The organism is Mesorhizobium sp. WSM4817 (assembly GCF_055811135.1).
This window is the reverse complement of sequence record NZ_JBVVQQ010000015.1, coordinates 89,974-145,933: the sequence shown is the minus strand read 5'-3', so window position 1 is coordinate 145,933 and position 55,960 is coordinate 89,974. Positions and strand designations below refer to the sequence as shown.

Genomic DNA, 55,960 nt, shown 5'->3' with positions numbered 1-55,960 from the left:
GGCGGAGACTTGCCTCACCCATTATGAGCCTCGCTTGCCGCTAGACCGTCCGGATTTGCTCGGCCGAGAGGCATCCGATTGTGGCGATTGGTCCGATTTGGCCGAGTTATCTTGCGAGCGGCCCATGCCGCCCGACTGGGGCATGCCGCGCTGAGCCGATTGAGCGCGCGATCCACCCGAACTCGCGGATGGCGCCTGCGCGGACTCGGTTGGCTGCTCGCCCGACAAGGCGCTGCCGAACGCACCAGCCACGTCGCTCGCAACCTCCTTGAGGCCATCGGCATCAAGGCCGCGCTCCTTGGCTGCCCTCCTGAGACGTTTGCCCGCCTCCTCTGTCGATTCCTTTAGCCGTTCGCCAGCCCTTTCTGCGGTGTCCGTCAGCTGCTCTGCGGCTGGGCCAAGGGTCCGGTTCTCAATGTCGGTGGTCCGGAAGGCAGCTGCAACAGCCGCCCCGGCGGCAAAACCGAGCAGCGCCAGCGTCAGTGGCTGCTCTTGCGCCACACGGTTCATCGTATCCTGGACCGTGGATTGGGCCTGCCGGGCGAATTGTTCCGATGTCTCGGAGACGTTGCGCCGCGCCTCGTCCGCATATGTCGATGCCGAGGATGCGTAGGAACTTGCGGTTGCCGCCACCTTCTCGCCGATCTCGGAAACATATTCACGTGCTGCCTCTACCGCCGCTGGGGCGCCGCCTTCTCTGGTTTCCGCCTCGTGTCCATCGGGGCGCGTGCTCGAAGACCTTGACTGAGCCTTTCGGTGGCCATTGTTTCCGCGGGATTCCTCAGCATGCCCGAAGCTACTGATGGCCGATGACCCGCCGCGGCGCATCAACAATGCGCAGCCGGCCGCAACGAGGAGAAGACCTTCCGGGTTGTTTTTGGCGGCGCCGATGAGCCATTCCGCCGTTCCGAGATTGGCCGTACGTGATTCGCGGCTCATGACAGATGCTCCTTGGTTGTCGAGATGTCCTGCTTGATCTGATGGATGGAACGGGTCGGCGTTATCTCTTTGTGTGCGTCCATGCGGCCCTTGTAATAGGCGAGCGCTCCAGCCCCGGCCGTGATGGCGGCAACAATCAGGCAGGACCAGTGCACTGCAATCCCAAGGCTGGCTATCCCGAAGACAATCGCCTGCACTGCCAAAAATGCCGCGATCAGCCCCAGCACGCCGGCAGTTGACATCCAAATACCCGCCCGAAATTTGGCAAAGAGATTTTCAGACAACTCCGCGCGCGCCAGTCGCAGCTCCTTCTGAACAAGATCGGCAAGGTCGGCAACGACGTCGGACAGTGCGCGAGGAAGCGTGGAATTCTTGAGCTGCTCATGTGCCATGGAATTCGTTCGCTCCTTGCCGGTTACGTTCGTGCATAGGCTCGTTGGAAAGCGGCGACGCCGGAGGTGCGCTCTTCAGCGTTCGAAATGTCAAAAAACCCGCAAGGGCGGCAAGTCCGAACACCAATGCCGGCTGACGCCTTGTCAAATCGGAGGCGGCGCGGACCAGCTGATCGACCGACTGGTCCCGCAGATCGTCTGCGTACCCGTCGATTCGGTTCGCGAACGTACGGACCACACCGGCGACCAGCGGTGCGCTTTCGTCGAGGTCCTCGGCAGCGCGTTTTGTCGAGCTTGCGAGCTGACCCATCACCTCGGCACCGCTGCCGACCTGACGATCCAGCATTTCCTTTACTTGGCTGGCAACTGTTGACGCACCATCAGCGGCCGACTGCTTGACCGTATCGGCTGCCTCTTGAGCTAAACCGGATGCCTTGGAGAACGCACCGCTCACTGTTGCGCCAATGTCCTTCTTTGCACTGTCATCTGGTGTCTTTGGCGCGGAATCCCGTTCCATGTTTTGGTTGTTCATAATTTCCTCCATTGACTGACAAAACTGCGGGAAAACCCGTTGGTTCCTTGGAACGGCTCAAACAAAGTAGATAGCGGTCTCGGCGCCTGGCAGCCCCCCTGTAAGGCGGCAAACTTTTTGCCGGCGCGAATCTCTCTCCACCCTCGATCGTCGACAGATGGTCGTGCAGCAGCGTGCTTCAAATTAAGGGGTGCCTGGACGTGCTGAAGGGGAGTAAAGCCGTCGCCTCGGGCCGTAGGACGTTCATCTCCCGAAGGAGATGCGCATGAGCCCTACAAAAGAGTTCTTCGAAAACTGGCTACGGGAGAACGTCGGCAATCTTCCTGCCGAAAGCGGCGTGAGCATTGCCGCCTTGGCTCGGCAGTTCGAGCAACAGGCCGTCCGGGTTTATGTTCACGAACTGAATCGATACACCCGCGGTCGCGGCCGTACGTTCTCCACTTCGTGCCGTAGTGCAGAAGCTTTTGCACAGGAGTTCAATGGCCACGAAATGCCCGGCGCTATGGCCCTACCTCGCCTTTTCGCATCTCCTGCGCGACTAGTCCGCCGGCAGCCAAACCCACAGCGAGCGCTACATACGCAGCTGCGATGGAGCGCTTAGAAAGCACTGTCTCCCAGCCCGGGGTCAGCCGCTTCGGCACAACGAGATAGTCCACAGCCGCAGCGATCGCGGCTACCGCGGAGGCATCGCGCAGCATCAGTAGCGGCGACCGCGGAGGATTTCTGGCGAGCCAAGCCTCGAAAGGAGCGGCCCAGAATATGGCCGAAGCATGATGGGTGCCGAAGCCGACCGCAGTGTGCGCGAGGTCGGCCTTCCTAACCGCACCAGCCTTGTCGCCGTGGAGCCAGTGGCTGGTGGCGTTGGTCGGCTGCAGCGCCGACTTTCCTTCGGCTTTGGCCAGAAGGGCGAGGAACGCCGCCGTCACAACACTTGCGACCGTGCCGGTCACGCCTGTCGAAAGTCCAGTCTTCAGCAAGCCGTTCACCTTAACCTCCGTAACTCTCCCTCTTTTTTAACCGCCGAACCGAAGCTCAGTTCCCGACACCTCCATTAACGGCAAGGAGCTGTATCCCGACTGAAGTGTCAATCCGCCGACGGCGCGTTCTTTTCGCGTCTGTCAGGTGATTGCGACCGCCCGGGTATACGGTGGTAGAAATCATTTTCTGCGCCGCCGCCCCGGAAGAGGTTTCATTGAAATTCCGCCAAGTTTTACACTGCCATCGCACATTCATCGATGGACTGCGGCAGTTGCGGCCTTGCTGCGGGTGTTTTCGCCTCTTGCGGCTTCACCGTTTGCGGCGCCTGGAAAGCCGGCGGTGATTGAGGCGAACCTGCCGCCCCGCAGGCTCAAGAGCAGCAAGGGCCATTGATCGCCCGATATCGGCCAGCGGCGATGACGCGTCGGCTATGACGAGCGGCAATGTCAATGCGCCCCGCGTCCAAGCCACCTGTGCCGCAAGAATCCCCTGCGCAAGGGCCGAAACTTTTTCGCTCACCGCCTTGACGGTTTCCGGCCGACCTGAAACCAGCGAACCGGTTGCCTCGGCAACCAGGATCGGCAACCGCAACCCCACAACCCAGGGCGCGAGCATCAGGTTCTGGGCAAGAGCAATCTCAGCGCGGACGCGCCTTCCTCGGTGACTGGCCAACACTCGTTACTCCTTCTGTTTGGATTTTGCGGGTCCAGATAGGGGGGCCGGCAATGACCACCAACAACATGCGCCTGTTCAGGGTTCCATAGCCCCAGTCCTTCCGTCTCGGCCCGTTCTCGTCAACGAACTTGTCCATGCCGCCGATTAACCGCGGTCGAAAGCAGATGGTCGTCCCCGCTCGTCTCAAGATAGCCGAACTTGGCACGAATGCTGACCCGTTTAGGCTTCCCCTGTATGCTGCGCTCGCCGAGAAAGAGCGGCGGCTGATCTCTGGAACGGACCAAGGCCGCCCTCGCCTCTCGCAAGCACACTTTCGGCCGATCACCCGGCCTACAGTCCCTCCGGACCGGCATCGGAATCGTCGATTCCTTTCCCGGTGGAGCCGCGCAATATTCGGCCTCCATGTATTCCAGATTGAGGGGGACCCGGAAAATGTCTTCGTCTTTAATGTCGTCCTGCGCATAGGCGCGGGAAACCGGGGCAAGGCCGATCTCTCAGCACGGGACCAGTGCTGCGCGATCCAAACGTGTTGGTTTGGCCAGAGTTCCCGGACGGAGGACAAAACCCGCCGCACCTTTCGGCAAGGCGGGCTTTCAGTCGTTCACCAGGCACGGGGTGTGGGCGGAGGGCATATGCCTGGATCGTAGGAAATCCTACGCTCGCCAGCTGCCTAGCGGAAGCATATGGAGGCATACACACGTGGGTAAGCCCAACCCGAGGGACGAAGGCATAGACGCATACTGCCTAAAGCTGCCCCGATCGGCCTGCCCTTATCCCTTATTGACCAAAAAGCGACGCTCTTGGCTGCAAGGTTGGGACGAATCCAAAGCAATTGATGAAGAGCAGCAGGAGGGATGATTGTCTCTGCGATCCATCCTTGCGAAGCCCAAATTAGCGCAAGGCAATACGAACGTGCCAACCAACCAACTTCGCGCACGTCCTCGATGCTGGCTGGCGTTTGAAGCGCAAGGCAGCAGCGGCCAATGGCTGATCGCCAGAAGGTCCACCAGTTCACTCCGACAATTCGCATCCAGACGCCGGAGATGGCATCCCGTACCCGCCGATCCCCAGCAAAGCCGACAGGCGAGTGGACCGACCGCGCCTACATCACGAGTTGGCCGATATTGAACATGGAACTGAAGCGACTGGGTCGGCAAAGGCGCGGCCAAGACGACGGGCCTTCCAGGGCACGTCGAGCAGGACGTGCTAGACTGGGAATGGGGTTGCCCGGGCGGCATCCATCCCGCAGCGCAAAGCCTGACACCAACACGCCAACAACACAAAGCGCAGAGCCTCGATCATGGTTGTCGGGGAGGGGTCTTGAGACAACATTGGCCGGTATGAGCCATGAGCAGCGCTGGGAGGCCATCGACCGTATCGAACACGCCAAGGCCAAGACCGAGCATGACGAACGCGAGGCAGCCCCCAGGGCTCAGGTCGAGGCGGCGACCGAGGTGAGCTTGAAGGGCAACCAGTGGTACCAGATGCTGCAGTCTGGTCAGCTCCGCAACGGGCAGCCTTTGACCGAGGGACAGAAGGCGATAGCGATAGCGGCAGCGGCGGCAGCTAGGCCTATCACGGGTGTGCCGCAAGTGCTTGCCGACCGGCTGCCGTTGAGGCTTGGGATCGAATTGTCGCCGGATCAGGCAAAGGCCTGGCTGGCTGACGGTCTGTTTCTCGGGCCGAGTACGATGCAGCCCTTAGCAAGGAACTGGTCCGCAACGGCTACTCGGCGAGAAAGCCGAGAAGCAATTTAAGGAGATGGCCATGGCCGATCGCTCACTGGATCGCTTCAATTCTGGCACCCCTGCCGACGCCGCCATTGCCGAGTACATAGAGACCGGCGTCTTGAACCATGAGACGGCCCAGGTCGACGAGGTTGAGACGGCTGTGGTCGCGGTGGCCTCTGCCTAACACATCGAGCGGAACGTGCTGTTGGACTGAGCATGGAGCAATGGATGGAACAGATCGACGAGGCCGAGCTACCAGCTTTCAGGCGAGCAGCCGTCGAGGGCAACTGGCTGGCGCTGATCAACCATGCTCGGGCCGCTGCAAAGATGCAGCTGGACTTGGGCATCTAAACTTCCCCGGGCGGGGTCAGTCTATGCCCCAAGTTCGTGCCCTGCCCGGGTTAGAACCGATCATAGCTCTGCGAACGGCGAGCGCCGGATTTGCCATTCGCGTAATTGAGCCTATGCTTCGATATCGGCTGCCACACATGTTCGGATGCAGCCGACAGTAAGAGGGTACGTGCTCTTGCCCGTCTGGGAGAGAGCCATGCCCCAAGCCCGTCTACGCAACCATGTGTTGAAAGCCCTCTCCTCTGAGGATTTCGCACTTTTACAGCCGTCACTGCAGCACGTCGAACTGGGCGTCAAAGCCCAGTTGGAGATTCCGTATCAGACGATCGAGCATTTGTATTTTCCAGAGGCGGGTATCGCTTCGGTGGTCGCCACCATGACCGGAGGGCGGCAAAGCGAAGTCGGCATCATCGGCCACGACGGCGTGACGGGAGTTGCGGTCATTCTCGGCCAAGACAGCTCTCCCAATGAGACCTACATCCAGGTCGCAGGCAGCGGCTGGTGCCTGCCGGTTGAGACTCTTCGGTCTATGGTGGCAAAGAGCCAGTCTCTTCGCGAGTCACTGCTTCGCTATGCCCACGCCTTCCTTATCCAGTCGTCCAGGACGGCACTGGTCAACGGCCATTCCAAGATCGAGGAACGACTGGCCCGCTGGTTGCTGATGGTCCACGACCGCGCTGATGGAAATAAAATCTATCTGACTCATGAGTTTCTGGCGACCATGCTTGGCTCTCGGCGCCCCGGGGTTACCACCGCCCTCCAAATGCTTGAATATCGGGGGCTGATTCAGGCCAAACGCGGCGAGATCACGATCGTCGACCGTGCCGGAATGATAAAGCTCACGCATGGTGCCTACGGCGACGAGGAGCAACGTCACTTCGGCCTGGCCTCCGCCTGATTGTCCGGCATCGGACATATGCTTGAATGCCGCCGCATATAGGCCGAAACTCGTATTTGGTTAAGCAGGGAGGCGCTGTCGATGACCAACACTTTTCACACCGTCACGGTTGAAAGCGCGGCCGAGGCCTATGTCCTCTCCAGAGGCAAGGCCCGGTTCCTCTCCATCGCACAGGCAATCCGCGCCATTCGAACACTCATGCCGGCTTGCAAGGCTACCGACGCCGAATTGGAGGCGATGCTGGCGGCGACATGCATCGTTCACGGTGTTCCCGTCGCTTTCGACGGAACAGCGGTCGACGGCTCAGAAATGCGGCTCCATGCGTAGGCCGGAAATTTCCGCGCTGGTGCAGAAGCCAAATTCAGTGGGTGTTCGGAAAGCGATTGTCCAGTACCTGATCGATAATGTCGACAACCCGAGCGTTTCGATACTCGAAGCGATCAGCGCCGTAAGCAAGATGTTTCCACCTTGCGAACTGACGGATTGGCAAAATCGGCGATCTCATTGCGCGAAGCGCCATTGACGCGGGATTTGCCATTGAGTTCGACGCGGCAGACCCCTAGACGGCATAGAATCGTCAACGCCTTCTCCAATTTCACTCGAAGGGAGGTCTGCGGTGTGGCGTACCGACGCCCTGGAGCTCTGACGATCGCGTCCGAGATTCGCGAAACCGTGTTACAGGCGTTAAATAACTTCGCATGGACAGGGATATGAGCCAGACGCAGAGTTCCGCCGGCGGTTCGGCTACGGTGGCATTCATCGATCTTGCGGGCTTTAGCGCCATCGCGGACGTTTATGGAGATGCAGCGGCAATCGATGTGCTCGAGATTTTCGAGAGCATGGTCCGCGAGGCGCTTGCTGGCTACGAGCCTCCGATCAAGTGGATCGGAGATGAAGAGCGATGCTCTCGTTTCCGGAGCCAGAGTTAGCGATCCAGGCGCTTGGAACGCTGTTGCAGGCATGCCGGGAAGAACCGCGCCTTCCGCTCACCCGGTCGGCGCTGAACCATGGACCGGTCATCCGCAGGGCAGGTGATCTGTTTGGATCGACCGTCAACATAGCGGCACGTATTGCTGCGCTTGCGTCCCTGGTCAATTGCTTGCGACTCAACCCATTGCCGACGCCGCTGCCGCCAAAGGCATCTTGGTGCGGGATCTCGGAGAGGTGGCGCTGCGGTCGGTAGCTGATGAAATCCCTCTTTACGAGATCGAACTTGCCCCTCGCCTGACCCGGCCTGGATCGATCCAGTGTGCAAGATGCATGCTCCGTATGCATCCTATCGACGGGCCGCCCCCGAAGGGCCATGGTTTTGATCGCCGCGTCGTGAAGAGGCATATCGGAAGCCGCCGCAGACCTATCCACCGGCGCGGTGACACGGCTCCCCCTAGCGACCCTGGCGGCCCCTTCTCAGTCTATGAGCGAGAGGGACTGCCAGCCGAGGAAAATCTGCGGCATGCTCGAGCATGCCTATGTTGTCGATTAGGTAGAACATTCCCGGCGCGGCATCTCCGACCTAATGGAGCCATGCGCCATCGGCGGTTTTGGCGTCGAAAGTGACGGGCACGCTGTGAATTACGCACGCTGCCGCCAATATCTCCTCCAACTCGTGATCGGTCGCCTTGCAAGCCGGCATGAGTTTTCGGAGGTCGCAGATCGCCTGTCCGATCGATAGGTATCGGGCCCTGTCTCTGGAGAGAACGTAGACTTCGGCCACTGTTTCAACTGTGATTGTGGGAAAAGAGTGAGTCATCGAGAATTACTCCTGAAAGACCTCACCACACGATTTGCGGCCAACATTCGGCCCTAGGCTCAGGCTCGCCGCCCATCTCGGCAATTGCGGTAGCCATTCATTCAGATTTGCCCTTGGAAAAGGCCGGCGGCTCGGTCCATGGCACGGGCGATCGCCGAGCTTGGCCTCGACCTTGGCGTTTTCCTTTTCCGTCAAGTTGTCGGCGGCGACCAGCCGGCGTAGCGAGCGCATGATCTCTCCGCGCGTCCTCGCGGCCTCCAGCATGCAATCGACGATTGCCCGAATGAGCTTGCCTTGATGCGTGAAGGTCACGACCAGTTTCTGCAGGAGCCACTCCGGAAAAACGGCGAGCAGGAGAACGCCGGCCAACGCGGGTAGGAAAGCAACCCTTGCCAGGATCGGATATGAGCCTGCGCGCAACAATATAGGTCAGCCCTTCATCCGAAATCTGCAGAGGCGACCGCCAGCACGAAGCTGGTCCCAGAGCTATGGCAGATTGTCAATTTCCAGCGGATCGGCGCATCGGCCGAACAGATGAAGGCTCTTGAAGCTGCATCCAAAGGAGGCAGCGATGCTATTCCCTGAGCGGACTGCAAACGAGGCGATCGAGGCGGAGGGGGAAGGCTGAACGCTGTGCTCGCCGGCGGGGCGTGCACCAGCTTAAGGAACTTACCTTCGGTGTTGGCCGTTGACATCGCGCAATGCGGAAGTGCGTTATGTTTCTGCTCGCAAAAGATACAATCAAGTTCAGCATGCTTGTCGGCCTTTCAGCCATCTTCGTAGATGCCTCCATCGCCCACGGCCTGCTATCACCAAGACCTTCCTGATCACCACAGTGTTTCTGTTCGGCACGGCCTTTCTCGGCATCGGCATCGTGCCTGGCCTGATCCTGACTGCGGTCCACACGCTCATTCTGGAAATCTACTACCAGTGGCTGGCGCCCGTCGGGCTGCCGCAGGAACCCGAGTGGCTCGATTTCAATCACCTATGGATCACCGGCGTGCCGGTGCACTTCCTGGCGATATTCGGCGGATATTTGATGGCGCTGTGGCTGTGGCGGCGCAACCATCCGGTCCTTGAGGCTGAGCGCGGGGAGACATGGCGGTTCGTCGTCTACGGGTTGACCACCGCTGTCATTATAGTTGCGTTGAACGGAATTCTGACCCAGTTGGTGCTGCTGCGCATTTTCCCGGCATCACCTTTTTCGTCCAGCACCTTCTGATCACTTCGTTTTCGTCTGTGTTTGGACGGCCTATGCCGGTGCCCGCCCGATGGGCTGGGGCGTCGGCGCCCTCATGCTCGCCCTCGTCTGGACCACCTATAGCATGTATCTCGGGCCGCGCGGCCTGCCGTTCGATCAGCCGTATTATTCCGGCTACAGGGACCTCTGGTGGCTGTCGTTTCCCGGCGGTTTCGTTTCGGCGCTGATCGGCTGGTGGATCGGCGTTTGGCTGATGGCAAAGCGGCGCATGATCGGCGTTGCCGGGATTGCCATGTTAGCAGGCCTGCTGGGTGTCCCTCCCGATCCTGCGACCGCTCAATCGAGGGGCACCGATGGCTTGGTCGCGACCGCACGCACCTCAGGCGAAGGCCTACGGGTAACCGGCGCGGATCCGTTCGCCATGAACAGCACGGCGCCGATGAACGGCACCATTGCAATCCAAACCGTGGAGATGGGAAACCGCTGGTCGCACGTCCAGAACACCGATGACATGCAGGTCTCGGCCGAATTCACCGCCGGCGATGCCAAGTATACTGTCAAGATCGACAAACCGATGCCGAGGCACCCGCTCGGAAGCTATACGACTTGGTCAGGCGCAGTGTATGAGCACGAGATGCACGGCAACACCGGCATCGGCACCGGCAAACTACCGAAGGTTCGGCCAGAAATCGCCCTCTGGGGGTGGGCAGAGGTCAGCCGCAACGGCGAAGTCATTGCACGATCAGCTCCTGCCCATCTCATGGTCCTCAGCGACGGTCCGATCCAGGGGGTAATGCTCGAAATCGGCACGGAAAACATAAGGCCTAATCGCTGAGCCAGACGGCTACATCAACGTGATGTGGCCAAAGGTCGAGGCGCTGCAAATGCCCGAGGCGCAGGAGCGGACGCGCCAGATCATCGGCTGGGTAGGAATCGCCGGTTTTGTCGTTCTGTTCAGTGCGTTGGCCATTCTTGACCGCAACAACAACGCTTCCCGGCCAAAAACCTAGTGGCACGGCGCCCGCGTCGGGAGCGGCAGTGAAAAGCCCGCGCTCGAGGAGAAACGCGGGCCGACCGGGTTGCAGCCCCGATCTGCAGTGGGCTGGGCTTGGGCGGGGTTGACCCACTGGTTCCCCGATAATAGTTAGCGGCTGCTAATGTTCCAGGCGCGGCGTAGGATCTCACCCCGGATGTGGGGCTTTCCTCATTTCGATCAGCTCTCGGTCAAACGCCAGGCTCTGCGCAACGCAAGCGCGGCTGTTGTATCGCCGTAGCGTCAACCCGCTGAGGTCCTGCGGTGCTTTCTCAGCCGAGTGATCGCCGACCTGTCGACCGTAATCACCCCGCCGCAGTCAATCCGCACAGTGAGTTTGCTCGCTCCGCGATCTATGCGGGTGACGTCCCCAACAAGAACCACTCGGTCTCCGGCCCGGGCTTTGGGCGGCGGATCAATCGTATACGGATGGTCATATGATGGAATGCTCACTCTGGCGCGGCCGCTAGGGAGAATCGTGATAACGGTACTTGCCAGCGCAACCTCATCGCCGACCTCAAATTCCCGAGGCACGTTAACGTGGAGCATGGTCTTCCTCCCAATGCTCCAAATTAATGCCTGGCAACCAGGTTGGTTGCTTGCAATCCGCTTCGTACGGTTCCGCACAATTCCGAGCTTAATGTGCCCTCCCATTGGCCCGAGATCGAAGTTGTGTGCGTCAAGTTTTGCACTGGAGGCTCGAGGCATCCGAGCACCCGGCAAGTGGTATGGGTGCCGTAGCTATGTGGATGGTCGTGCACCTACGGCAGGTCAAAATCGGTTTCACGCGCGTCGGGTCTTGAAGGCCACCGACGCCATAATCCGGCAATGTTCAGCTAGGCCATATGTTGTTCGCAATCGTTGCAAATGGAGGCTCCGATCGGGTGACATTCAATACTAGAGCAGCCGGACAGACGCTGGAAGCGACCCAGCCTAAAGGCTGGAGCGATGACACAGGCCTTGCCATTCTTCGCGCTGACCTTCGCGGCCGAGCAATATGGGACAGTCAACAAGTATGCCGGTTCGTTCCTGCAGGCGTTCACGTTCCGCTCAGCGCGCCGCCACGACTTCCTTCTTGCGGCGATTTCGCTGCTGAAACGGCCCTATGCCGAGAAGCGGCGGACCCTTCCGGATCGCGTCCGGTCACCTATCTCATGCAAGCTGATCGACGGCTAGTCCTCGAGCGGGAGGTGCCCGATCGCGATCCTTACGAGATTGCAACGCTCGCGGCTTGGCGAGATCGGCTTAGATCTGCACACATCTGGGTCGATGGTAGTCGATCCTACTGCCATCGGCGAGCAGGGCTTGCGCGAGAGCATTGTGATGGGCGGCGGTGAGGAAGCTGATTTCGCTTTCTTCCGGAGATGCGAATCTGGGCTCTACAGAGAGCGGCGCAGAACCGTTCCAATCTTTCGAACGCAAGGGCGCTGCTTCCGAGCCGAACCAATCTTGCACTTTATTCCATGACGTTTGGCACTTCTGCGCCTCTCATGCGTTAGGGAGAGTTCAATAAATGCGGCGCGGGCGATGGATCGTCATTGGACTGCCTCAGTAGCATTGGGTCTGTTCCTGCTGACGATCGGCTACGTCGAGCAAAATGCCTGGGCGCAGGCGCCGTGCCCTGCTGACCATGGCAGACTGCTCGGCGCCCTCAAGGCGAGCGTTAGGGCGAGCGGCGGCCCTGGCAATGGCGGCTTCGACACCCATGAGTGGGCGGCGGTCGTGGCTCGCGACGGAGCAGTCTGCGCCGTCGCCTACAGCGGTCCCACGGCCGACGCGCAATGGCCCGGCAGCCGTCTGGTCGCAGCCGAAAAGGCCAGTACGGCCAACGGGCTCAGCCTTGCTCACATGGCCCTTTCGACCGCTAACCTCTATGCGGCTGTCCAGCCCGGCGGACCCCTGTTCGGCCTGCAAGCCACCAACCCTGTCAACCAGGCGGCCGCTTATACCGGAAATCCTGCGGCATTTGGAAGTTCCAGCGACCCGCTGACGGGAAAGCTCGTCGGGGGCATAGTCGCATTTGGCGGCGGCCTGGCGCTTTACGATGAAAAAGGGATCATCGGGGGGCTTGGTGTAAGCGGCGATTCCCCCTGTGCCGATCACAATGTCGCATGGCGCACGCGTGCTGCGCTTGGATTGGACAAAGTGCCGGCCGGCGTCAATCCAAATCGCAAAGACGCCATCGTCTATGATCTTGACCCTGGCGGGAAGAGCGCTTCCGGCTGGGGCCATCCATTGTGTGCGGGAAGCGAGGCGGACATAGCAGCGGAGCTCGGCGCCGGGGTCGGCGGCTCGATGCACGAATGAGACAGGTGGTGGCGGTGAAGATTGGGGCGGCCTGCCAGAGAGGATACAAGGCACTGGCCAGGATAGATGGTCGTACCAAATTGGGGGTGATCGGCTGGACCTTGCTGGCGGGCTTCGCGCTCGTGGCCGGAGCGGTGGCCCAGGCGGCGGAGCCTGCCATAAGGCCGCCTGCTGCAGCAGCCCCACCTGACGATGGCCAGTGGACGATGCCGGCGAAGAACTATGCCTCGACCCGCTACAGCGAACTCGCTGAAATCACCGAAGACAACGTCAAGACCCTGCAGGTCGCCTTCACCTTCTCGACCGGCGTGAACAAGGGCCAGGAGGCTGCGCCGCTGGTTGTCGGCGACACGATGTATATCGTGACGCCTTTTCCCAACATTCTCTACGCGCTTGATCTCGCCAGACCCGGCGCACCGATGAAGTGGAAGTTCGAGCCGAATCCCGAACCTGCCGCGCAGGGAGTTGCCTGCTGCGATGTGGTCAACCGGGGTGCGGCTTTCTCCAATGGGCGTCTCTACTTCAACACGCTCGACGGACATACGATCGCGGTCGACGCGGCGACCGGCAAACCGGTCTGGAACACCCATATCGGCAACATCAACATCGGCGAGACCATCACCATGGCGCCGCTGGTGGTAAAGGGCATGGTTCTGGTGGGCAATTCCGGCGGCGAAATGGGCGTGCGCGGCTGGATCAAGGCGCTTGACGCCGGCGACGGGCATGTCATCTGGACGGCCTACAGCACCGGCCCGGATGCCGAGGTGCTGATCGGCCCGGACTTCAAGCCCCATTACGACATGGACAAGGGCAAGGATCTCGGCGTCACATCGTGGCCGCCGGACGCCTGGAAAATCGGCGGCGGCAATGTGTGGGGCTGGATTTCTTATGACCCCGACCTGGACCTGATCTTTCACGGTACCGGTAATCCCGGTCCCTGGAATCCCGATCTGCGACCCGGCGACAACAAGTGGACCTCCGGCATCTTCGCCCGCGATCCCGACACCGGCACTGCAAAATGGTTCTATCAGTGGACCCCGCACGATTTGCACGATTACGACGGCATCAACGAGCAGGTGTTGCTGGATATGACCTGGCAGGGCAAGCCCCGCAAGGTGCTCGTCCGGCCGGAACGCAACGGCTATGTCTACTTGCTGGATCGCATGACTGGCGAGGTCTTGTCCGCGGTACCATTCGGCCCAGTCAATTCCAGCAAGGGAGTCGACCTCAAGACAGGCCGGCTGATAGTAAACCCCGAGAAAGAAACCGGCACCGGCAAGGTCGTACGCAACATCTGCCCGACCGCGTCCGGCCTGAAGGATTGGCAGCCCTCGGCATTCTCGCCCAAGACCGGCTTGCTCTACATCCCGCACAACAATCTGTGCATGGACGAAGAAGGCGTCGAGGTGAATTACATCGCCGGCACGCCCTATGTCGGCATGAATGTCCGCATGATTCCCGGGCCGGGTGGACATCGGGGTGTCTTCACCGCCTGGGATGTCGCTGCCGCCAAGCCGGCTTGGATCCTGAAGGAGAACTTTCCGGTGTGGAGCGGCGCCGTCGTTACGGCCGGCAACGTCGTATTCTACGGAACCATGGAAGGCTGGTTCAAGGCGGTGAGCGCCACGACCGGGAAACTGCTTTGGCAGTTCAAGACCTCTTCCGGCATCATTGGCCAGCCGATCACCTATCGCGGTCCGGATGGGCACCAATATGTCGCGATCTTGTCGGGTGTCGGTGGCTGGGCAGGTGCCATCGTGTCGGGAGATCTCGACCCGCGCGACGCCACCGCTGCGCTCGGCTTCGCCAATGTCATGAAGGATCTCAAGGACGTAACCACGCCGGGAGGTACGCTGCATGTTTTCCGGCTGCCCTGAAGCGATCGGCGGGCCTGCGCGAAGGGGGAGAATACGTTCCCGGCATTTTGCCGAGATAATCGGTGCACTGGCCTTTTCCCTTGTTGCCGCCCTGGCGAATGCGCGCGAGCTGCGAGTGTGCGCCGATCCCAACAACATGCCCTTCTCCAACGCTGGCGGGGAAGGCTTTGAAAACAAGATCGCGGCGATTGTCGCCAGGGAACTTGGCGCAACTCTTTCCTATACCTGGTGGGCGCAGCGCCGCGGCTTCATCCGCAACACGTTGAAAGCCGGTCTGTGTGATCTCGTCCCCGGCACGCCAGCTAATCTCGAATTGCTGCGCACCACCGCGCCTTATTATCGCTCGTCCTACGTATTCGTGACTCGCAAGGAGGCGCCGGAAGTCGGATCGTTCAACGATCCTCGCTTGCGTAATCTGCGCATCGGTGTCCAGCTGATCGGCGACGACGGCGCCAACTCCCCACCCGTCCAGGCGCTCGGGCGCCGCAGGATCGTCGGCCATCTCATCGGCTTTCCAGTCTATGGCGACTATTCTGTGCCGAACCCTCCGGCGCGCATCATCGAAGCGGTCGCGAGCGGCGATATCGATATGGCCGTCGTCTGGGGCCCGCTGGCCGGCTACTTTGCCGCCAGACAGAAGGTGGCGCTGCGGATTACGCCGGTTGAACCTCGGGTAGACGGTCCGCAATTACCGATGATCTACGACATCTCAATGGGCGTGCGCCACGAGGATGATGCGCTGCACGGCGAAGTGGACGCTGCCCTCGCAAAGCACCGCGCCGAGATCAATGCGATTCTGGCGCAGTATGGCATGCCCCGGCTCGACACTGCTGGAGCGCCGTGAAATGAACCGCGGCCTTCTCTTGCTGTTGTGCGCAATGCTCGCCATTGCCGGATGCCAGCGCGAGGAACGCGACACCCGCCCCCAGTCGGCGCTCGGCTCGGGCGAGCAAGCGACGCCGGTCACTGTCCTTGCGCCAGGTGGCGAGCGGCCGTCCCCGTCCGACAACAAGGCAGCGGCGTTCGAGGCAAACGCGTTCCATCTTAGCCAGGGCAAACGTCTGTTCAACTGGTTCAACTGTTCCGGATGCCATGCCAATGGCGGTGGCGGCATGGGACCAGCGCTCATGGACGAAAAGTGGATTTACGGCGGTTCGATCGAAAGCATCCACGCCACGATCAGAGACGGGCGCCCGAACGGGATGCCGAGCTTCCGTGACAGGGTACCCGACGACCAGATCTGGGAACTTGCCGCCTTCGTCCGCTCGCTGAGCGGCAAAGTACCCTCCTCCGCCGCGCCAGGACGCGACGACGACATGATGGTGCACCCATCCGAAAATCGCCTGCCAAATGCCGCGACACTGGGGAAGTCGCCGTGAGACGCCTTGTTTGGGTGATGTGCGGCGCAGCCTCCATTCTGCTCCTCGCAGGATGCAGTGGCTGGCAATCGGCCCTTGATCCGAAGGGCCCGGCAGCGGGCGAGCTCGCGTGGCTGATCTGGTTCTTCACCGCCCTCTGCACCGTGATCTGGCTCCTGGTGATGATCGTGCTGATCATGACCGTGATCCGGCGGCGCGCACGACCGATCGGCGATCCGCTTGTCCTCGATACCGCTTCCGAGCGCCTCAAGACGCGGATTGTCTTTGCGGCGCTCGGGGCCACCGGAGTGATCCTGATCGGGCTAACGCTGTTGAGCTTCTTCGCCAACAGGACGCTCGCTGCCATCGGCTCGGATGCCGCGCTGACAATCCGCGTGACCGGGCATCAGTGGTGGTGGGAGGTGCGCTATGAAGACAGCCAGCCGAACCGCATCCTGACGACCGCGAACGAGATCCACATCCCGGCAGGCGAGCCGGTGCGGTTCATTCTCACCTCGACCGACGTCATCCATTCCTTCTGGGTGCCGAATCTGGCCGGCAAACTGGACCTCATTCCGGGCCACGAGAACGTTCTTGATCTTAAGGCGGACAAGCCGGGCGTCTATCGGGGCCAATGTGCCGAGTTCTGCGGTGCTCAGCACGCCAATATGAGCACCTTCGTCATCGCCGAGCCTCGGCCCGTCTTCGACGCCTGGCTGAACGACCAGTTGAGGCCGGCCGCCCCGCCCGCCTCGCCCGAGGCGAAAGCCGGCCATGACCTGTTCCTCAAGCGGCCCTGCGTGATGTGCCACAAGATCGGCGGCACCATCGCCGGCGGCACGGTCGCCCCCGATCTGACCCATGTCGCCAGCAGGCAAACGCTGGCAGCCGGAACGCTGACGATGAGCCGCGGCAACCTTGCAGCATGGATAGCCGATCCGCAGGGGATCAAGCCGGGCGCCCATATGCCGGTGGTGGATCTGAACGGCGACGAGTTGAATGCGATCGTCGCTTATCTTGAGGGCTTGAGATGAGCAGCGCCGACCTCGCTCGCGAACGCGGCTTGGCCTCAGAAGGCAATTTGGCCCCTGAGCGCGACGGCCCGCGCGACACTGGCCTCGACGATGACAGCCTTGACCGCTGGCTTGCGCGAACGTGGCAGACTGCACCTGGCATCATCGGCGCGCTTTCAACCGTGGATCACAAAATCGTCGCGCGGCGCTACCTGATCACCGCTTTCGTGTTCCTATGCCTCGGTGGGCTGAACGCGGTCGCCATGCGGGTCCAACTCTCGGGCCCCGAGCGCGGGCTGATCGGGCCGGACCTCTACAATCAGTTGTTCACGATGCATGGCGTGACGATGATGTTCCTGTTTGCCGTGCCGATCGTGCAGGCGAGCGGCATCTACCTTGTTCCGCTGATGGTTGGCACCCGCAATATCGCGTTTCCGCGCCTAGTCGCCTTCAGCTTCTGGATCTTTCTGTCGGGAGGCATGTTCGCATGGGTGTCATTCGCGCTCAACATGGCGCCTGATGTCGGATGGTTCGCCTATGTGCCGCTGTCCGGTCCCGAATTCGGACCAGGCAAGCGCGCCGACGTCTGGGCGCAGATGATCACCTACACCGAGGTCTCTGCACTAGCGGTCGCGGTCGCAACCATCGTGACGATTCTGAAGCAGCGCGCCCCTGGGATGTCGCTTGACAAGATCCCGCTCTACGTCTGGGCGATGCTGGTCACCTCCTTTGTGGTCGTGTTCGCGATGCCGGCGGTTATGATCGCCTCGACGTTCCTGATCCTGGACCGGCTGGTCGGCACCCACATCTTCAACCCCGCCGAAGGCGGCGACGCATTGCTCTTCCAGCATCTTTTCTGGTTCTTCGGCCATCCCGAGGTCTACATCATTTTCCTGCCGGCAACCGGGATGGTCTCCTCGATCATCGCCGCCTTCGCACGGCGCCCGGTGTTCGGGTATCTGGGGCTGGTGCTTTCGCTGATCGCCATTGGGTTCTTGTCATTCGGCCTTTGGGTCCACCACATGTTCACCAGCGGTCTGCCCAAGCTCGGCGCGAGCTTCTTCACCGCATCGAGCATGTTGATCGCCATTCCGAACGGTCTGCAGATATTCTGCTGGCTGGCGACGCTCTGGGATGGTCGGCCGATCATCAGGACGCCGCTATTGTTCGTGTTCGGCTTCTTCTTCATTTTCGTCGCCGGTGGTCTGACCGGTGTCATGCTGGCGTCGGTGCCGTTGGACCTGCAAGTTCACGACACCTATTTCGTGGTCGCGCATTTCCATTACGTGCTCATCGGCGGGTCGGTATTTCCCTTGCTGGGCGCCGCCTATTTCTGGTTTCCCAAGATCACCGGCCGGATAATGAACGAGCGCCTCGGGCGCTGGCATTTCTGGCTCGCCTTCATCGGCTTCAATGCGGCGTTCTTCCCGATGCACATTGTCGGCATCTGGGGCATGCCACGACGGGTATACACCTATCCGGCGGAGCTCGGCTGGGGTGACATCAATCTGTTCATCACCGCTGGCGCGGTTGTCCTGTTCGTGAGCTTCGCGCTTTTCACCGTAAATGTGGTGCACGGCGCCCTGAGGGGCGCCCCGGCCGGCGACAACCCCTGGAATGCAGGCACGTTGGAATGGGCGACGTCATCGCCGCCAGCGAGTTACAATTTCGCCCGCATGCCGGTCGTGACGCACGTCGAGCCGCTATGGGCGGAACGCGGAACGCTTCCAGTAGCGACGGGGCTTCGGGTTGATGCACGCGAACTGGTCATCTCGACAGTGGCGGAGGCGCATCCCGACTTACGCGAAAAGTCGCCAACGTCGTCGATCTGGCCGCTATTGGCCGCCCTCGCGGTCGGGGGTACCTTTCTCTACTCCATCTTCAGCCCATGGGCAGTGGTTTGGGGAGCGGGACCGATCGCCATCACTTTGATTGGCTGGTTCTGGCCGAGAGGCGGTCCGGAGGACGAGGAATGAAACCGCGTCCTGCCGTCGATCTTTCCGAGCTCCCGACCTTCGGGCACGGACCGCGTACCCCGACCTGGTGGGGCACTCTCGCCTTCATGGCACTCGAGGGCATGGGATTCGCTCTTGCCGCGGGGAGTTATCTTTACCTCGCCTACCTGTCACCGCAATGGCCGTTGAGCGCGCCCACACCGAACCACTGGCCGGGCACGATCGTGACGCTTTTGCTGCTCGCCAGCGCAGTCCCTAACCACATATTGAAGCGCTATGCTGAGGCCTGCGCGATGGTGCCAGTGCGCATTGGCCTCGTGGTGATGTCGCTACTCGGGATCGCGCCGCTTGTCGTGCGCTGGTTCGAGTTTCCAGCCCTCAACATCTATTGGGACAGCAATGCCTACGGCTCTATGCTCTGGGTCTTGCTCGGCCTCCACACCGCGCACCTGATCACCGATGTCGGCGACACGCTGGTTTTGACCGCTTTGATGTTCACGCGCCACGCCAACAGTGGCCGACGCTTCGCTGACGTGGGTGACAACGTCTTCTACTGGGACTTCGTGGTCCTGACCTGGATTCCGATCTATCTCCTAATCTATTGGATGCCGAGGCTTGGTTGAGATGCGCGCGCTTCGGTCAGGCACCTCATGGGGCGGGCTCTTGTCGGGGCCTTTAGCCTGGGCCGTGTCGACGCAACTGAATTACGCCGTTGTGGAATGGCAGTGCGCCCGCCGGATTCCTGTCATACCCTTCATCGCATTGGTGCTAGCGATAATGTCTCTGGTTGGCGGGGCGCTATCCTGGCGGGCGCGGCAACAGGGCGGCGCCTCGTTCAAACCGGAGCGCACGCGCGGCACTGAAGCTTTTGTTGCCAATCTGAGCATTCTGACCGCAGTGCTGTTTGCGCTGGTCATCATCATGCAGGGCGCCGCCTCGCTCATTCTCGACGAGTGTGTCCGATGAGCTTCGATGCGCTCTTCTCGACCTCGATCTGCTATGGCGGCGGCGCCCCGGGGTGGACGCTGGCGCTGCCGATCACGCTGCCGTTGGCGACGATCGCCTTGCTTTATGCGACGGGCGCCATTCGACTGTGGCGTAGGAGCGGTCGCGGCCGCCCGTTGCGATCGCGACAGGCCCTGCTGTTCGCTGCCGGCTGGGCCGTATTGGCGTCTGCGCTCGTCAGCCCGCTTCATGCACTGGGTGAGCGCGTGTTCACCGCACATATGATCGAGCACGAATTGCTCATGGCGGTCGCAGCGCCTCTTCTGGTTGCCTCCCGTCCCGTGGCTGCAATGATGTGGGCACTGCCGATCTCGTTACGGCAAACACTTGGCGCAGCCGGGCACGCGAAAATGCTTCAAGCCGTCTGGGCCGCGACCAGCCGTCCCCCCGCGGCCACCATCCTGCATGCTGTCGCGATATGGGCGTGGCACGTGCCGGCGCTGTTCGAGGCTGCGCTCGAACGCGGTTTCCTGCACTATGCCCAGCATGCCACCTTCTTCGGAACCGGCGTCTTGTTCTGGTGGGCGCTGCTGCCGCGTCCCGGCCGTGAACAAACCTATGGCAGCGCAGTCATGCATCTCTTCTTCACCTCGCTGCACACCGGTCTGCTTGGGGTGCTGCTTGTGGTCTCGCCGAGACTTTGGTACCCCGACAATGCCGCCGGCGCGCAATTGTGGCGCCTCAGTCCGCTTGAGGACCAGCAACTCGCCGGCCTAGTCATGTGGGTTCCGGCCGGCCTGATCTACGGCGGAGCTGCCTTGTTGCTGGCAGGCTTGTGGATCCGCTCGAGCGGACAGGGAAGCCGGGAGGCGCCGCTTGCGTTCCGACCTGTCTAGGCTGGTTTTCGGCACGAGCGCCATTGTCGTACTGGCAATTTTAGCGGCGCTGACATGGTGGTCGGAACGCACCGATAGGATCGAACGGGAAGCAAATAATGCAACCGGTGGCATTGGTACCCGTGCCATACCGATCATGATGGCCAACGGTTGCGCCGGTTGCCATACAATCACCGGCGTCCCCGGCGCGCATGGACTGGTCGGCCCGCGCCTGGACGCCACCCTGGCCACCAGGGTCTATGTCGGCGGGGTGTTATCCAATAATCCAGAGAACCTGATCCGCTGGATTCGCGCCGCCAGGGAAATCAATCCGCATACGGCAATGCCTTCGGCCGGCATTTCCGAGCAGGAGGCTCGCGACGTCGCGGCCTATTTGTATGCGCTCAGATGAAGCTTAAAGCTTGTCATCCCGACCAGCGGTCCTGAACAGGAAATCGACCTCGCGCGGATTTTCTCTGCATAGCAGATTGGATCCCAGCCCGTCCGGCACTAGCCCGGCGAGCAACGGCAGCAGAGACTATTTGAAGTCGCGCCATGACCTTCTATCAGGCGAGCAAAGCGGGTAGACGGCACTAAATGGTTTCTGCCGAGCCCACGCCGTGAGCAACCGCTACCACCAAGCATACTGTGCACTCTTGCAAAAGTCGAAACTGACCTTGAGCGACTTAGTCGGCGGCGAGGGCACTGAGCTGGGTGTTCCATACGAAAATCAAAAAAAAGCCCGCCGCACCTTCGGCACGGCGGGCGATCTTCACCAGGCACAGGGTGCGGGGGGCGGGGTGTGCCTGGATCGTGGTAATCCTACGCGCGCCGGCTTTATCGCGTCTACCAACCGGCGGTTGGAAGGTTCGGGCGCTAGTTAGAGGAGCGCAGCAACCCCTCCTCTTCGGCAGCAGCCTCGAAGGCCTTCCTTACGTCGTCGGGCGTGCGTTTGCCTTCAATCAGAGCCATGCAGACCGCGACCGCCTCCTTCCACTTGGGTCCTCGCTTGGTCCACTTCATGAGCTCCGCAGCGGCACCCTCGACATTGGTGCAGACGTAGGTGAGCCCAGGTTTGTCAGTTTCGATATGGACCGGAGGGTGAAACCAATGGATAGCCATAATACCCCCTACTCAGGCGAGAGATACACGCTCGCCTCTTTGGCCGCCGCCTCAAAGGCTGCACGGACATTTTGGGGGGACACTCTGCCCTCGAACGCGTCAACGCATGATTGGACCGCTTTCGTCCACTTCGGCCCCTTTGTGTCCCACGCCATGAGTTGCTCGGCGGCTCCCTCGACATGGCTGACCCCATGGCGAATGCCCGGACGGTTCGCTTTCACGTAGACAGGGGGAGAGAACCAAAGAAGACCCATGAGAGCTAAATTAGGGTATGCTCACATCTTTGGTAGATGAGGGATCACAGCGGAGGCTCGGTCGATTTCTCTGACAGGTCTCATTTCCGTTCATGCAAGTCGCTTACCGCCCCAGCGCTTGTTTCGACGCCGATAGAAGTTCTTCCTCGTCCACGACTCCGGCCATGTAATTGGCAATAATTCGGGATGCGAGCGCTTCGAGTTGTTGTTCTGATTTTCCATCAACCTTCAAGCGATCGAACACGCGGCCAAGTAGAGCCAGCTCGGAAGGATTGAATACAGCAGCAGCTTCGGCTTTTCGACGGATCGGCAATAAACAAGCCTCCTTATAGCAAGTTTCTTTGATCAGATTTGTGCAACACAATCATAAAAACTCCTCGGTGCCAACACGGAGGGACTGGACGTCCGAAGAGCCTGATCGTCATCGGTTCCATGGAAGCCCGCGCCCCACGGAGGGAGGGAAGACGCGAAGGGCATCGGAGGTGCAATCCGATCTCGCAGCATGTCTGCACAGGAGATGCTGCAGGAGCCAAACTGGCTCGCCAAGCCGGTGTTCCATAAAAAACGCTCGCGCCACCGCCCGATCCGACCCAAAACCCGCAACTGCAACCGCAACAGCAACAGCAACAGCAACAGCAACAGCAAACGAGCTCGTCGACATCCTCGGTGAGGGAAAGGCGCGTGCGCCAGCCCTACGACGACCTCACCAATTTTGGAGCACCTGCCCATGATCACCTACGACCGTGTCCGTTTCACCGAAGGACTCTGATTGATTGCAACCGCGCCGCCACCTCGCGAGCAGCGCAGAGCGCATTCGGCATGACTTTTAGCCAGGCCTATGATGCACTGCGTGTCGGCAAGACCATCATCTGCCGCCCCTCACAATTCGCTCGGTTCCTGTTCTACCGCGCGGACGAAGCCAGCACTCGGTTCCGTCAGTTCGACGCCGAGCTCATCCCGGCCGCCCGCCACGACCTGATCATCGACGTCAGCGAGGCCGCATGAAGATCGATTTCCCCACCCTAAAGGAGCCGATCTATGCCCATGGCAGGAACGGCTACTTCTCGGCGACCGCGATCAACGTCTTGGCCTTGCCCGACGACATCAGGCTGGAGAACTGGACCAGCAAGGACGCGATCGGCATCGGCCGTGTCGTCCTGCCGGCCGACCGCAACGTCGTCCGAGATCTCGCGAACCACCTCAACAGAATAGCTGACAAGCTGCCCTGACCAGGTGCCTGTTGCTCTCCTCCTGCGATCCCCAACCATCCACTTAACGGCAACGCATGTTGGCTCGAAGTCGCACCTGCATCGGGGCGTGGATGGTTGGGGTTGTCGCGTAACGCCATTGCTTTTCGAATCGAAATATTTCAACCTTTGCAGGAACGGGCGATGCTTGGGTCGAGATCGCCAAATATAGAGGGGTAACTTTTGAACCGGATTTTGATTATCCTCGGCGCCGCCGTCTGCGTCATATCTTCGGCTGCTTCAGCCGGACAGGGAGTGCCCCAAAACATTACTTTCCTGGCTCGGATGCCCGACGCCAAGTTGAATTTGGCCGCTACGATGGCAGGTAACGTCAACGGCGTTGCGCAGAGATGCCGGGCGCTGAAGCTCAACGAAAATGGAAAAGCCATTATAGCTGTCCCAGTCCTTTTGTACGACGGTCTGGATAAACACCTGACACCCAATCCACCTAAGTTCAAGAGGGCCATCCGCGCCTATGAAGCCGCTTACAACAAAGCGGTGCGGCGCAGGGATGATTGCCAGACTGAGAAGGCTAAGTACCCGAGACTCTACTGGTAGACAGCTGTCGGCATCATTGATGACCGCTCCTTCTGTCACTTGGCACTTAATTATGAGAATGCCATACAAACGATTCCAAATGCTTAGGCCGGCACTTAATTTGAGAACTAGCAGTTAATTTGATAATCGCTCTTGGCGCTTACCAATTTAATGTGAGACTCAGGCTCTCGAAGTTTTTTCACTGGTGAGCCTCCATGAGCGACCCATTTCCCGACGAAATTGATGAGGCGCGTCGGGATGAAGCGTGCCGGCGTGCGGATGCGATCCGCGGCTTTCTAAGGCGCCACTCCGGCCGCACTACGGCCGGAAATGTTGCGGGGCTAGCGGCCAAGCTCGGCCTTAGCCAAGCTACAGCTTACCGCCTGGTCAAGCTGTTCCGCGCCGGCGGAACCGTCCTGTCGCTTGTGGCCCGCAACCGCGGGCGGCCGGAGGGTCATCGCACACTGGATGAGAAGCGTGAGGAAATCGTCCGGAGGAGCATCAACGCGTTCTACCTGAAGCGGACACGACCGACGGTCTCGCAGCTGGTCCGGGACGTGCAGACGAACTGCATGTCGGCGGGACCGAAGCCCCGGATTATCAGTGGGCATCCGACTTCAACCGCGTAGTGGCGACGCAGCGAGCGCGGCTCTCCCCAATGTCCGGTTTGAGATGGAGGTTCGACCAGGAATGTCAGCAATGGGTCGATAGTGTTGAAAAAGTCCGGGTTGCAGCGGTCCTGAAGCACTGATTCAATCTTCGTTGTAAGAGGAGATTGAGTCGATGATGGGCGAGCAAAGTGTGATGCAGGAGGAGCTGTTCTATGGCTTCAGCCTGCAGCGGCATGTGCCGGCGGACCACCTGCTCAGAGCGATCGACCGCTTCGTCGATCTGTCCGCCATCCGCCAGCATCTGGCGCCCTTCTACAGCCCGATCGGCCGTCCCTCGATCGACCCTGAGCTGCTGATCCGCATGCTGATCGTCGGCTATTGCTTCGGCATCCGCTCGGAGCGCCGGCTGTGCGAGGAGGTACATCTGAACCTGGCCTATCGGTGGTTCTGCCGGCTTGGCCTCGAGGGTGATGTGCCGGACCACTCAACCTTCTCCAAGACCCGCCACGGACGCTTCCGCGATGCCGATCTGCTGCGCGAACTTTTCGGAACCGTCGTCCGACGCTGCATGGCAGAAGGCCTCGTCGGCGGCGAAGGCTTTGCGGTCGATGCCAGCATGATCGTCGCCGACGCGCAGCGTCAGCGCGGGGTCGAGACGGCCGAGGAGCTCAAGCCTGAGACCAAGCGGGCCGTGGCCGAATACCTCGCCACCTTGGATGATGCCGCCTTCGGGGCCGCCACGCCGGTGGAGCCCAAGTTCGTCTCCCCTGTTGATCCCGCCGCGCGCTGGACTGCCGCTTGGGGTGGCCCAGCCGTCTATGCCTATTGCACGAACTATTTGATCGACGTGGAGCACGCCATCATCGTGGACGTGGAGCCCTCGACCGCGGTGCGCCAGGCCGAGGTGACGGCCGCCAAGACCATGATCGAGCGGGCGCACGACGAGCTCGGCCTCTGGCCGGAGCGGCTGATTGCCGACACCGGCTACGGCTCGGCCGAAATGCTGAACTGGTTGGTGCATGAGCGTGGGATCGAGCCGCATATCCCGGTCTTCGACAAGTCCAGGCGCAAGGATGGCACCTTCTCGCGCGATGACTTCACCTACGACCATAAGGCCGATACATACATCTGTCCTGGCGGGAAGACGCTCAGGCAACGCCAGAAGACCTATCGGGTGCCGCACCCTCTCGTCGACGAGAACGGCATGATGCGCTATCAAGCCAGCAAGCTGGATTGCGACGCCTGTGCCCTGAAGCCCCGCTGTTGCCCGAAGGAGCCGGCGCGCAAGGTGCTGCGCTCGATCTATGAGGGCGCGCGCGACATGGCCCGCGACATCGCCAAGACCGACGCCTACCAGATCTCACGCTATCAGCGGAAGAAGGTGGAGATGCTGTTCGCGCACCTCAAGCGCATCCTGAAGCTCGATCGATTGCGATTGCGCGGCCCCTGTGGTGCCCGCGATGAGTTCCACCTTGCAGCCATCGCCCAGAACCTCAGGAAATTGGCCAAGATCTGCACCCTCGGGACACCCATCCGAGCCACTTAGGGCGAGGAGGTCGCGTCGACCTTAATCAAGACGCTTCGGTGCGAGTGGATCCACGGCTTCATCGCCGACTTCTTCAACACTATCGGTCAGTGGTGTAAATTTAACGACATCACTGGCTCCGATCGGCGGGGACACTGCGCTCCACCCAACGCACAGTGCCAAGGGTCATATAGACCAACGCGCCACGGTCCGCCTCAGTTGCTCGTAGATAGTCCCCGAGTTGGCCCGAGTGGATTCGCATGTCCTCCTCCGTCGGCGCGATGTCGCTTTTCCAATCGAGGACAACCACGGCGCGACCCTCGTTTATAGCGACGGCGTCGATCCGGCCGGCAAGCGCTGTGGGCTCGCTCGCATCGGCGAGCAAAGCGTAGATCGGCCATTCTGGAACGAGACCCGGTCGCAGGGCGGCTATCTCCGGTAGATGCAGGGTTCGCCAAGCGGTCGAGGCGATTTCCTCGGCTTCGGGAAGACCGACCTCGTCTTCGCGATCGACCACCAGCTCTGCGATAAGCTCGCGGGCGCGATCGGCGAACCCGACGAGGTCTTCACCAAGTTCGCCAGTCAGTACCTCTTCCATCACCTTATGCAAGACGAGTCCTCGGACACGTCCTGCGCCGATCGGCAGCTCCGTCTCCGGAGCCTTGCCGGAGTCGATCGCGTTCGCCTCCATAATAGGAACGCGATCGGCATCTTGGTTGCTTGGCCGAAGCCACGTGAGCGGGACCGCGGCAGCGGAGATGGCGGCGTGCTCTGTCTCGAAGATGTCCAGCGTCTGTCCGTTTGGCAGATCGGACGCGGCAGGGCGCAATGCCCGATCGAAACGCGATAGATCTAGCAGCGGCAGGTCCTGGTGCGCCAGGTCGACGATCCGCGCCCAGGACCTTTGCTCAGCCTGCGGCAGCTCCGGAACGATGAGGAGCTCGCGAGCGCGAGTGCATGCGACATACCAAAGGCGCTCGCGTTCACGGGCAAGGCTTTCATCATCGGACGCGAGCGCCAGCCGAAGATTGGGCGGGACGACGTCGCCGATGACCCAGTGCAGCGTATTGTCGGACGCGCGATGCACGAACGGCTCGCGTGAGCGGAGCAAGGTGGCTGTGTTGACCGGAATCACCACCGGCCATTCCAATCCCTTGGCGCTGTGGATGGTGATGATCTCGATGGCGTCGCCTTCGGCATCAACCCGGCCCTCGTTGGACGGAACTCCCTGACTCCAATCCCTGGTGATGTCACAGACGAACCGCTTGAGACCGGTGACGCCGTAAGGTCGCGCCCGTTCGAGAAAGGCTTCTACGTTCGCAGCCGCTCGGGCGCTGCGATCACCTTCGCGCGCGGCAAGAATGGGTCGAATGGCCAGCCACTCCGCTGCTTCGGCGAGCAGCAGCGCTGGTGTGGTCGCTCTCGATTTCCGTCTCAGGTCTTGCAGGATCGAAAGTGTCCGACGCGCAATCGGATGCGTGACGTCGCTCAGGTCGGTCAACAACGAGAATCGCGTAACCGCGAACGGGCGACCGGGATTTTGGGGCAAAGCCGCGGTGATATCGAGAAGCTCTTCCTCGGTCAGCCCGACAAGCGGCCCTCGCATCAGCGCTCCCAAGGCCAGGGTGTCGCCGGCGTCGGCGAGCACGCGAGCCAGGGCGAGCATATCGTGCACCTCCTGACGTCGGAACAGGCCCTTGCCCGCTTGGGACGCGATCGGCAGGCCTCGTTGTTCCAGCGCGCGTTCATAGCGCCAGAGTTCGGTGCCTGTCGGCGCAAGCAGAGCTATTCCGCCGGCGGTGAGCGGAACCATCACGCCGTCGTCGTCGCGGATGTGCAGATTGCCGATGAGCCGCATGCAGAGTTCAGCGACTGCTTCTGCCTCGGCATCGCGGATGTGCTCTGACCGCGAATTGGGCGGGACGTCGACGGTGATCCTGGCTGCACACGGAAGGTCGTGGGTGGGGGGATCGATGGTCGCCGTGAGCGCCACATAGCCAGGTTGCCCGACACCAGAAAGTGGCGTCTCGAAACAGCGGTTGACGTGGGTAAGAATGTCCGGTCGGGAGCGGAAATTCGCGGTGATCTGGATAATGTTGTCCGGCCATCGCCGTTCGATTGCGGTACGCGCCTGCGCATAAGATCCGACATCGGCGCCGCGGAACCGGTAGATGGCCTGTTTCGGGTCGCCGACCATGAAGAGCGCCCCTGGCCTCAAGACGCTGTCCTGCCATCGCGGAGCGCGGTGCTCTGCAGCGATCAGAAACAGGATTTCGGACTGAATGGGGTCGGTGTCCTGGAACTCGTCCACGAAGATATGCCGGTAGCGGGCCCCGAGAGCGTGGCGCACGGCATCATGGTCGCGGACGAGAGCCCGAGCCCGCTCCAGAAGATCGTCGAAATCAAGGACGGCCGCTGCGCGCTTGAAGGCGGCGTAGTCGTCAAGCACCTCGTCGAGTTCATCAGACAGACCTGCGACAATCGCTGTGGCAATGCGGCCGAGCACCACTCGGTAGCAGTGGTCGACCCGGTCGAAGTATTGGCCGGCATCCTCACTGAGCCGGCTACCCATATCCTTGCTGGCGATCTTTTCCCAGGCCGATTTCCGTCTTGGCCTGATTAGATCGAACGTGTTCTTCCGCATGCAGGAAAGTCGAATCGGATGGGCGAGCGCCCAGAGCCGGGGAAAATCGGGCGGCGTCTCAAAGCTGCCGGCGTAAAAGTTTGCCAGCGTCTCGAGCTCACCCAGCAGCTCGAGCGTTTTGGGCTCGACGGGCTGAGCGACTTTCCAGCGCCGGAAATCCGCGACCGCTTCGGCCAGGTCGATGTCCGGGCGGCCGGTGAGATCGGCAGGCAGCGTCCGCGCATCACGATGCTTGAGACGAAAGCGCGCCAGTTCCTGAAGGGTGGAGACAACGCGGCGGGGGTCTTCGCGGGACAAGACTGCGATCGGATCGATTGGCCGCTCCGGACTGTTGAGCCGCCGTTTGAGCCATTGCTCGAATATGGAGTCAAACGCAGCGGCGGCCTGGACCGCATCGAGCATCTGCGCGCCTGGATCAATATCAGCCTCGACCGCGTAGCTTGAGATGATGGTCTGGCAGAAGGCGTGGATCGTTGCGGTCGTAAGTTCGTCGAGTTTGGCGGCGGCGGCGGACATTGCGTGCCGCTGAGCCGCGTCGAGGCCTTTGGGCAGGGCCTCCCGCAATGGTGCCGGCACGCGTTCGGCCAGAAGTTCGTTGACGTAGCGATGGACGCGCACCGACAGCTCGCTGGCCGCCAACTCAGTAAAAGTGATGGCGGCGATCTCACTGGGTTGGGCGCCGCATGCAAGCAGCATCGTCACGCGCCCCGCCATCAGGGCGGTCTTGCCGGTGCCAGCCGCCGCTTCGACGAGCAATGTCGAGTCGAGATCGGTCAGAGCCCGCCGGCGCGCGGACCTGTCTGCTAGTTGGATCATCGGCAACTCCAGACGCGCGCAAAATCGTCGAAGGCGCGGCTCAGCGCCGACTGTTTGATTTGAAAGTACGCTGTTGGCGATGCCGGAAGCGCCAGCCGGAAGTCGTTCCAGTTCTCGCGCGCGTCCGGACCCGGCAAGGCCCTTCCCTGCCGCAAAAGGACGCCGGCCGCCCTCACGTGGTCTGCGATCTCGGCGATGGCCTGATCGAGGTCGGGCAGTTTGTAGATCCGCGGCTCGCCGCCGCCGAGGTAGATGAGGCGGGCGACGACGCGCGGGTTGTCCGGCACGAGTTGGCGTGCCGCCAACGCATAGATGACGCGCTGGAGCTCGGCGCCGCCCCCGAGCACGATCTGATCGGCCTTCTTTGGCTCTGCACCCGTCTTGTAATCCGAGACGCGAACGGCGTTTCCTGTGGCGGTGATATCGAGCCGGTCGATGCTGCCCTTGACCCGAACCGTAGTTCCGGTGATTTCAACCGGGGCGGTCGGATCCCAGGGAAAATCGCCCGTCGTTGCAACTGCCCCGTCGGCATGGCCGAATGCCAGTTCGGTCCAGCTGCGCGTGCCCGGCAGGAACGTCTCGTCGAGCGTCAAAGCTCTGAGCGCGAGCTGGGCAGCAGCATCCACGGTGTGCCGCCACAGCAGCAACGGCGGCACGGATCGCTTCAGCGGCCACTCCGCACTGACCGTCGTCGCCGCCTCTGTCAGGGCGGCCTCGATCTCGTGCCGCGCGGCGCGGGAATAGCCTGGCTTGGGCTCGAGCGTATCGACGGTCCGCTTGAGGAGTTCATGCACGAGATCGCCATAGGCACGCGCATCGAGTGTCAGAGGCTGATCGGCTTCGGCGACCGACCGCCAGCCCAACGCATAGCGCCACACGAAGGCGAGCGGATCGCGGAGCATCAGACGCAGCGACGTCGCGGACTGAACCGCATCGATGGCGCGTGCGATGACTGGATGATCGGCCCTCGTTAGACCATCATGGGCGGTGATCGCGGGATTTCGCCAGTCGCGCCAGCACGCGTTAGCCGCCGCCAGCGCCGGCGAGTTCGCGGCCTCGTCCGGTCGAGCGAGCAGCCGATCGGCCTCGCTGAACGCGTGGGTCGGGATTCGCGTCCGCTTAAGCCCTTGAACACGGGCTCCTTGCGGCACGACCGGACTGGCCGCCAGGAGGCCGCCCTGGGCATTCCGGCGGCTTCTCGACAGGATGCAGCCACCGGATGCCTGGGCAGTGATTACCTGGAAAGCACGTCGGTCCTGCGCGGTGACAGGATCGGGATCGAGTATGCCACGTGGCAAAACATGGCTTGGGATCAGCGGATCTTCCGCAGCGCGGCGCGGCCATGAGCGCGTGGTCATTCCGAGCAGACGAACCCATTGGCGAGGTGCCGCGGCGAGATGACTCGCCGGGCACCACACGGCACAGGCGCCGGGATCGCGGCCGTCGGGCGAGCGAAGCTCCTGCAGTGAGAATTCCAGCGCCTCGGCAGGCGCGCGCCGCAGTGCCTCACTCCAAAGCACGTGAGCGGAGGTTCCCAGCAACATAGGGCCAGCCTGCTCGGCCGCGGCCGGACCGTCGGCCAGCATTTCGAGAACCGGCGTCAGGATCGGCCTCGGATCGATGCCGTCGGTTCGAAGTCGACTCGCTGCGTCCAACGCGCGAAGCCATTGATCGAGTTCGAAGAGAGCGGCACCAGGTTGCAGTCCAAGCGCCCAGTTAAGCGGCAAGTGTTGCAAGCCGCGGCTCCGGCCTGCGGCGTGACTAAAGAGCCGGCGCAAGCGATCCTGACTGAGGCCATTCAGCAGAACGTCGGCAAGAGCGCCACAAGCCTGGCCTTCGCGCGACGCGAGGGCCAGCACACCGTGCGAGAAATGCAGCGGTAGGTCGGCGTCCGCTGCCAGTACGAGAAAGTGCTCGTCCCATCCCCCGGTCGAGGTGGCGCAGATCGCAATTTCTTCGGGTCTCGCCCGTCCGGATGCGATGAGCTCGCGCATCCAGCGTAGCGCTTCCACCACTTCAGCAGCAGGATTGGCGCAGGACACCATTTCCATGGCGACAGCTGTTGGGGGCTGGTCAGTAGTGATCTCGCCCGGGAACCAGCTGACGTCCGTGGCGCCGGGACTGTGCCAGGAGAGAGGCACCGTCTCATTGAGGGCCTGAAGCAGAGGGTGCCAGATCGGGGCGACGCTGTCGACGCGGTCAAGCTCCACCGAACCTAGCACGGCCGTCGCATGGACGAGGCGCTTCAGCGCGGCGTCGCGAAGGTCGCGCGGCGTCAATACGCCTCTCGGCAGGTTTGCGCGGACTCGCTGCTCGATCTCGGCAATATCCGCCAGTCGGGCGCTACGATCATCGCTTATCGGCAGCGAAAGGTCGGCCTGCCAGATTTTGGAGAGCGTCCGTGCGATGGCACGGATCATACCTGGAAGCTGCCGGATACTTTCTAACTCGGCAAACCCTCCGGCTTCGAGTGCGGCCCGGATGGCTGGATCGAGGTCTTCGGATCGGGCAGGTTGCGTAAAGCCGCCGGCCAAGCGGGCGGCCAGTTGCGGCATGGTGAGGATTTGCACGCCGGTTTCGCTGCGGCGCGCAGCAGCGATCCGACGCATTCGAAAGGCGAGAGGTCCTTCGACGACAACGGTCCGGCGGTTCATTGAAACATGGCGCCCGTGCTCATGCGAAGTCGCCTTGCAGTGCACGCAAAACCCCCATCGCGATGAACAGCAGTCCGATGATCAATTCCACCATGAATACTGCTCTCTTGGCTTCCACCGGACTGCATAGCCTTCCTCGATCAGTGTTTGTCCGGCGGTCTTGCCGTTCGGCAGCCGTATTCTAAGCAGCGGGCGATTGTAACGATCCTTCCTACCGGAGTCCTCAACCCACACTTTATCGATGCGTAGGAGCTCCGCTAGGCGAAGCTTCGCGTGATCGCCTAGCAGCCGCTCTCTCGCGCATCTGGCATTCGCAATTTCCGGTGTGTCGATGCCCGACTTGAACGGCTCCCCATTTCCGAGGAGCCGCATCCTCTCCCCGTTGCACTTTATTGTGTCGCCGTCGACCGCCGAGAGACTTAGGCAGAAGATGGCACTGGCGGCGAGGAACGCAAACATGCCGCGGCCCTAATTGCTGGGCTGAAGGAGCGCAACGAGCGTGCGCTCTCCAAGAACGCTTTGAGGCGGAGCAAAGGATAACCGGAAAGGTTGGGAACGGTTCATTTCGCGAACCCTTGTTCTTAACTTCACGTCGGATGCGTTCTACCGTAAGGTCGTTAGCTGGGGTAAAGGGCGGGCGGACGACGTGTCAAACAAATTTCTCATCGAAATCGAGCCTCAGTTCCGGGGCCATCTGGCCGCAGCTGTTGCTCGCCTCGGTTATCTTTTTCCGCAATCAACGTTCGCGGTTACTGAAACTGGAGTTAGCGTCTCCACAGGAGATCGGGACGAAACCGATTTGAAGCGGGAGATTTTCTACGCCGTCTACCGCCAGCAAATCTACGTCGAAACCCTTCCGCTGCGGCGCACACTTATCGACGGCCTGCTCGCCCGATGACCATCTGGCCGCTCAAATTCCGGCCCAACAAGGCAGGTGGACTAAATTTCGCGGATGACGCAGGCGGCTTCTTCCGCTCGGACGATCGGTTTCTTGAGCGTTATGCTGGGGATAATCTTTCGGAGGCGGACAGCGCGTTCCTTCGTCGGCATGGCCACGCGTTCGATGAGATTGATGATCTGTCCTACACCGGCTTCGCCTACCGCTGGGCGGCCCGTCAAAGCTATCCGCGCCCGACAAGCTACCTGATCCTTGTCCCAACGCTCCGATGCAATCTGGCGTGCAATTATTGCCAAGTCTCTCGAGCCGATGAGCGAGCTCGCGGCTACGATTGGACAGAAGAGACCGTGCAGGCCGTCTTGGGGTTTCTCGGTGGACTGGCTTGCTCTGAAATCAAGGTTGAGTTTCAAGGTGGCGAGCCACTGTTGCGAGTCGATCTTCTGGAGCGCGTCCGTTCGTTTGCCCGCGGGCGGTTTTCCAAGGCAGAGTTTGTGGTGTGCACAAATTTGCAGAACCTTGGACCTGCAGAATGGGCTTTTCTCGACGCCGAGGATACGTTCATCAGCACATCGATCGACGGCGATCGCGTTACCCATCAGCGACAGCGAACGAAAACGACTGAAAAAACCGAGCAGTTTTTTGGAAATTTGCAGGCTGCTGTCGACCGTTTTGGAAGTCATCGAATTTCGGCGCTTCCGACTATTGATCCCGACCGGCCCCCCGACCTCGACGCCATCGTCGAGACTTTTACAGAGTATGGCGTCCACTCGATCTATCTTCGCCCAGTGAACCATCAGGGCTTTGCCCGCAAACGCTTTGCATCGAACAGCAGCACCGACAGGTGGAATGCCATTTACGGCGCCTTCATCGATCTGCTCATCGAGCGCAACGCCGCAGGCAACACGCCGGTAGAAGAATACTATTTCGTCCATTGCCTGAGGCGGGTGCTAAAGGCAGGTCTTGATAAGCACGTCGATCTGCGCAATCCCAATTTCCTCGGACGCGACTATCTTGTCGTCGATTTTGACGGGCGGTTTTATCCGACTGACGAGGCTCGGATGTTGACCAGGATTGGCCAAATCGACCTTTCGATCGGAAATGTGTTCGACGGATTGGAACTCGACAAGCTTTCTATGTTGAACGAGAACGCGACAAATGCGTTTGATCCGGACTGCATCCATTGCCCTTACCAGGCCTTCTGCGGAGTCGATCTGATCGACGACATTTCGCGGAGCGCCCGCATCGACCAGCCGAAGCATGAGACCGATTTTTGTCGTCGGCACATGTTCATCTTCGACAAGGTTTTCGACTTAATTTATACTGACGACCCGAAGGCGCAAAAATCCCTGGCCCTGTGGACCGGAGTAAGCGAGTTCCCGTCAGAATTGCGGGCGGTTCACCATTGATCCCCCTGCGCCTTCCTATCGATCAACTCCCCCTGGAAGTGGCGACAGTGACGAGGCTCCGCGGCTTTGACCGTGAGGATTCGCCGCACGCGCTCGATGCGTTTCTAATCAGCCGGGATGACGCCGTCGCTGAATATGATCTTTGCGGAATGTCCTTGCGGATCAATGTTGGCTCAGCGGAAGAGTTGGAGAACGACGTCCTGCTGCTTCTACCTGGTCAGAAGTCTGCACATCGCCTTATCCGCGCAGGCTCCAAACACAATACATTTTTGGTCACTGAGCGTTGCGACCAACTTTGTGTGATGTGTTCGCAGCCGCCGAAGACGCGCCACGCCGATTTGTTTGCGTGCTTCGAACAGGCCGCAATACTTGCGCCACGAGATGCATATCTCGGCATCTCCGGCGGAGAGCCAACGCTTTTCAAGGACCAGTTATTTGCCCTGATGCAACGGGTGTTCACTGCCCGTCCCGATCTGCGGTTTCACGTTTTGACCAATGGTCAACATTTTGAACCATCGGATGCTGAAATCATTCGTGCGCTCGGACATGACCGCGTTCTATGGGGAATTCCGCTCTATTCGCCCCACGCCGATCGGCATGACCAGATTGTTGCGAAACAAGGCGCATACGTTCGGCTTATGCGCTCTCTTGCCATTTTGGCCAACGCGGGGGCTGCGATCGAGCTTCGGACAGTCGTGTTAGATACCAATGTCGAGGGGCTGCCCGAGTTGGCCCGGGCCCTATCGATTGACATGCCCTTCATCTCGATTTGGGCGATAATGCAGCTCGAGAATATCGGATACGGGCGAAAGAACTGGCGACAGCTATTTTGCGATACGTCTATCTCGTTCGGCCCGATCTCAAAGGCATTAGACATCGCAGAGGCGCGCGGTCTGAACGCACTGCTTTACAATTTCCCTCTATGCACAGTTCCGGCCCGATACCGATCATTTGCTACCGCTACGATTTCGGACTGGAAAAGAAAATTCCTAGATAATTGTGAAGTTTGTTCGGCAAAGAGTAGTTGCGGGGGGTTCTTTGAATGGTATCGTGAAACTGAGGGCTTCCGGGGGGTACGCGCGATATGAAGAAGACGCCGTTTTTGCTGTCTTCACTGCTGGCAGCTGGACTTTTTCCGCACAAATCTGAAGCAGCGTCTCCCGGCGCGATGGTGCCCAGGAAAGACGGAAATCCGTCTCTTTTCGAGCGGTTCGGGCTCCAGCATCACTTCACCCTGGCAGGTCACCGTTCGCATTCAAGTCACCGTTCGCATTCGAGCCACCGGTCATCCGGAGGTGGCGGATATTCGGCTCCGGTCTACAGGGCGCCTACTCCGCCGCCGACTTACTCACCGCCGGCGCCGACCTATCAACCACCCAATCGAAATCTTGAAAGCACCCCGCCCTCATCGATCCTGCCAAGTCCGCCGGCAGCAGCAATGAAGACACTACCGGGTAACTCCGAAAAGTTCCGAAGAATCGTTGCGGAAGTGCAGACTGCTCTTCAGATTTTTGGCTACTACACCGGGGAGATTGACGGCTTTGTCGGGCCTGACACGAAGGTGGCCTTAAGCAAAATGCAAGCAGACAATAACCTGAAGGTTACTGGCACTATCACGCTTGAGGTTCTCGATGCGTTTCGCATTACCGCACAATAGTCTCGCTCTTGTCACTGCGTTCGTACTAGGCCTTGTAGCATCCCCTATCGCCGCGCCGCTTTGGAAGAGCGCCGTCATCGGGGTTTCCCAGGATAAATTTGCCGATCTCACCTACAAATGCGACCACGCAATGCGTGAACACATGATTGCCAAACAAAAGCTGAACCGAGATCCCGTTCGGGAAAACATAAACAACCTGCGCGCGATGGAGATCGGCCTGCTTGATTGCCAGGACTACGATCTGCTGCGCAAGAGCCTGATCCTGTGGGGTCTCTCGCACAATGAGGTGAGCGAGATGAGCCTGCGCGCCGTCGAAGAAAGAGCGGATTCGCTCAAAGAGGTCATTCGTGTTCACGAAATCCGATATTAAGCTCTGTTGTTTTCTGTGGGTCGTTGTGTCGGGAACCGTTGCGTCGGCGGATTCACTTCGGGAAACCGTTTTGCGTGAGGCGGCTGTCGAGGCTGGTATGGTTCCGGCCGAGGCGACTCATATCGACGTGTCACCGGAGCTCGCCGCAGTCGGGCGGCTTCTCTTTCAGTCGAAGAAGATGTCGCTCGATCGGGAGACCGCCTGTGCAACCTGTCACGTTGACAGGTTTGGGTCCGGTGACGGAATTCCAAACGCCATCGGAACCAAAGGTCGGGGCGAAGGCGTCGAGCGTTTGCTGGGGGGCGGAGATATCATTCCTAGGAATGCACTTCCGTTTTGGGGGCGCGGCGGCAAAGGCTTTGATGTCTTTTTCTGGGACGGGAAAGTCGATGCCTCCTCCGGCATATTAAAGAGCCAGTTTGCAGGCAAGGAACCATCCGGCGATGCGTTAGCCGTTGCCGTTCACCTGCCGCCGGTGGAAGTCGGCGAAATGATTACGAACAGCCTCGAAAACGATCGCCTGGAAGCAGAGACAGTCGAAGCCGCGACCAAAGTCTACGATGAGCTTCTTTCGCGCATCCAGGCAGATTCGGAAATCGCACCCAAACTGGCCGTAGCGAAGGGGATCTCTATCGCCGACCTGGATTTTGTCGACATTGCCGATGCGATCGCCGGCTTTATCCGAGATAATTTTGCCGTACAGTCGACACGATTTCACGAGTTTGTGTTTTCTGAAGGCGACCTAGAGCCGGCGGAGGTTGCTGGTGGTTTGATTTTCTACGGCAAGGGCCGGTGCGCGACCTGCCACAACGGAGCGTATTTTAGCGATTTGCAGTTTCATTCAGTCCCCTTTCCTCAAGCTGGGTTCGGGAAAAATGGATTTGGCGTGGACTATGGGCGTTTCAACGTCACGATGGATGATCGAGACCGCCATCGGTTCCGCACTCCGCCGCTGTATAACGTGGTAAAGACAGCGCCTTACTCGCATTCAGGATCGATTGTGGAACTCAGTAATGCAATCAGGACACACACAGACCCGCTTTCTATCTACGATCCGGCTTTATTGTCTGCTGTCCAGCGGGTGGAGTTTTACGAACGACTAAAAGCGTGGAGCAGTGAACCCGTTTACGGCGTCTATCTGGATGATGGGGAAATTTCGAATTTAAAATCCTTCCTTGGAACGCTCAGCTACGACAGCAAAGTTCGAGTTGAAGTTACCGACTAGATTCAACGCCATGAGCACATGTTTCGACCGGTAGCCGCAATCGCAGCGAGGCAGTCTCTCGAACAATCGCTCGACCTCGTAGCTACATCGCTCCTGACGGTTATCGACCTGAGGACAGCCGGCCTATGCGGCGTGGGGTTGGGACAACGCTGGACGCGCAAGAAAAGATGATGGGGTCCGCGAGTTGAGCCAAATCCTCTACCATGAGTTCGCTATTGACAGCCCTGCTCCTCTGTTCCGGGGCTAACAGGTGCCGAGTGCCTCGCGGTGTAGGTCGCGCCGTCACTGTGAAGTTGACGGCCGGACAGGCCCAGCCGCTCAGGCAGAATCGGAGGTTAGTTCCTACGTCGAAACGGTTGAATGTTCGCGTTATCGGCGAGACGAAGGCCGACGACGCTAAGGGACACCCTGTCCTTCAGCAGCGAGGAGAGCAGCTTCTCATTTCGCAAAGGCAGGAATTTGGTCGCATTGAAGTTGTCCACAAATCAAGCAATCTACACAGATGGTGAAATATGCGGATGCGAGTATGATTCGGGCCCGCTTATGAAAGCAGAATTGGACAATGGCGCGCGGCGAGTTGATGAAAAAGCTTCTGGCAAGTTACGGCAGGGATGATGAGTTCCGGGCCGTGGCCGAGCAGATCATCACCGAGGAGGAAAAGAAGAACAATCGCGTTCTCGCCCGCTCCTTGCGAAAGACGCTGGAAGCCGGCCCATCCCAGCCTTCCCGCCCAAAGGCGCTCGCACCGCTGATCCCCTTTCCCGAGGCAGCCGGCGATTTCATCGAACTGATCGAGCCAAGTCACAACCACAAGGACATCATTCTCAGCCCGGAGAACATCCGCGTTTTCTTGGGATTGCTGAAGGAATTCCGTCGCGCCGAAGAGGTACGTCGGCGAGGACTGCCAGTGAGGTCAAAACTGCTCTTTTGCGGTCCTCCCGGATGCGGCAAGACGCTATGTGCTGAGATTTTCGCGAGCGAACTCGGACTCCCGCTCTATTTGGTCAAAATTGATCGTCTGATTTCATCGTACCTCGGTGAGACGGCGGCGAACGTCCGTAAAATCTTTGAGTTCGCCAGAAAGCAACCTTGCGTGCTGTTCTTTGATGAGTTCGATGCGCTCGCCCGTGCACGTGGCGATGATAGCGAGCACAACGAGCTCCGCCGCGTTGTGAATAGCCTGCTCATCTTCATCGACCGAATTACGCCGAAAGGCTTTCTAATAGCAGCCACGAATCTCGATCATGCGCTAGATCCCGCGCTCTGGCGCCGTTTCGATGAGGTGATCTGGTTTGACCGCCCCAATCGGAGGATGATCGAGCGCTTCCTGCGGATGAAATTCAAGAATTTGACGGTCGCCTTCGATCCGGCGACACGCGCTGCGGATCTCGAGGGATATTCGTTTGCGGATATCGAAAGGGTCTGCATCCAGGCTATCAAGTCGGCCATCATAGAAAAACGAAAAGACGTCAGGGAGGGGGACTTTCGTGCGGCGCTTACCGATGAGCGCCGACGCAAACACCGAAGCGCCCGACTGACCCAAGACACGTAGCCGTCTCGCATGGCGCGCTACGATCATTTGCAGCTCGTTCGACTGCCCGCGCGGTTCGAACGCCGCAAGACCGGCGGAGGCGGTGGCCCGCCTCAACGTGATCCCGGAGATTACAGCCAAAAGTTGCAGGACGAGCTCGACCAGGCGGTTGCTACGCAGCAGCGACGTCGACGTCCGGATGCTATCGATCCTGCCTTGATCTTGAAAGTGCAAATGACCGGCGCTCTTCAAGAAGAAGAGTGGAACCGCGTTGGCCTCACCCTGCTCTCGAGCGACGAAGACCGGACTCTCGTACTCTTCTCTTCGACCGACGAGATGCGCGCCTTTCGGGAGAGATTGGAGGCTTATGGCAGGGGGATTCCTGCCGGCCAGAAAAGCCCTGCCTACGCAGCATTCGTCGCGGCAATAGATTCGATCGCTGCGATAGAGCCTCGCGATCGCATCGGTATGCGCGTACGCGAGGAAGGGCTCACGGAGGTCGAAGATTTTCAGCCGGGCACCGACTACGTGGTTGACATCGAAATTTGGGACCTTGGCCGGCGTGAGACTCGCACTCGGAAAGTCGACGACATCGCAGGCTACGTGGAGGCGCGAAATGGAGAGGAGCTAGACCGGTACATAGGCCCGAGCATCACACTGATCCGCGTCCGCTGCGACGGCGCAGTGGTACGAACCCTACTGAGCATCGATGAGATTGCCGAGATCGACTTCCTTCCGACACTCGACACGACCAGTGCGCAAATGGTTGACCAGACGATTGCTGACCTGCCGGAACTCGCAGGATTTCCCGAGGATGCGCCGCTGATCGGTATCATCGACAGCGGCGTGAACGACCATCCGCTGATTGAAGACCTTATTGTTGGTTCGATCGCAGTCCCTGACACTCTGGGAACTGCTGATGATCACGGTCATGGAACGTTTGTCGCGGGAATATCGACGTTTGGCGATTTGCGAGCTCAACTGGCTGCAGGCCCGCTCAACCGGGCCGCCCGCTTGTGCTCAGCCAAGGTCATTGACGACACCGGCAACTTCCCAAACCAGCGACTGACACCCAACCAGATGCGCGAGGCGATCACGCGGCTCAATGCGGAGTTTGGCTGTCGGATCTTCGTCATCGCCCTCGGTGACCGCAAGAAGGTAATCGAGGGTGGCAAGGTCGGTCCGTGGGCCGCAACTCTCGATGAGCTCGTCCGAGAACTGGACGTCATCATCGTCGTCGCGGCCGGCAACCGTCCGCCGCGAAGCGGATTGCGAGTCGAACAAGCTGTGACCGAGTATCCTGGTTATCTAGTGGAGCCCAGCAATCGGCTGTGCGAGCCAGCTGGCGGAATGAACATCGTTACCGTCGGTTCACTGGCACATGGAAGCGGACTCGGCCCTAGCGCTGAGGACGATGTGGGTGTGCGGGCAATCACCGCGGCCATGGAGCCTTCCCCGTTCTCTCGCGCCGGGCCCGGTGTCCGCGGCGCGATCAAGCCTGATTTCGTCGACGTCGGCGGCACCTTGATTTACGACGGTACCGTGGCCCGTCTGCGCGGCGGTGAGGAGATACCCGAGGCAGGTGTTCTGTCCCTGCATTTTCGACCCGTAGAACGCCTTTTCGCCAGCCGCTCTGGAACGTCGCATGCTGCCCCGCTTGTCGCGTTTAAGGCCAGCCAGATCCTCGCCCGCTTTCCCGACGCATCAGCGAATCTTGTGCGCGCACTCCTTGCCGGCAGCGCTACCGTGCCTGCAGAATCAACTGCTCGCCTGCAAATGATTGGCGATAATTCCGAACGAGCCATTTGCGGCCATGGGTTGGTAAATACCGAGCGCGCGGCGTTTTCGGACGACGCTCGCGTTGTCCTCTATGCGGAAGACGAACTCGCGATCGATCATTTTGCCGTCTATCAGATCCCCATTCCCGAGCTATTTCAGACCACGCAGGGGCGTCGATCGATACGGGTGAGCCTAGCCTATGATCCGCCTGTCCGGCATAGTAGGCGGGATTATAATGGCGTGTCGATGGGTTTTCGATTGATCCGTGGGTGCGAGCCGGAACTCATTTTCGAGCATTTTCGCCGCCGGACTGAAGACGAAGGCCCGTTCCCTGAGATGGGTCCTCGCTTCAACTGCCAACTCGAACCTAGTTCGACAATACGCGAGAAATCGAGCCTTCAGACAGCGACAATTTCGTTTTCGCGAGATGTCAGCCGGTATGGCGACATATACTACCTTGTCGTTCGCTGCGCTGCAGGCTGGGCCGACGAGATTCCACGGCAGTCCTTCGCTGTCACGGTTGAAATCGCCCACGAGGCCGAAGTGCAGCTCTATGAGCGCTTGCGCCAACGGGTCAGGGTTCGCGCTTGAGGTTGTATCCACTAATAGGTGGTCGGCATCAGTGCGACCCTGATGGTTATTTATAGCACCCCCCACGCGCGAAACCTCCCCCTCCCCGTCATCTCGCGCAGGCCGAGTTCGCCGACGAGATTGAGCGCGCCCTGCTTCGAAACTTTCAGCACGTCTTGGATCATGCCGGTCGAGACGATCGGCCGCGAGAGTACGAATTCGACCAGGTCGGCCAGTTTCGAGCTGGTGCGCCGTTGTTTGAGCCGCCGTTCCATCTGGCTTTTCGCCATCACCAGCCGGTCGTGCTCCTTCAGCCCCATGAGTGCGGCCTCATGGATCGCATCGAGGGAGGCCAGCAACCGATCACTGCGATTGCGTGCTCGCCGACGCTCTCGTGGAATGTGTTTCGCGCCGAGATTAAGGCAAGCGAGATGGTGTGCGGCAAGGCCTTCCTGCCGCAGCAGCGCGGCCACCAGCAGCGGTCCGAGCCAGATGCCATGCTGCAGCACTTCGATGTCCGACCAGGCTTCGAGCAGGATCGCCGCGCGCAACACCGCCGGCAACTCCCGCGTTTCCGCGAGGACGGCCTGCCATTCGGCCAGCCGTTCGTCTTCATTCCAGTCGAGATCGTAGATCAGGTCGGGCCGGTCACACGTTTCCTCTTTTCGAGCAGACACGTCGGCGCCGCTCAGAATCTTCGACGAACGCGCCAGGACAGCATCGATCTCGGCAAATTCTTCAGCCAGAAGATCGTCCTCACCATCATCCCGACCGTCGGCTTCAACGGGGCTTGGCTCCAGCCCCCTCGCCTTCCGGGCCTTTTTGTCCTGATGCCGGCATCGCGCCGCCCCGGCCGGTCAGGGCCAAAAAACCTTCCCGGCCGAGCGCCCAGTCCGGCGCACGAGAAAAGATCTGGCGGCGCGCCCGGAGCACGGCGTGGGCGCGGGTGAGCTCGTGGGTCGGGGTGCGGACGTCCATGTGGGCGTCGTGCAGGACGAGATCCTCGAGGTGGACGAGCTCGCCCTCGAGCCACAGCCCGGCGGCCGCATCGGCAAAATGCTGGCGCTCGACAAAACCGTCGCGGACGGGGGAACGGGCCAGCCGCTCATCGAGCCGCGCCAAAACCTCGGTGGCGCGGACGACCGGGCCGATCAGGGTTTTGAGGGACAAATCACCGACTTCGTAAGCCATTGTTTTATGATGGCTGATTCGCGATAGTCAAGCTATCCGGCAGTTAAGTTGACTTGCAGCAGATTTTCTCTGGTGTCTTTTTCACTATCGATAATGACCTCTTATCGATAGCGATTGATCTCGCCGCCCAAATCAGCCAGAAATCGCCCTGCAGAGCCCGCTGGCGACGACAATCGGGACGGGGAAAATTCGCCGAATGGCGCGGCGCCTTCGCCTTTGCGCCGACCGGGCCGGGCGTCGCCGACTTCGTACAAATCTCGCTCGGCTGGCCGGCCCCGTAGTTGATCTCGACTACCGCCCCAACGGCGTCGAGCATCTCTTCCAGCCGACCTGGGTTCTCGCGATTCCGCTGCCGAGGCGCAGCAGCTCGCAGGACCAGTCTGGCTGCGCGGACGCGCCGGTGGTGGCATCGTTCACATGAGGAGCCGGCGAGAATCCCTGCGCGCCTTGGCCTCAGTTCTCGGTTACCTCGAAGCATGGTCTCTGGCTGCGGCGGGCTCATCCCTGGCGGCCGACGCCGGAGGTACTGCTGATAGAATTCATCGCCCACCCGTGGGATCGCAAAGCGTGAAACCGACGTCTCGCACGGTCGGAAGACGTGACCGCGGCGTTTCGGCCAACCTGTTTCCTGTCGATGGACCGCACGCGCCGAACACCGTAGGCCGGCGTCTGTCCAGCTGATCGACGCTGACCAAATGGCGCAGCTCTTAGGCGAAAATCCAACGCGCCGGGACTGCAGAGCGCGATCAAGTTGGCGGTGCGCGCCAGCGCCCGCCCCGCGGCCGCAAGAGCAGAAAGGTGGTGACCGCCGATAATTTGACCAGCCTCCTCACACCTGCGCGGGCGACCGTCTCGTCGACGTGCCCGATCGCGCCTTCTCATCACCGCCTTTTGGCTCCGGCGGCCGCCGCCGCAGCGAAATTGCTTCGCTCCGGTTCGAGCAGGTCGTCGAAGGAGAGCCGGTACCCACCGATCCCAAGGCTCCCGACGGCGAAAAACTCCCGAGCTTGTCGATCCGTCTCGGCCGGACCAAGACGACACAAGCGGACAGCGACGCCTTCGTGCTGCTCCTGGGCCGGCCGGTTACAGTGCTACAATCGGAGGCAGCGGACCTGCGATTAGCTCCCGCACCAGCAATGCGATCGAGAGGATCTATCTGGACCAAACTGGAGTAGCGACAGCATGGGCTTTTGAGATAAGGTTGGGACGCGATGGCATTGAGCGAATAGAGCGATAACCGGGAACCGAACCAATCCACAGAAATATTTTGTTGGTATTTTTGTTGGCTAGTCCTGCTATAGCGGAGCCCTAACCATTTGGAAACAGAGCGAGTTTTCCATCGCTTGGATTCCGCCTCTGGCACCATTTTTCCAATGCAATTTCAGAAAGTTGCGCATGACGCCCGCTTGACTGAAATCGGTTGGGAAATCCAGGTCGCCGTGTTGCGGGAGGTTGCGTAGCGGTTCTCGGCGACCTCAAATCATTTTTCCGGCGCCCGACAGGGCCGGCACTGGCGAAACTGTTTGCTCGCATTGGGCGAATGACGGATTTGATTTGCTTGGTGATCCCCTATCCTTAGGGCAAACTGCCCGTTGGGGCTCCAGGAGGCGAAATGAGAGCACGCGCAGCAACGGTTGGAGATCTGGAAAGTGTTTTCCGTGATCTGTCCAAGCGGATATCGGACGAGTACGTCGCGGCCGGCAAGGACAGCAAGATCGCCTACGACAATCTGATGATGAACTTGAAGGAAGGCCGTGCTCATGCGCTCGTGCAGGGCGAAAAAACCGTAGCGCTCATCGCCTGGCACGAGAATAGCGACGCTGCCGATACGCTATTCGCCGCGCAGGAAGATTTCTTCAGCGCCGCGACCGTTCGCTTCTGCAAGCGGCACATTCTCCATATCCAGGCGCTTGCAGGCAACCTCCCCATTCACTCGCGCAGCTGGCTCCAGAGACCGGACGTCGCAAAATGGTTCCGGATAATCGGCTATGTCGAGCGGGGCCAGAAGAATGGCGCCCATCTGTTCGAACTGCCGCCGGCTCCCGCCGCCTGACAAATCTCGGCGGGCTGCGAAACGCTGCCGCAACCGGTAGCCACGTTCGGGGCCGATGCTCTAGCCAAAAAGGCCCGCCGCTCCATTTGCGAAGCGGCGAGGCTCGATATTCGGGAACGACTTCCGGGCCGTTGCCCCGGCATTGCTTACTGTGCAATTCAGGTGCCAGACGGGTTGACCGATAATGGGACACCGCACCGGGAAAGCGCGAACCATCTTCCGCGATCACACCACTGCCATACCGCGCCATTCCTTGCTATGTTTGCTCGCGGCGGACCTGATTTCCGCTTGGCCGGCGCCCATCAGGCAATCTACCCCAACGCCCCCCCAAAGTGGCGCCGGCCACTCTTCACCACCTCTTCGCCGCCGGCCCAATCTTGGCCAACGGCCCAATCTTCGCCACCGGCAACTTCAGGCGCGGTCAAGCCGAAGCCAGGACAGCGGTTCTTAATCCGCCTCCAGAGCGGCGGCCCTTCATGGCAAAACGCCCTGACTGGCGATTCCAGTGCGACAGATCGCCTGGAACGGCAGCACGATCCGACCTGAAGCGCGTCGCGTTTGACCGGCGACGCGCTTCAGGTTGTTGTTTTTTTGCATGTCGTTACCGCAAAACCGCTGCACACTTTTGCGCGACATGCATTAAATCCAAAAAGACGGTAGCAAGCCGCGGCCAGAAAGTGTTGAAGACCGTGCCGATGGCATTGAACGCGTCGCGATCCGGTTGCACTCGGCAAGGCTTGATGATTTGTTGCCGCTTCAAGGAGAATGAATGATGCACGAGCCTGCCGGTCAAGACGAATATGGGTCGGCCAGCCCCTTCGACCCGGACGACCTGACGACGTTGAACGTGATGGGTCCGGGTGTGGCCAGCAACGATTTCGAGAAATACGCGGTCGCCGTGATCATCGTGTTCGGCGCCCTCATCATTGGCGGCTTGATGGCCGCAAACCTTGCCCTGGGGCACCGTAACGGCTTCCTGTACGCGCTTGGCGGCGCCACCGCGGCGTGGATATCGGGAAATGCGCTGCTGCTCGATCGGCCGCGTATCTATGCCTGGTTCGTCGGCATCGCGGCGGTGATGCTGATTGCGTCCACCATAACGCTGGTCATCTGACCGAAAGAAATTAATATCCGATCGCCTCGCCGGACGCGGCGCGGCTGTCGATGGCGCCATTGTAGCGGGCGCCGCCGCCCTTTTCGATCTCGGCCAGGCTCTTGCCGCCGACCAGGATACCGGCCGCCTGACCCCAGGTCGCATCGGTGACGTCGAGGCGGTAGCCCATCCCGGCAAGCAGTTTTTCGGTATCGGGCGACAGGCCGAACGGTTCGACATAGACCGTGTCGGGCAGCCATTGGTGATGGATGCGCGGCGCGTCGATCGCCTCCTGGATGTTCATGCCGTGATCGACGACATTGACGATCGCTGCCAGCGTGATGGTGATGATGCGCGAGCCGCCTGGGCTGCCGATGACCATGAACGGCTTGCCGTCCTTGGCGACGATGGTCGGGCTCATCGACGACAGTGGCGTCTTCCTCGGGGCGATCGCATTCGCCTCGCCCTGGACGAGGCCGTAGAGATTGGGCACGCCCGGTTTCTGGGTGAAATCGTCCAGCTCGTTGTTGAGCAGGATGCCGGTGCCGTCGGCGACGACGGCGGCGCCGAACGAGCCGTTCAGCGTGTAGGTCACTGCGACGGCGTTGCCGTCATTGTCGACGATCGAATAATGCGTCGTCTCCTGGCTCTCGCCAAAACCCTTCGGCATCAGATCCTGCGACACGCCGGCCCGGAACGGATCGATCTTTTCGCGGATTTCTTTCGCATAGTTCTTGTCGAGCAGCTTTTCGACCGGATTGTCGACGAAGTCGGGATCGCCGAGCGCCGAATTGCGGTCGACATAGGCGTGACGCATCGCCTCGACCATGACTTTGATGGTTTCGGCAGAACCCGCGCCGAGATAGGACAGCGGGTAGAATTCCAGCACGTTGAGTATCTCGCAAATGATGACGCCGCCCGAGCTCGGCGGCGGCGAGGAGGTGATCTCATAGCCGCGGTAATTGCAGGTCACCGGCTCGAGCTCGCGGACCGCGTAGGTCTCGAAATCCGCCTTGGCCAGAATGCCGCCCTTCTGCGCGCTCGCCTTGACGATGCCGTCGGCGATCGGTCCTTTGTAGAAGGCATCACGACCTCGTTCCGAGATGGCCGAGAGCGAGGCGGCGAGATCGGCCTGGACAAGGCGCTCGCCGACGGCATAGGGCTTCCCGTCAGGCTTCAGGAAGATGGCGGCCGCGGCCGGGTCCTTGGCCAGCCGCGCGGCGCCGCCTTCGAGGGAGGCGACATCGCCCTGCTCCAGCACAAAACCATCCCTGGCATAGCGGATGGCCGGCACCATCAAGTCCTGCCGCGTCAGCGTGCCGTATTTTTCCCGTGCGGTCTCGAAGCCTGCCACCGAGCCCGGCACGCCGACAGCGAGATAGCCGTCGAGGCTGGCGCCTTTCACCGGCTTGCCGTCCTTGTCGAGATACATGGTTTTCGTCGAGGCGAGCGGCGCGCGCTCGCGGAAATCGAGGAACGTCGAGCGGCCGTCCTTGATGCGGATGGTCATGAAGCCGCCACCGCCGATATTGCCGGCGTTTGGATAGACCACAGCCAGTGCGTAGCCGACGGCGACTGCGGCATCGACGGCGTTGCCGCCCTTCTTCAGCACCTCGACGCCGACTTCAGACGCCAGATGCTGGGCGGTCACCACCATGCCATGCTCGCCCTTCGCCGGCTGCGGCGAGGCGGCCAATGCGGCCGCCAGCGGCGCAAAGGTCAAGGTGAGGGAAAGACTGAGTGCGATTAGGGTGCGGCGGTGCATGGCCGTTCTCCGGGGCGTGGGATGCGCCTAGAAAAGCCGTTTGGAGAGGTTGAGTCTACTGACAATAAAGAAGATTTCGGCGGGCTTGCACGCCTGCGCCGGTTCGGTTCGTAACCACCGTTGCGATCTTCGGCTGATGTAACGGCATGGATCCTAGGGTCTCCGCTACGTCGCTTCGCTCCTGCTCCGCCCTAGGATGACGAAGGCGTGTTGGCTTGTAGCTAATCGCAGATGGCGGAGATTTGGCAGTTGCGTCGCAGCGTAGGTAGGCTGATGACAAGCGAAGGCTTTCGAAATTAGCCGACGCCTCTCTCGCATCGCGCCGCAACCCGCCTCAGGCGGGTTTTTTTGTTTCAGGCCGACATCAAACAATCCCACCGCCGCCGCCGGCAACCGCCGGCCGTTCCGCCGCGACCTTGGCTCGGTAGCCGGCGGCGCGATAGGTGGCGACCGGATCGATGGCGCCGCCCGTGTTCAGCCGCGCCATGGCGAGGATCGGCTCGACATCGGTGCGATAGGCGGACTTCAGCGTCTGCGTCGCCATCAGCGCGTCGTTGGCATCCTGATAGCCTTCCAGCGCCTGGCGATCGACCAGCAGCGCCTGCGCATAGGCGCGCTGCACCTCGACCGCCGACAACATCAGGCTTTCGATCGGGTCGGTGACATTGTGGCTCTGGTCGAGCATGTGAGCCGGATCAAAACCTTCGGCACCGGCAAGCTCGGCATCGACCAGCTCGTTAAAGACGAGGAACAGCCGGTAGGGATCGATCGAGCCGGCGTCGAGATCGTCGTCGCCATATTTCGAATCGTTGAAATGGAAGCCGCCGAGTTTCTTGAACTGGATCAGCCGCGACACGATCATCTCGATGTTGACGTTGGGCGCATGATGGCCGAGGTCGACCAGGCAGAACGCCTTGTCGCCGAGCTCTTTGGCGATGATGTAGTTGGTGCCCCAATCCTGCACGACCGTCGAATAGAAGGCCGGCTCGTACATTTTGTGCTCGGTGAACAGCTTCCAGTCGTCCGGCAGCTTGGCGTAGATCTCCTTCATTGCGTCGAGATAGCGCTCGAACGCCTTTGCGAATTTGACCTGGCCGGGGAAATTCGAGCCGTCGCCGATCCACACCGTCAGTGCCTTGGAGCCCAGCGTCTTGCCGATCTCGATGCATTCGAGATTGTGCTCGACGGCCTGCCGGCGGGTGCCGGCGTCGGCATGCGACAGCGAGCCGAATTTATAGGACAGTTTTTGGTCCTTGGCGTCGGCGAAGGTGTTGGAGTTCATGGCGTCGAAGCCGAGGCCGAAGCGCGAGGCCGCCTGCTTCAGCCGGTCCGGGTCGGCCTTGTCCCACGGAATGTGCAGCGAGACGGTGGGTGTCGCCCGCGTCAACTGCCGGATAACGGCGCAATCCTCGATCTTGTCGAAGATATCGCGCGGCTCGCCGGCGCCGGGAAAGCGGGCAAAGCGGGTGCCACCGGTGCCGACGCCCCAGGACGGGATCGCCACGGCGAATTTTTCGACCTTGTCGCGGATGGCGTCGACGGCGATGCCGCGGCGGTCGAGGCGTTCGCCGAGCGCATCGTAATCGCGCTTGAGCTCGGCCGCGCGCGCGAGATTGTCCTTGTCGACGATGTCGGCTGAGATGATGGTTTCGGACATGGTGCTTCCTCCCAAATGCGTTCGGTTGGCGCTGCCCCTCATCCGCCTGCCGGCACCTTCTCCCCGGATAGCGACGGGGAGAAGGACAAGCGTGTCCGGCATTGGCGACCCCCTCTCCCCGTTGTTCGCGGGGAGAGGGTGAGGGTGAGGGTGAGGGGCAGCGCCACCCTCAAAAAATGATCGCCTAGCGCGTAAAACTCTGGGCGTTGCCGGCGTCGACATTGACGATATTGCCGGTCGACTTGGCCGACATGTCGGAGGCGAAGAAATAGATCGCCTCGGCGATGTCTTCGGGGAACACCGAACGCTTCAGCATCGAGCGTGAGCGGTAGTGTTCCTCAAGTTCGTCAGTCGACATCTTGTAGGCGGCGGCGCGCTGTTCCTTCCACTCGCCGGTCCAGATCTTCGAGCCGCGCAGCACGGCGTCGGGATTGACGACATTGACCCTGATCTGGGCCTCCGCGCCTTCCAGCGCCAGGCAGCGCGCCAGATGGATTTCGGCGGCCTTTGCCGTGCAATAGGCGGCGGCATTGGGCGATGCGGCAAGCCCGTTCTTGGAGGCGACGAAGACGACATTGCCACCGATCTTCTGCGCCCGAAACAGCCGGAATGATTCGCGCGACGCGAGGAAATAGCCGGTCGACAAGATGTCCATGTTCTTGTTCCACAGCGCCAGCGTCGTCTCCTCGATCGGCGCCGAGGTTGCCAGGCCGGCATTCGACACCAGGATGTCGATGCCGCCGAACTCGACCGCCGTCTCGGCGAAACCGGAGATCACCTGGTCCTCTGACGTGACGTCGATCACCACCGGCCGCACGAAATCCTTGCCATGGGCCTTGGCCAACTCGTCATTGGCGCTGGCAAGGGCGGTCTCGTCGATGTCGGCCAGCACGACGCAGGCGCCCTCGCGCAGCAACCGGTTGGCCGTCGCCCGGCCGATGCCGCCGGCGCCGCCGGTGACCAGCGCGATCTGGCCGGCAAGCGATTTCGGCTTGGGCAGGCGCTGCAGCTTTGCCTCTTCGAGCAGCCAGTATTCGATGTCGAAGGCTTCCTGCTCGGGCAGGCCGACATAGGTCGACACTGTCGAGGCACCGCGCATGACATTGATGGCATTGACGTAGAATTCGCCCGAAATGCGCGCCGTCGCCTTGTCGCCGGCGAAGGTGAACATGCCGACGCCGGGCATCAGATAGACCACGGCGTTCGGATCACGCACCGGCGGCGAATCCGCATGCTTGCACCTGTCATAATAGGCCTGGTAGCCAACGCGATACTCCGCCAAATCGTCGGCGAGGCGGGCGATGACGGCGTCGACATCGGGATTTTTGGGATCGAATTCGATGACCAGCGGCCGGATCTTGGTGCGCAGGAAATGATCCGGGCAGGAGGTACCGAGCGCCGCCAGCGGGCGCAAATCCTTCGAATTGACGAATTCGAGCACGGCCGGCGAATCGTCGAAATGGCCGAGCTTGTGACTGTTCTCCGAAATCAGGCCGCGGATCCTCGGCATCAGCCTTGCGGCCACGGCGCGACGCGCCGGCGCGTCGAGCGATTTGACGACTTCGCCGCCGAAGATCGGCTTGCCTTCAGACTTGCGCTCGAACCAGTCGATCGCCTGGTTGATCACCGAGATCGTCGTCTCGTAGCATTCCTTTGGAGTGTCGCCCCAGGTGAACAGGCCATGGCTTGCCAGCACAACGCCCTTGGCCTCAGGGTTTTCGGAGCAGAATTTTTCCAGCCACAGGCCGAGCTCGAAGCCCGGACGCTTCCATGGCAGCCAGCCGATCGCGTCGCCGAAGATCTCCCTGGTCAGCGCCTGCGAATCCTTGGCGGCGGCAATCGCGATGATGGCGTCGGGATGCATGTGGTCGACATTCGGCTTCGGCACGAAGGCGTGCAGCGGCGTGTCGATCGAGGCCGCGCGTGGGTTAAGATTGAAGGTGCAATGGGGCAGATAGGCGACCATCTCGTCCTCATGCTCGAGGCCGCGATAGAGACCCTTAAGCGCGCGCAACTTGTCCATGTAGAGGGTGGCGAAACCGTCGAGCTTGATCGAGGCGCTGTCGCCGCCCGAGCCCTTCACCCACAGCACTTCCACGCTTTCGCCGGTGAGCGGATCCTTTTGCCATATCTTGGAAGAGGTGTTGCCGCCGCCATAGTTGGTGACGCGCTTGTCGGAGCCAAGAACATTCGAGCGATAGACGAGACGTTCCGGCTCGCTCATTCCCAGGGCTGTCGCCTCATCCCAAAGATTGGTGAGGCGCGTGCCGGAGCGCTTGTCAAGCATAGGTAATCCTCCCGTGACGTGAGACGCGCAAACGGTGCGGTCCCTTTGGGCCGAATTTCTACGCAAGCGGCGGCGTTGTCAATCACAAACGATCAACATCGATCATATTGCACTGCACAATGAATTTATCTGATCGGAAATGATTGACACTGCGCGTTTTGAGTGCCTAGATGTGCTGGCAGGGAGGAACCATGCACGAAAAAGAGCGCCACAGGATCATTTTGTCCGCCGTCCAGGAAAAGCCTGTGGTGACGGTGCAGGAGATGGTCGACCTGACGGACTCGTCCGAGGCGACGATCCGGCGCGACATCGCTGCATTGCATGTGCAAAAGCGCCTGCGCCGCGTGCGTGGCGGCGCCGAGGCGATCACCCCGCCGCAATTCATCGGCCTTGCCGGCCGGCCTTTTTCCGTCAACGAGACGATCAACGCTGTGCAGAAGCGGGCGATCGCGCGGGACGCCGTGGAACTGTGCAAGGACGGCGAGCCGATCATCATCAATGGCGGCACCACCACCTTCCAGATGGTGCATTTCCTGACCGGCCGCCGCATGCCGATCTTCACCAATTCCTTTCCGATCGCCGAGCACCTGCTCAAGCACTCCAAGAATACGGTGATGCTGTCGGGCGGCACCATCTACCGCGAGCAGAACATCATCCTATCGCCCTTCGACAATGACGTGACGCGCAATTTCTATGCGCGCCGCATGTTCATGGGCGCGCAAGGGCTCGGGCCACTCGGCCTGATGGAAGGCGATCCGCTGCTGATCCAGGCCGAGCAGAAACTGATCGATCAGGCCGACGAACTGGTGGTGCTGGTCGACTCGTCAAAATTCCGCAAACGCTCGAGCCTGATCCTGTGCGGCCTGTCGCGCATTGCCACGGTCATCACCGACGACGGCATCGAGGATCGCGAGGCCAAGATGTTGGAGGCCGCCGGTGTGACGCTGGTCGTCGCCCGCACAACCACAGGCAATAGGGAAGAATCTTCGCTGCAGGCCTGAGGGTTCGCAGCGGCGATGGAATGCAACGCTCAAGGGAGGATATTCGATGAGCTTTCTGAAGAAATTGATGGTTACGGCGGCGTTCTCCGCCGCCATCTTCGTGAATGCGGCCTATGCCGAGAACGTCAAGATCGCGCTGGTGGTGAAGTCGCTCGGCAACGGCTTCTTCGATGCCGCCAACAAGGGCGCCGAAGAGGCGGCCAAGGAACTCGGCGACGTCGATATCATCTACACCGGCCCGACCAAGGCGACCGCCGAAGCGCAGATCGAGGTGATCAATTCGCTGATCGCCCAAAAGGTCAACGCGATCGCCATTTCGGCCAATGACGCCGACGCGCTGGTGCCGGCGCTGAAGAAGGCGATGGATCGGGGCATCACCGTCATCTCGTGGGATTCCGGCGTCGCTCCGGAAGGCCGCCAGCTCCACCTCAACCCCTCGGACACCAACCTGATCGGCGAGACCATCATCAAGCTTGCCGCCGACTATCTGCCGGAAGGCGGCGATGTCGCCATACTGTCGGCTTCGTCGACCGCGACCAACCAGAACGCCTGGATCGAAGCGGCCAAGAAGGTGCTGCCGGAGAAATTCCCCAAGATCAATCTCGTCGCCACCGTCTATGGCGACGACGACTCGGCCAAGAGCACGGACGAGGCCAAGGGCCTGCTGAAATCCTATCCGAACCTCAAGGCGATCATCGCACCGACCACCGTCGGCGTCGTGGCCGCCGCCCAGGTGGTGACCGACCAGGGCCTGATCGGCAAGGTCAATGTCACCGGCCTGGCGCTGCCGTCGGAGTTCAAGAAGTTCATCGACAACGGCGCCAGCCAGGCTGTCGCACTGTGGAACCCGATCGATCTCGGGTACTCGGCCGTCTACCTCGCCCATGATCTGGCGGTGAAGAAGGAAGAAGCCAAGCCGGGTGCGACGCTGTCGATCGGCCGTGTCGGCAAGGTCACCCTCGACGACACCAACTCGGCCGCGATGGCTCCGCCCTTCAAGTTCGACAAGTCGAACATCGAAGAGTTCTCCAAGATCTATTGATCCTGGAGCCCTTCAAGCCGGCGCGGCGGAGCTCAAGTTCCGCCGCGTCCTCAAACGGACCTGCTTAAGGGCTTGATACGACTATGGACACGACAGCCCAACTCGACCCGACCACTGAGCAGCCTTTGGCTGCGGCTCCGCGCCTGACCCTGGCCGGCATCTCGAAGAGTTTTCCCGGCGTGCGCGCGCTGCACGACGTCAGCCTGTCGCTCTACCCAGGCCAGGTGACCGCGCTGATCGGCGAGAACGGCGCCGGCAAGTCGACGCTGGTCAAGATCATGACAGGCATCTACCAGCCTGACACAGGCACGATCAGTATCGATGGCCAGGCCGTGACCTTGCCCAGCGCGCATGCCGCCTTCGGGCACGGCATCACCGCCATCCACCAGGAAACCGTGCTGTTCGACGACCTGACGGTGGCCGAGAACATCTTTCTCGGCCATGCGCCGCGATCGCCCCTCGGCACCATCGACTGGCGCACCATGCGCAAGAATGCCCGTGAAGTACTGAACACCATGGGCGCCGGCCACATCGACGCCGATGCGCGGCTGAAGGATCTCGGCATCGCCAACAAGCACCTCGTCGCAGTCGCCCGCGCCATGTCTATCGACGCCCAGATCGTCATTATGGACGAGCCGACCGCAGCGCTGTCGCTGAAGGAGATCGAGGAGCTGTTTTTGCTGGTCGAGTTCCTGAAGAGCGAAGGCAAGGCGATCCTGTTCATCAGCCACAAGTTCGACGAGATCTATCGCATCGCCGACCGTTACACGGTGTTCCGCGACGGCGAGATGGTCGGCGAAGGTCTGATCAGGGATGCCGGCCAGAGCCAGATCGTGCGCATGATGGTCGGCCGCGCCGTCGATCACATCTTTCCGCAACGCAAGGCCGAGATCGGCGCGCCGGTGCTTGCCGTCTCCGGCCTGTCGCACCCGACCGAGTTCGACGACATCGGCTTCGAGCTGCACAGAGGCGAGATCCTCGGCTTCTACGGCCTTGTCGGCGCCGGGCGCAGCGAGGTGATGCAGGCGATATCAGGCATCACCCGCACCAGCAGCGGCACCATCACGCTGGAAGGCAAGGCGATCATGCCGAAATCGGCGGCGGATTCGATCGACGCCGGCATCGTCTACGTGCCGGAAGAACGCGGCAAGCAAGGCGTGGTGATCGGCCTGCCGATCTTCCAGAATATCTCGCTGCCCTCGCTCAAGCGCACATCCAAGTCAGGTGTGTTGCAGCTGGCCGAAGAGTTCGCGCTAGCCCGTTCCTATACCGAGCGGCTCGATCTGCGCGCTGCCTCGCTCAGCCAGGACGTCGGCACTTTGTCGGGCGGCAACCAGCAGAAGATCGTCATCGCCAAATGGCTGGCGACCGCGCCCAAGGTGATCATCCTCGACGAGCCGACCAAAGGCATCGACATCGGCTCGAAAGCCGCCGTGCACGGCTTCATGGCCGAGTTGGTCGCTCAAGGGTTAACGGTGATCATGGTGTCGTCCGAACTGCCCGAGATCCTCGGCATGTCCGACCGGGTCATCGTCATGCGCGAGGGCCGCATCGCCTCGATCTATGACAACAAGGGGCTCGACGCCGAAACGCTGGTCAAGACGGCAGCAGGGATTGTGGCATGAAGGTTTTGCTCAAATATCGCGAAGTCTGGCTGCTCGCGGCAATCGTCGTGCTGATCGGGCTGATCTCGATGCGCTTTCCGGGCTTTGCTGCCTTCGGCAATCTGCGCCAGGTGTTCAACGACACCTCGATCCTGATGATCCTGGCGCTGGGGCAGATGGTGGTGATCCTGACCCGCTCGATCGACCTGTCGATGGCGTCGAACCTGTGCTTCACCGGCATGGTGGTGGCGATGCTGAACGCCGCGCATCCGGCAATCCCGATCCCGCTGCTGATCGTCATCGCACTTCTGGTCGGCCTGGTGCTCGGCGCGATCAACGGCCTGCTGGTATGGCGGCTGAACATTCCCTCGATCGTGGTGACGCTCGGCACGCTCACCATCTATCGCGGCGCCACCTTCGTCATTTCCAGCGGCGCCTGGGTCAATGCCGATCAGATGAGCCCTGATTTCATCGGCCTGCAGCGCGCGGCCTTTCTCGGCATTCCAGTGCTGTCGTGGATCGCCATACTGGTCATCGCCTTGTTCTTCCTGTTGATGACGCGCACCGCGCTCGGCCGCTCGATCTATGCCATTGGCGTCAATCCGACAGCAT

Annotated in this window: 58 protein-coding genes and 2 pseudogenes (2 of these 60 running past the window's edge); 41 read left to right on the top strand and 19 right to left on the bottom strand. The window is 60.8% G+C overall.

All coding sequences use genetic code 11. The annotated features are described in order from the left end of the window. The 7 genes and pseudogenes from AC0L2K_RS21035 to AC0L2K_RS21005 form a co-directional block, all read right to left on the bottom strand. Positions 1-22: the start of a hypothetical protein gene (locus tag AC0L2K_RS21035; protein WP_473532219.1), read on the bottom strand. Its footprint begins 722 nt before the window's first position; the window shows 22 of its 744 coding nt (coding positions 1-22); it begins with the start codon at positions 20-22; its stop codon lies off the left edge, out of view. After that, positions 22-939 carry a hypothetical protein gene (locus tag AC0L2K_RS21030; protein ID WP_473532218.1) on the bottom strand — a complete coding sequence of 306 codons (918 nt, stop codon included), beginning with the start codon at positions 937-939 and terminating at the stop codon, positions 22-24. The genes AC0L2K_RS21035 and AC0L2K_RS21030 overlap by 1 nt, the downstream gene beginning before the upstream one ends. Further along, complete coding sequence (locus tag AC0L2K_RS21025; RefSeq protein ID WP_287068283.1) at positions 936-1,331, bottom strand: phage holin family protein; 396 nt, start codon at positions 1,329-1,331, stop codon at positions 936-938. The genes AC0L2K_RS21030 and AC0L2K_RS21025 overlap by 4 nt, the downstream gene beginning before the upstream one ends. After that, complete coding sequence (locus AC0L2K_RS21020) at positions 1,321-1,863, bottom strand: hypothetical protein (protein WP_473532217.1); 543 nt, start codon at positions 1,861-1,863, stop codon at positions 1,321-1,323. Before AC0L2K_RS21020 ends, AC0L2K_RS21025 begins: the two co-directional genes overlap by 11 nt. A gap of 500 nt (positions 1,864-2,363) precedes the next feature. After that, positions 2,364-2,849 (bottom strand): hypothetical protein, encoded by a 486-nt coding sequence (locus AC0L2K_RS21015; RefSeq protein WP_473532216.1) that lies wholly within the window; start codon positions 2,847-2,849, stop codon positions 2,364-2,366. Between the two features lie 301 nt (positions 2,850-3,150). Further along, positions 3,151-3,516 (bottom strand): hypothetical protein, encoded by a 366-nt coding sequence (locus AC0L2K_RS21010; RefSeq protein WP_473532215.1) that lies wholly within the window; start codon positions 3,514-3,516, stop codon positions 3,151-3,153. A gap of 339 nt (positions 3,517-3,855) precedes the next feature. After that, positions 3,856-4,007 (bottom strand): annotated as a pseudogene (locus AC0L2K_RS21005) (ferritin-like domain-containing protein); the annotation flags it as partial. Between the two features lie 124 nt (positions 4,008-4,131). Here AC0L2K_RS21005 and AC0L2K_RS21000 point away from each other — a divergent pair. The 21 genes and pseudogenes from AC0L2K_RS21000 (at position 4,132) to AC0L2K_RS20900 (ending at position 21,221) form a co-directional block, all read left to right on the top strand. Then, a complete protein-coding gene (locus tag AC0L2K_RS21000; RefSeq protein WP_473532214.1) occupies positions 4,132-4,374 on the top strand; it encodes an Rmf/CrpP family protein in 243 nt (80 codons plus the stop codon). 473 nt (positions 4,375-4,847) lie between these two features. After that, a complete protein-coding gene (locus tag AC0L2K_RS20995; protein WP_473532213.1) occupies positions 4,848-5,273 on the top strand; it encodes a hypothetical protein in 426 nt (141 codons plus the stop codon). Positions 5,274-5,283: 10 nt separating this feature from the next. Next, the gene (locus AC0L2K_RS20990) at positions 5,284-5,430 is read left to right on the top strand and encodes a hypothetical protein (RefSeq protein ID WP_473532212.1); all 147 of its coding nucleotides are present in this window, start codon (positions 5,284-5,286) and stop codon (positions 5,428-5,430) included. A gap of 44 nt (positions 5,431-5,474) precedes the next feature. After that, on the top strand, positions 5,475-5,597 hold the full coding sequence (locus AC0L2K_RS20985; protein WP_288141874.1) for a hypothetical protein: 123 nt from the start codon (positions 5,475-5,477) through the stop codon (positions 5,595-5,597). 196 nt (positions 5,598-5,793) lie between these two features. Next, positions 5,794-6,495, top strand: a complete 702-nt coding sequence (locus tag AC0L2K_RS20980) for a Crp/Fnr family transcriptional regulator (protein ID WP_473532211.1) — start codon at positions 5,794-5,796, stop codon at positions 6,493-6,495. Positions 6,496-6,576: 81 nt separating this feature from the next. Further along, on the top strand, positions 6,577-6,822 hold the full coding sequence (locus AC0L2K_RS20975) for a hypothetical protein (RefSeq protein WP_473523206.1): 246 nt from the start codon (positions 6,577-6,579) through the stop codon (positions 6,820-6,822). Between the two features lie 383 nt (positions 6,823-7,205). Next, positions 7,206-7,424 (top strand): hypothetical protein, encoded by a 219-nt coding sequence (locus tag AC0L2K_RS20970; RefSeq protein ID WP_473532210.1) that lies wholly within the window; start codon positions 7,206-7,208, stop codon positions 7,422-7,424. 1,509 nt (positions 7,425-8,933) lie between these two features. Continuing rightward, entirely contained in the window at positions 8,934-9,467 is a 534-nt protein-coding gene (locus tag AC0L2K_RS20965) for a hypothetical protein (RefSeq protein ID WP_473532209.1), read from the top strand. A 49-nt stretch (positions 9,468-9,516) separates the two neighbouring features. Then, positions 9,517-10,281 (top strand): hypothetical protein, encoded by a 765-nt coding sequence (locus AC0L2K_RS20960; protein ID WP_473532208.1) that lies wholly within the window; start codon positions 9,517-9,519, stop codon positions 10,279-10,281. Between the two features lie 49 nt (positions 10,282-10,330). Continuing rightward, complete coding sequence (locus tag AC0L2K_RS20955; RefSeq protein WP_473532207.1) at positions 10,331-10,456, top strand: hypothetical protein; 126 nt, start codon at positions 10,331-10,333, stop codon at positions 10,454-10,456. Positions 10,457-11,454: 998 nt separating this feature from the next. Then, a pseudogene (locus AC0L2K_RS20950) lies at positions 11,455-11,765 on the top strand (Tn3 family transposase); the annotation flags it as partial. Between the two features lie 241 nt (positions 11,766-12,006). Continuing rightward, positions 12,007-12,786, top strand: a complete 780-nt coding sequence (locus tag AC0L2K_RS20945) for a GlcG/HbpS family heme-binding protein (protein ID WP_473532206.1) — start codon at positions 12,007-12,009, stop codon at positions 12,784-12,786. Positions 12,787-12,908: 122 nt separating this feature from the next. After that, the gene (locus tag AC0L2K_RS20940; protein ID WP_473532233.1) at positions 12,909-14,663 is read left to right on the top strand and encodes a methanol/ethanol family PQQ-dependent dehydrogenase; all 1,755 of its coding nucleotides are present in this window, start codon (positions 12,909-12,911) and stop codon (positions 14,661-14,663) included. After that, entirely contained in the window at positions 14,644-15,507 is an 864-nt protein-coding gene (locus AC0L2K_RS20935; RefSeq protein ID WP_473532205.1) for a substrate-binding domain-containing protein, read from the top strand. Before AC0L2K_RS20940 ends, AC0L2K_RS20935 begins: the two co-directional genes overlap by 20 nt. A 1-nt stretch (position 15,508) precedes the next feature. Beyond that, positions 15,509-16,042, top strand: a complete 534-nt coding sequence (locus tag AC0L2K_RS20930; RefSeq protein WP_473532204.1) for a c-type cytochrome — start codon at positions 15,509-15,511, stop codon at positions 16,040-16,042. Between the two features lie 17 nt (positions 16,043-16,059). Further along, positions 16,060-17,055: a cytochrome c oxidase subunit II gene (gene coxB, locus AC0L2K_RS20925; protein WP_473532232.1), complete on the top strand. Its 996-nt coding sequence runs from the start codon at positions 16,060-16,062 to the stop codon at positions 17,053-17,055. Next, a complete protein-coding gene (gene ctaD, locus AC0L2K_RS20920; RefSeq protein ID WP_473532203.1) occupies positions 17,052-19,010 on the top strand; it encodes a cytochrome c oxidase subunit I in 1,959 nt (652 codons plus the stop codon). Before coxB ends, ctaD begins: the two co-directional genes overlap by 4 nt. After that, positions 19,007-19,612 (top strand): cytochrome c oxidase subunit 3, encoded by a 606-nt coding sequence (locus AC0L2K_RS20915; RefSeq protein WP_473532202.1) that lies wholly within the window; start codon positions 19,007-19,009, stop codon positions 19,610-19,612. The genes ctaD and AC0L2K_RS20915 overlap by 4 nt, the downstream gene beginning before the upstream one ends. 154 nt (positions 19,613-19,766) lie before the next feature. Next, on the top strand, positions 19,767-19,955 hold the full coding sequence (locus tag AC0L2K_RS20910) for a hypothetical protein (protein ID WP_246811265.1): 189 nt from the start codon (positions 19,767-19,769) through the stop codon (positions 19,953-19,955). Then, positions 19,952-20,830 (top strand): cytochrome c oxidase assembly protein, encoded by an 879-nt coding sequence (locus tag AC0L2K_RS20905; RefSeq protein WP_473532201.1) that lies wholly within the window; start codon positions 19,952-19,954, stop codon positions 20,828-20,830. Before AC0L2K_RS20910 ends, AC0L2K_RS20905 begins: the two co-directional genes overlap by 4 nt. After that, positions 20,811-21,221 (top strand): c-type cytochrome, encoded by a 411-nt coding sequence (locus AC0L2K_RS20900; protein WP_473532200.1) that lies wholly within the window; start codon positions 20,811-20,813, stop codon positions 21,219-21,221. The genes AC0L2K_RS20905 and AC0L2K_RS20900 overlap by 20 nt, the downstream gene beginning before the upstream one ends. A gap of 464 nt (positions 21,222-21,685) precedes the next feature. On the opposite strand, the gene AC0L2K_RS20895 is transcribed toward AC0L2K_RS20900, so the two are convergent. The 3 genes from AC0L2K_RS20895 to AC0L2K_RS20885 form a co-directional block, all read right to left on the bottom strand. Continuing rightward, on the bottom strand, positions 21,686-21,931 hold the full coding sequence (locus AC0L2K_RS20895) for a DUF982 domain-containing protein (RefSeq protein ID WP_473532199.1): 246 nt from the start codon (positions 21,929-21,931) through the stop codon (positions 21,686-21,688). An 8-nt stretch (positions 21,932-21,939) separates the two neighbouring features. Continuing rightward, a complete protein-coding gene (locus AC0L2K_RS20890; RefSeq protein WP_065008887.1) occupies positions 21,940-22,185 on the bottom strand; it encodes a DUF982 domain-containing protein in 246 nt (81 codons plus the stop codon). Between the two features lie 103 nt (positions 22,186-22,288). Next, on the bottom strand, positions 22,289-22,498 hold the full coding sequence (locus AC0L2K_RS20885) for a hypothetical protein (protein ID WP_082982439.1): 210 nt from the start codon (positions 22,496-22,498) through the stop codon (positions 22,289-22,291). Positions 22,499-22,866: 368 nt separating this feature from the next. Here AC0L2K_RS20885 and AC0L2K_RS20880 point away from each other — a divergent pair, with 368 nt between their 5' ends. The 5 genes from AC0L2K_RS20880 (at position 22,867) to AC0L2K_RS20860 (ending at position 26,126) form a co-directional block, all read left to right on the top strand. Next, a complete protein-coding gene (locus tag AC0L2K_RS20880) occupies positions 22,867-23,190 on the top strand; it encodes a hypothetical protein (RefSeq protein ID WP_473532198.1) in 324 nt (107 codons plus the stop codon). After that, complete coding sequence (locus AC0L2K_RS20875) at positions 23,187-23,414, top strand: hypothetical protein (RefSeq protein WP_065008889.1); 228 nt, start codon at positions 23,187-23,189, stop codon at positions 23,412-23,414. The genes AC0L2K_RS20880 and AC0L2K_RS20875 overlap by 4 nt, the downstream gene beginning before the upstream one ends. Before the next feature lie 201 nt (positions 23,415-23,615). Next, a complete protein-coding gene (locus tag AC0L2K_RS20870; RefSeq protein WP_473532197.1) occupies positions 23,616-23,990 on the top strand; it encodes a hypothetical protein in 375 nt (124 codons plus the stop codon). Positions 23,991-24,184: 194 nt separating this feature from the next. After that, a complete protein-coding gene (locus AC0L2K_RS20865) occupies positions 24,185-24,598 on the top strand; it encodes a helix-turn-helix domain-containing protein (RefSeq protein WP_473532196.1) in 414 nt (137 codons plus the stop codon). A 154-nt stretch (positions 24,599-24,752) separates the two neighbouring features. After that, positions 24,753-26,126, top strand: a complete 1,374-nt coding sequence (locus AC0L2K_RS20860) for a transposase (protein WP_473532195.1) — start codon at positions 24,753-24,755, stop codon at positions 26,124-26,126. 109 nt (positions 26,127-26,235) lie between these two features. Here the strand turns inward: AC0L2K_RS20860 and AC0L2K_RS20855 are convergent, their stop codons facing one another. From AC0L2K_RS20855 to AC0L2K_RS20845, 3 genes are all read right to left on the bottom strand, one after another. Then, the gene (locus AC0L2K_RS20855; protein WP_473532194.1) at positions 26,236-29,565 is read right to left on the bottom strand and encodes a UvrD-helicase domain-containing protein; all 3,330 of its coding nucleotides are present in this window, start codon (positions 29,563-29,565) and stop codon (positions 26,236-26,238) included. Further along, positions 29,562-32,120 carry a PD-(D/E)XK nuclease family protein gene (locus AC0L2K_RS20850; RefSeq protein ID WP_473532193.1) on the bottom strand — a complete coding sequence of 853 codons (2,559 nt, stop codon included), beginning with the start codon at positions 32,118-32,120 and terminating at the stop codon, positions 29,562-29,564. The genes AC0L2K_RS20855 and AC0L2K_RS20850 overlap by 4 nt, the downstream gene beginning before the upstream one ends. A 180-nt stretch (positions 32,121-32,300) precedes the next feature. Next, positions 32,301-32,678: a thermonuclease family protein gene (locus tag AC0L2K_RS20845; protein ID WP_473532192.1), complete on the bottom strand. Its 378-nt coding sequence runs from the start codon at positions 32,676-32,678 to the stop codon at positions 32,301-32,303. 187 nt (positions 32,679-32,865) lie between these two features. Here AC0L2K_RS20845 and AC0L2K_RS20840 point away from each other — a divergent pair, with 187 nt between their 5' ends. From AC0L2K_RS20840 to AC0L2K_RS20805, 8 genes are all read left to right on the top strand, one after another. Further along, positions 32,866-33,117: a hypothetical protein gene (locus AC0L2K_RS20840; protein WP_473532191.1), complete on the top strand. Its 252-nt coding sequence runs from the start codon at positions 32,866-32,868 to the stop codon at positions 33,115-33,117. Then, positions 33,114-34,523: a His-Xaa-Ser system radical SAM maturase HxsB gene (hxsB, locus tag AC0L2K_RS20835; RefSeq protein ID WP_473532190.1), complete on the top strand. Its 1,410-nt coding sequence runs from the start codon at positions 33,114-33,116 to the stop codon at positions 34,521-34,523. The genes AC0L2K_RS20840 and hxsB overlap by 4 nt, the downstream gene beginning before the upstream one ends. Beyond that, positions 34,520-35,611 (top strand): His-Xaa-Ser system radical SAM maturase HxsC, encoded by a 1,092-nt coding sequence (gene hxsC / locus AC0L2K_RS20830; RefSeq protein ID WP_473532189.1) that lies wholly within the window; start codon positions 34,520-34,522, stop codon positions 35,609-35,611. The genes hxsB and hxsC overlap by 4 nt, the downstream gene beginning before the upstream one ends. Next, positions 35,608-36,180 (top strand): His-Xaa-Ser repeat protein HxsA, encoded by a 573-nt coding sequence (gene hxsA, locus AC0L2K_RS20825; RefSeq protein ID WP_473532188.1) that lies wholly within the window; start codon positions 35,608-35,610, stop codon positions 36,178-36,180. Before hxsC ends, hxsA begins: the two co-directional genes overlap by 4 nt. Beyond that, positions 36,155-36,550 carry a TIGR03982 family His-Xaa-Ser system protein gene (locus AC0L2K_RS20820; protein ID WP_473532187.1) on the top strand — a complete coding sequence of 132 codons (396 nt, stop codon included), beginning with the start codon at positions 36,155-36,157 and terminating at the stop codon, positions 36,548-36,550. Before hxsA ends, AC0L2K_RS20820 begins: the two co-directional genes overlap by 26 nt. Then, positions 36,528-37,775 carry a His-Xaa-Ser system-associated MauG-like protein gene (locus tag AC0L2K_RS20815; protein WP_473532186.1) on the top strand — a complete coding sequence of 416 codons (1,248 nt, stop codon included), beginning with the start codon at positions 36,528-36,530 and terminating at the stop codon, positions 37,773-37,775. Before AC0L2K_RS20820 ends, AC0L2K_RS20815 begins: the two co-directional genes overlap by 23 nt. Positions 37,776-38,337: 562 nt before the next feature. Continuing rightward, positions 38,338-39,327, top strand: coding sequence for an AAA family ATPase (locus tag AC0L2K_RS20810; RefSeq protein WP_473532185.1), 990 nt, complete (start codon positions 38,338-38,340; stop codon positions 39,325-39,327). A gap of 9 nt (positions 39,328-39,336) precedes the next feature. Beyond that, positions 39,337-41,676 carry a S8 family peptidase gene (locus AC0L2K_RS20805; RefSeq protein ID WP_473532184.1) on the top strand — a complete coding sequence of 780 codons (2,340 nt, stop codon included), beginning with the start codon at positions 39,337-39,339 and terminating at the stop codon, positions 41,674-41,676. 50 nt (positions 41,677-41,726) lie between these two features. Here AC0L2K_RS20805 and AC0L2K_RS20800 read toward each other — a convergent pair whose 3' ends face one another. Then, complete coding sequence (locus AC0L2K_RS20800; protein ID WP_473532231.1) at positions 41,727-42,401, bottom strand: RHE_PE00001 family protein; 675 nt, start codon at positions 42,399-42,401, stop codon at positions 41,727-41,729. 34 nt (positions 42,402-42,435) lie between these two features. After that, on the bottom strand, positions 42,436-42,846 hold the full coding sequence (locus AC0L2K_RS20795) for a hypothetical protein (protein WP_473532183.1): 411 nt from the start codon (positions 42,844-42,846) through the stop codon (positions 42,436-42,438). 53 nt (positions 42,847-42,899) lie between these two features. Between AC0L2K_RS20795 and AC0L2K_RS20790 the strand changes: the two genes are divergently transcribed. Together AC0L2K_RS20790 and AC0L2K_RS20785 are read left to right on the top strand one after the other, a co-directional pair. After that, the gene (locus AC0L2K_RS20790) at positions 42,900-43,127 is read left to right on the top strand and encodes a hypothetical protein (RefSeq protein ID WP_473532182.1); all 228 of its coding nucleotides are present in this window, start codon (positions 42,900-42,902) and stop codon (positions 43,125-43,127) included. Positions 43,128-44,458: 1,331 nt separating this feature from the next. Continuing rightward, a complete protein-coding gene (locus AC0L2K_RS20785) occupies positions 44,459-44,899 on the top strand; it encodes a hypothetical protein (protein ID WP_473532181.1) in 441 nt (146 codons plus the stop codon). Positions 44,900-45,373: 474 nt separating this feature from the next. On the opposite strand, the gene AC0L2K_RS20780 is transcribed toward AC0L2K_RS20785, so the two are convergent. Further along, positions 45,374-45,535, bottom strand: a complete 162-nt coding sequence (locus tag AC0L2K_RS20780) for a hypothetical protein (protein WP_473532180.1) — start codon at positions 45,533-45,535, stop codon at positions 45,374-45,376. 133 nt (positions 45,536-45,668) lie between these two features. Between AC0L2K_RS20780 and AC0L2K_RS20775 the strand changes: the two genes are divergently transcribed. Beyond that, complete coding sequence (locus AC0L2K_RS20775; protein WP_473532179.1) at positions 45,669-46,013, top strand: hypothetical protein; 345 nt, start codon at positions 45,669-45,671, stop codon at positions 46,011-46,013. A gap of 10 nt (positions 46,014-46,023) precedes the next feature. On the opposite strand, the gene ggt is transcribed toward AC0L2K_RS20775, so the two are convergent. The 3 genes from ggt to AC0L2K_RS20760 form a co-directional block, all read right to left on the bottom strand. After that, positions 46,024-47,757, bottom strand: coding sequence for a gamma-glutamyltransferase (gene ggt, locus AC0L2K_RS20770; protein WP_473532178.1), 1,734 nt, complete (start codon positions 47,755-47,757; stop codon positions 46,024-46,026). 364 nt (positions 47,758-48,121) lie between these two features. Further along, a complete protein-coding gene (gene rhaI / locus AC0L2K_RS20765; RefSeq protein WP_287241664.1) occupies positions 48,122-49,414 on the bottom strand; it encodes an L-rhamnose catabolism isomerase in 1,293 nt (430 codons plus the stop codon). Positions 49,415-49,598: 184 nt separating this feature from the next. Then, positions 49,599-51,701, bottom strand: coding sequence for a bifunctional rhamnulose-1-phosphate aldolase/short-chain dehydrogenase (locus AC0L2K_RS20760; RefSeq protein ID WP_473532177.1), 2,103 nt, complete (start codon positions 51,699-51,701; stop codon positions 49,599-49,601). A gap of 191 nt (positions 51,702-51,892) precedes the next feature. Between AC0L2K_RS20760 and AC0L2K_RS20755 the strand changes: the two genes are divergently transcribed. From AC0L2K_RS20755 to AC0L2K_RS20740, 4 genes are all read left to right on the top strand, one after another. Further along, positions 51,893-52,702 (top strand): DeoR/GlpR family DNA-binding transcription regulator, encoded by an 810-nt coding sequence (locus AC0L2K_RS20755; protein ID WP_023803286.1) that lies wholly within the window; start codon positions 51,893-51,895, stop codon positions 52,700-52,702. A 46-nt stretch (positions 52,703-52,748) separates the two neighbouring features. Further along, on the top strand, positions 52,749-53,744 hold the full coding sequence (gene rhaS / locus AC0L2K_RS20750) for a rhamnose ABC transporter substrate-binding protein (protein WP_023803287.1): 996 nt from the start codon (positions 52,749-52,751) through the stop codon (positions 53,742-53,744). A gap of 83 nt (positions 53,745-53,827) precedes the next feature. Further along, positions 53,828-55,369, top strand: a complete 1,542-nt coding sequence (locus AC0L2K_RS20745) for a sugar ABC transporter ATP-binding protein (RefSeq protein ID WP_473532176.1) — start codon at positions 53,828-53,830, stop codon at positions 55,367-55,369. Next, positions 55,366-55,960, top strand: the 5' portion of a protein-coding gene (locus AC0L2K_RS20740) for an ABC transporter permease (RefSeq protein ID WP_473532175.1). The gene runs 383 nt beyond the window's last position; the window shows 595 of its 978 coding nt (coding positions 1-595); its start codon is at positions 55,366-55,368; its stop codon lies off the right edge, out of view. The genes AC0L2K_RS20745 and AC0L2K_RS20740 overlap by 4 nt, the downstream gene beginning before the upstream one ends.

Bases quoted from the DNA above. Each gene is read 5' to 3' on its own strand.
- AC0L2K_RS21030 (WP_473532218.1), bottom strand. From the start codon at position 939: ATGAGCCGCGAATCACGTACGGCCAATCTCGGAACGGCGGAATGGCTC.
- AC0L2K_RS21025 (WP_287068283.1), bottom strand. From the start codon at position 1,331: ATGGCACATGAGCAGCTCAAGAATTCCACGCTTCCTCGCGCACTGTCC.
- AC0L2K_RS21020 (WP_473532217.1), bottom strand. From the start codon at position 1,863: ATGAACAACCAAAACATGGAACGGGATTCCGCGCCAAAGACACCAGAT.
- AC0L2K_RS20990 (WP_473532212.1), top strand. From the start codon at position 5,284: ATGGCCGATCGCTCACTGGATCGCTTCAATTCTGGCACCCCTGCCGAC.
- AC0L2K_RS20985 (WP_288141874.1), top strand. From the start codon at position 5,475: ATGGAACAGATCGACGAGGCCGAGCTACCAGCTTTCAGGCGAGCAGCC.
- AC0L2K_RS20980 (WP_473532211.1), top strand. From the start codon at position 5,794: ATGCCCCAAGCCCGTCTACGCAACCATGTGTTGAAAGCCCTCTCCTCT.
- AC0L2K_RS20975 (WP_473523206.1), top strand. From the start codon at position 6,577: ATGACCAACACTTTTCACACCGTCACGGTTGAAAGCGCGGCCGAGGCC.
- AC0L2K_RS20970 (WP_473532210.1), top strand. From the start codon at position 7,206: ATGAGCCAGACGCAGAGTTCCGCCGGCGGTTCGGCTACGGTGGCATTC.
- AC0L2K_RS20960 (WP_473532208.1), top strand. From the start codon at position 9,517: ATGGGCTGGGGCGTCGGCGCCCTCATGCTCGCCCTCGTCTGGACCACC.
- AC0L2K_RS20955 (WP_473532207.1), top strand. From the start codon at position 10,331: ATGCCCGAGGCGCAGGAGCGGACGCGCCAGATCATCGGCTGGGTAGGA.
- AC0L2K_RS20945 (WP_473532206.1), top strand. From the start codon at position 12,007: ATGGATCGTCATTGGACTGCCTCAGTAGCATTGGGTCTGTTCCTGCTG.
- AC0L2K_RS20935 (WP_473532205.1), top strand. From the start codon at position 14,644: ATGTTTTCCGGCTGCCCTGAAGCGATCGGCGGGCCTGCGCGAAGGGGG.
- AC0L2K_RS20930 (WP_473532204.1), top strand. From the start codon at position 15,509: ATGAACCGCGGCCTTCTCTTGCTGTTGTGCGCAATGCTCGCCATTGCC.
- coxB (WP_473532232.1), top strand. From the start codon at position 16,060: ATGTGCGGCGCAGCCTCCATTCTGCTCCTCGCAGGATGCAGTGGCTGG.
- ctaD (WP_473532203.1), top strand. From the start codon at position 17,052: ATGAGCAGCGCCGACCTCGCTCGCGAACGCGGCTTGGCCTCAGAAGGC.
- AC0L2K_RS20915 (WP_473532202.1), top strand. From the start codon at position 19,007: ATGAAACCGCGTCCTGCCGTCGATCTTTCCGAGCTCCCGACCTTCGGG.
- AC0L2K_RS20910 (WP_246811265.1), top strand. From the start codon at position 19,767: ATGTCTCTGGTTGGCGGGGCGCTATCCTGGCGGGCGCGGCAACAGGGC.
- AC0L2K_RS20905 (WP_473532201.1), top strand. From the start codon at position 19,952: ATGAGCTTCGATGCGCTCTTCTCGACCTCGATCTGCTATGGCGGCGGC.
- AC0L2K_RS20895 (WP_473532199.1), bottom strand. From the start codon at position 21,931: ATGGCTATCCATTGGTTTCACCCTCCGGTCCATATCGAAACTGACAAA.
- AC0L2K_RS20890 (WP_065008887.1), bottom strand. From the start codon at position 22,185: ATGGGTCTTCTTTGGTTCTCTCCCCCTGTCTACGTGAAAGCGAACCGT.
- AC0L2K_RS20875 (WP_065008889.1), top strand. From the start codon at position 23,187: ATGAAGATCGATTTCCCCACCCTAAAGGAGCCGATCTATGCCCATGGC.
- AC0L2K_RS20865 (WP_473532196.1), top strand. From the start codon at position 24,185: ATGAGCGACCCATTTCCCGACGAAATTGATGAGGCGCGTCGGGATGAA.
- AC0L2K_RS20860 (WP_473532195.1), top strand. From the start codon at position 24,753: ATGATGGGCGAGCAAAGTGTGATGCAGGAGGAGCTGTTCTATGGCTTC.
- AC0L2K_RS20855 (WP_473532194.1), bottom strand. From the start codon at position 29,565: ATGATCCAACTAGCAGACAGGTCCGCGCGCCGGCGGGCTCTGACCGAT.
- AC0L2K_RS20850 (WP_473532193.1), bottom strand. From the start codon at position 32,120: ATGCCGCAACTGGCCGCCCGCTTGGCCGGCGGCTTTACGCAACCTGCC.
- AC0L2K_RS20845 (WP_473532192.1), bottom strand. From the start codon at position 32,678: ATGTTTGCGTTCCTCGCCGCCAGTGCCATCTTCTGCCTAAGTCTCTCG.
- hxsB (WP_473532190.1), top strand. From the start codon at position 33,114: ATGACCATCTGGCCGCTCAAATTCCGGCCCAACAAGGCAGGTGGACTA.
- hxsA (WP_473532188.1), top strand. From the start codon at position 35,608: ATGAAGAAGACGCCGTTTTTGCTGTCTTCACTGCTGGCAGCTGGACTT.
- AC0L2K_RS20820 (WP_473532187.1), top strand. From the start codon at position 36,155: ATGCGTTTCGCATTACCGCACAATAGTCTCGCTCTTGTCACTGCGTTC.
- AC0L2K_RS20810 (WP_473532185.1), top strand. From the start codon at position 38,338: ATGGCGCGCGGCGAGTTGATGAAAAAGCTTCTGGCAAGTTACGGCAGG.
- AC0L2K_RS20805 (WP_473532184.1), top strand. From the start codon at position 39,337: ATGGCGCGCTACGATCATTTGCAGCTCGTTCGACTGCCCGCGCGGTTC.
- AC0L2K_RS20795 (WP_473532183.1), bottom strand. From the start codon at position 42,846: ATGGCTTACGAAGTCGGTGATTTGTCCCTCAAAACCCTGATCGGCCCG.
- AC0L2K_RS20785 (WP_473532181.1), top strand. From the start codon at position 44,459: ATGAGAGCACGCGCAGCAACGGTTGGAGATCTGGAAAGTGTTTTCCGT.
- AC0L2K_RS20780 (WP_473532180.1), bottom strand. From the start codon at position 45,535: ATGTCGCGCAAAAGTGTGCAGCGGTTTTGCGGTAACGACATGCAAAAA.
- AC0L2K_RS20775 (WP_473532179.1), top strand. From the start codon at position 45,669: ATGATGCACGAGCCTGCCGGTCAAGACGAATATGGGTCGGCCAGCCCC.
- ggt (WP_473532178.1), bottom strand. From the start codon at position 47,757: ATGCACCGCCGCACCCTAATCGCACTCAGTCTTTCCCTCACCTTGACC.
- rhaI (WP_287241664.1), bottom strand. From the start codon at position 49,414: ATGTCCGAAACCATCATCTCAGCCGACATCGTCGACAAGGACAATCTC.
- AC0L2K_RS20760 (WP_473532177.1), bottom strand. From the start codon at position 51,701: ATGCTTGACAAGCGCTCCGGCACGCGCCTCACCAATCTTTGGGATGAG.
- AC0L2K_RS20755 (WP_023803286.1), top strand. From the start codon at position 51,893: ATGCACGAAAAAGAGCGCCACAGGATCATTTTGTCCGCCGTCCAGGAA.
- rhaS (WP_023803287.1), top strand. From the start codon at position 52,749: ATGAGCTTTCTGAAGAAATTGATGGTTACGGCGGCGTTCTCCGCCGCC.
- AC0L2K_RS20745 (WP_473532176.1), top strand. From the start codon at position 53,828: ATGGACACGACAGCCCAACTCGACCCGACCACTGAGCAGCCTTTGGCT.